Annotated in this window: 44 protein-coding genes, 1 tRNA gene and 1 pseudogene; 16 read left to right on the top strand and 30 right to left on the bottom strand. The window is 63.0% G+C overall.

Annotated elements, in window-relative coordinates:
* Positions 1-203 precede the first annotated feature (203 nt).
* The 5 genes from NKH57_RS25055 to NKH57_RS25035 all read left to right on the top strand — a co-directional run bounded on the left by NKH57_RS25055 (position 204) and on the right by NKH57_RS25035 (position 5,481).
* A complete protein-coding gene (locus tag NKH57_RS25055) occupies positions 204-1,475 on the top strand; it encodes an ABC transporter substrate-binding protein (RefSeq protein ID WP_023760269.1) in 1,272 nt (423 codons plus the stop codon).
* 161 nt (positions 1,476-1,636) lie between these two features.
* Positions 1,637-2,503 (top strand): carbohydrate ABC transporter permease, encoded by an 867-nt coding sequence (locus NKH57_RS25050; protein WP_352948200.1) that lies wholly within the window; start codon positions 1,637-1,639, stop codon positions 2,501-2,503.
* Positions 2,504-2,514: 11 nt separating this feature from the next.
* On the top strand, positions 2,515-3,327 hold the full coding sequence (locus tag NKH57_RS25045) for a carbohydrate ABC transporter permease (RefSeq protein WP_352948197.1): 813 nt from the start codon (positions 2,515-2,517) through the stop codon (positions 3,325-3,327).
* Positions 3,328-3,341: 14 nt separating this feature from the next.
* Complete coding sequence (locus tag NKH57_RS25040) at positions 3,342-4,388, top strand: NAD(P)-dependent alcohol dehydrogenase (RefSeq protein WP_352948195.1); 1,047 nt, start codon at positions 3,342-3,344, stop codon at positions 4,386-4,388.
* Positions 4,389-4,395: 7 nt separating this feature from the next.
* A complete protein-coding gene (locus NKH57_RS25035; RefSeq protein ID WP_352948193.1) occupies positions 4,396-5,481 on the top strand; it encodes an ABC transporter ATP-binding protein in 1,086 nt (361 codons plus the stop codon).
* 10 nt (positions 5,482-5,491) lie between these two features.
* Here NKH57_RS25035 and NKH57_RS25030 read toward each other — a convergent pair whose 3' ends face one another.
* The 9 genes from NKH57_RS25030 to gcvA form a co-directional block, all read right to left on the bottom strand.
* On the bottom strand, positions 5,492-7,078 hold the full coding sequence (locus tag NKH57_RS25030) for an FGGY-family carbohydrate kinase (RefSeq protein WP_352948190.1): 1,587 nt from the start codon (positions 7,076-7,078) through the stop codon (positions 5,492-5,494).
* Complete coding sequence (locus NKH57_RS25025; protein ID WP_352948188.1) at positions 7,075-7,758, bottom strand: HAD family hydrolase; 684 nt, start codon at positions 7,756-7,758, stop codon at positions 7,075-7,077. The genes NKH57_RS25030 and NKH57_RS25025 overlap by 4 nt, the downstream gene beginning before the upstream one ends.
* 14 nt (positions 7,759-7,772) lie before the next feature.
* The gene (locus tag NKH57_RS25020) at positions 7,773-9,251 is read right to left on the bottom strand and encodes a mannitol dehydrogenase family protein (protein ID WP_352948185.1); all 1,479 of its coding nucleotides are present in this window, start codon (positions 9,249-9,251) and stop codon (positions 7,773-7,775) included.
* A 158-nt stretch (positions 9,252-9,409) separates the two neighbouring features.
* On the bottom strand, positions 9,410-10,180 hold the full coding sequence (locus tag NKH57_RS25015) for an L-iditol 2-dehydrogenase (protein ID WP_023760261.1): 771 nt from the start codon (positions 10,178-10,180) through the stop codon (positions 9,410-9,412).
* A gap of 2 nt (positions 10,181-10,182) precedes the next feature.
* Positions 10,183-11,181, bottom strand: a complete 999-nt coding sequence (locus NKH57_RS25010; protein ID WP_023760260.1) for an ABC transporter ATP-binding protein — start codon at positions 11,179-11,181, stop codon at positions 10,183-10,185.
* 49 nt (positions 11,182-11,230) lie between these two features.
* Complete coding sequence (locus tag NKH57_RS25005; RefSeq protein WP_023760259.1) at positions 11,231-12,055, bottom strand: carbohydrate ABC transporter permease; 825 nt, start codon at positions 12,053-12,055, stop codon at positions 11,231-11,233.
* Positions 12,056-12,066: 11 nt separating this feature from the next.
* Positions 12,067-12,939 (bottom strand): carbohydrate ABC transporter permease, encoded by an 873-nt coding sequence (locus NKH57_RS25000; RefSeq protein WP_023760258.1) that lies wholly within the window; start codon positions 12,937-12,939, stop codon positions 12,067-12,069.
* A gap of 126 nt (positions 12,940-13,065) precedes the next feature.
* Positions 13,066-14,376 carry an ABC transporter substrate-binding protein gene (locus tag NKH57_RS24995; RefSeq protein ID WP_352948180.1) on the bottom strand — a complete coding sequence of 437 codons (1,311 nt, stop codon included), beginning with the start codon at positions 14,374-14,376 and terminating at the stop codon, positions 13,066-13,068.
* A 180-nt stretch (positions 14,377-14,556) separates the two neighbouring features.
* Positions 14,557-15,462, bottom strand: coding sequence for a transcriptional regulator GcvA (gcvA, locus tag NKH57_RS24990; RefSeq protein ID WP_023760256.1), 906 nt, complete (start codon positions 15,460-15,462; stop codon positions 14,557-14,559).
* A 110-nt stretch (positions 15,463-15,572) separates the two neighbouring features.
* Here gcvA and NKH57_RS24985 point away from each other — a divergent pair, with 110 nt between their 5' ends.
* Positions 15,573-15,758 carry a hypothetical protein gene (locus NKH57_RS24985; RefSeq protein ID WP_352601653.1) on the top strand — a complete coding sequence of 62 codons (186 nt, stop codon included), beginning with the start codon at positions 15,573-15,575 and terminating at the stop codon, positions 15,756-15,758.
* A 41-nt stretch (positions 15,759-15,799) separates the two neighbouring features.
* Here the strand turns inward: NKH57_RS24985 and NKH57_RS24980 are convergent, their stop codons facing one another.
* Positions 15,800-16,759: a sugar-binding transcriptional regulator gene (locus NKH57_RS24980; protein WP_023760254.1), complete on the bottom strand. Its 960-nt coding sequence runs from the start codon at positions 16,757-16,759 to the stop codon at positions 15,800-15,802.
* 256 nt (positions 16,760-17,015) lie between these two features.
* Here NKH57_RS24980 and NKH57_RS24975 point away from each other — a divergent pair, with 256 nt between their 5' ends.
* Positions 17,016-17,648 carry an HAD family hydrolase gene (locus tag NKH57_RS24975; protein ID WP_352728385.1) on the top strand — a complete coding sequence of 211 codons (633 nt, stop codon included), beginning with the start codon at positions 17,016-17,018 and terminating at the stop codon, positions 17,646-17,648.
* Between the two features lie 4 nt (positions 17,649-17,652).
* Here NKH57_RS24975 and NKH57_RS24970 read toward each other — a convergent pair whose 3' ends face one another.
* From NKH57_RS24970 to ureC, 9 genes are all read right to left on the bottom strand, one after another.
* Positions 17,653-18,420 (bottom strand): class II aldolase and adducin N-terminal domain-containing protein, encoded by a 768-nt coding sequence (locus NKH57_RS24970; protein WP_352948177.1) that lies wholly within the window; start codon positions 18,418-18,420, stop codon positions 17,653-17,655.
* A gap of 82 nt (positions 18,421-18,502) precedes the next feature.
* A complete protein-coding gene (gene ureG, locus NKH57_RS24965) occupies positions 18,503-19,144 on the bottom strand; it encodes an urease accessory protein UreG (protein ID WP_352948174.1) in 642 nt (213 codons plus the stop codon).
* Positions 19,141-19,581, bottom strand: a complete 441-nt coding sequence (locus NKH57_RS24960; RefSeq protein ID WP_352728391.1) for a DUF3995 domain-containing protein — start codon at positions 19,579-19,581, stop codon at positions 19,141-19,143. Before NKH57_RS24960 ends, ureG begins: the two co-directional genes overlap by 4 nt.
* Positions 19,578-20,249: an urease accessory protein UreF gene (locus NKH57_RS24955; protein ID WP_352728393.1), complete on the bottom strand. Its 672-nt coding sequence runs from the start codon at positions 20,247-20,249 to the stop codon at positions 19,578-19,580. Before NKH57_RS24955 ends, NKH57_RS24960 begins: the two co-directional genes overlap by 4 nt.
* Positions 20,242-20,829 carry an urease accessory protein UreE gene (ureE, locus tag NKH57_RS24950; protein WP_352728395.1) on the bottom strand — a complete coding sequence of 196 codons (588 nt, stop codon included), beginning with the start codon at positions 20,827-20,829 and terminating at the stop codon, positions 20,242-20,244. The genes NKH57_RS24955 and ureE overlap by 8 nt, the downstream gene beginning before the upstream one ends.
* Positions 20,826-21,431, bottom strand: a complete 606-nt coding sequence (locus tag NKH57_RS24945; RefSeq protein ID WP_352728397.1) for a glutathione S-transferase family protein — start codon at positions 21,429-21,431, stop codon at positions 20,826-20,828. Before NKH57_RS24945 ends, ureE begins: the two co-directional genes overlap by 4 nt.
* A 45-nt stretch (positions 21,432-21,476) precedes the next feature.
* A complete protein-coding gene (locus NKH57_RS24940) occupies positions 21,477-22,070 on the bottom strand; it encodes a hypothetical protein (RefSeq protein WP_352728399.1) in 594 nt (197 codons plus the stop codon).
* A gap of 34 nt (positions 22,071-22,104) precedes the next feature.
* The gene (locus NKH57_RS24935; protein ID WP_352728401.1) at positions 22,105-22,539 is read right to left on the bottom strand and encodes a YfbO family protein; all 435 of its coding nucleotides are present in this window, start codon (positions 22,537-22,539) and stop codon (positions 22,105-22,107) included.
* A 33-nt stretch (positions 22,540-22,572) separates the two neighbouring features.
* A complete protein-coding gene (gene ureC, locus NKH57_RS24930) occupies positions 22,573-24,285 on the bottom strand; it encodes an urease subunit alpha (RefSeq protein ID WP_502907335.1) in 1,713 nt (570 codons plus the stop codon).
* Between the two features lie 194 nt (positions 24,286-24,479).
* Here ureC and NKH57_RS24925 point away from each other — a divergent pair, with 194 nt between their 5' ends.
* On the top strand, positions 24,480-24,857 hold the full coding sequence (locus NKH57_RS24925; RefSeq protein WP_023760243.1) for a hypothetical protein: 378 nt from the start codon (positions 24,480-24,482) through the stop codon (positions 24,855-24,857).
* A 126-nt stretch (positions 24,858-24,983) separates the two neighbouring features.
* Entirely contained in the window at positions 24,984-25,478 is a 495-nt protein-coding gene (locus NKH57_RS24920) for a hypothetical protein (protein ID WP_352728403.1), read from the top strand.
* Positions 25,479-25,498: 20 nt separating this feature from the next.
* Here the strand turns inward: NKH57_RS24920 and NKH57_RS24915 are convergent, their stop codons facing one another.
* From NKH57_RS24915 to NKH57_RS24895, 5 genes are read right to left on the bottom strand one after another with little or no spacing between them, the layout of a single operon-like run.
* Positions 25,499-25,804 carry an urease subunit beta gene (locus NKH57_RS24915; protein ID WP_352728405.1) on the bottom strand — a complete coding sequence of 102 codons (306 nt, stop codon included), beginning with the start codon at positions 25,802-25,804 and terminating at the stop codon, positions 25,499-25,501.
* A gap of 2 nt (positions 25,805-25,806) precedes the next feature.
* Complete coding sequence (locus NKH57_RS24910) at positions 25,807-26,400, bottom strand: HupE/UreJ family protein (protein ID WP_352948170.1); 594 nt, start codon at positions 26,398-26,400, stop codon at positions 25,807-25,809.
* A gap of 31 nt (positions 26,401-26,431) precedes the next feature.
* Positions 26,432-26,686 (bottom strand): DUF1272 domain-containing protein, encoded by a 255-nt coding sequence (locus tag NKH57_RS24905; protein ID WP_352728408.1) that lies wholly within the window; start codon positions 26,684-26,686, stop codon positions 26,432-26,434.
* Between the two features lie 9 nt (positions 26,687-26,695).
* The gene (locus NKH57_RS24900) at positions 26,696-26,998 is read right to left on the bottom strand and encodes an urease subunit gamma (RefSeq protein WP_023760238.1); all 303 of its coding nucleotides are present in this window, start codon (positions 26,996-26,998) and stop codon (positions 26,696-26,698) included.
* A gap of 28 nt (positions 26,999-27,026) precedes the next feature.
* Positions 27,027-27,860: an urease accessory protein UreD gene (locus NKH57_RS24895; protein WP_352948167.1), complete on the bottom strand. Its 834-nt coding sequence runs from the start codon at positions 27,858-27,860 to the stop codon at positions 27,027-27,029.
* Between the two features lie 214 nt (positions 27,861-28,074).
* Between NKH57_RS24895 and NKH57_RS24890 the strand changes: the two genes are divergently transcribed.
* The 3 genes from NKH57_RS24890 to NKH57_RS24880 all read left to right on the top strand — a co-directional run bounded on the left by NKH57_RS24890 (position 28,075) and on the right by NKH57_RS24880 (position 30,422).
* Entirely contained in the window at positions 28,075-28,329 is a 255-nt protein-coding gene (locus NKH57_RS24890; protein WP_023760236.1) for an acyl carrier protein, read from the top strand.
* Positions 28,330-28,334: 5 nt separating this feature from the next.
* A complete protein-coding gene (locus NKH57_RS24885; RefSeq protein ID WP_352948164.1) occupies positions 28,335-29,543 on the top strand; it encodes a beta-ketoacyl-[acyl-carrier-protein] synthase family protein in 1,209 nt (402 codons plus the stop codon).
* A gap of 174 nt (positions 29,544-29,717) precedes the next feature.
* Positions 29,718-30,422 (top strand): glutathione S-transferase family protein, encoded by a 705-nt coding sequence (locus NKH57_RS24880; protein ID WP_352948161.1) that lies wholly within the window; start codon positions 29,718-29,720, stop codon positions 30,420-30,422.
* A gap of 30 nt (positions 30,423-30,452) precedes the next feature.
* On the opposite strand, the gene NKH57_RS24875 is transcribed toward NKH57_RS24880, so the two are convergent.
* From NKH57_RS24875 to NKH57_RS24860, 4 genes are all read right to left on the bottom strand, one after another.
* Positions 30,453-30,794 carry a hypothetical protein gene (locus tag NKH57_RS24875; protein ID WP_352728416.1) on the bottom strand — a complete coding sequence of 114 codons (342 nt, stop codon included), beginning with the start codon at positions 30,792-30,794 and terminating at the stop codon, positions 30,453-30,455.
* 85 nt (positions 30,795-30,879) lie between these two features.
* The gene (locus NKH57_RS24870) at positions 30,880-31,500 is read right to left on the bottom strand and encodes a nucleoside triphosphate hydrolase (RefSeq protein ID WP_352948159.1); all 621 of its coding nucleotides are present in this window, start codon (positions 31,498-31,500) and stop codon (positions 30,880-30,882) included.
* A gap of 130 nt (positions 31,501-31,630) precedes the next feature.
* The gene (locus NKH57_RS24865) at positions 31,631-32,731 is read right to left on the bottom strand and encodes a hypothetical protein (RefSeq protein WP_352948157.1); all 1,101 of its coding nucleotides are present in this window, start codon (positions 32,729-32,731) and stop codon (positions 31,631-31,633) included.
* 287 nt (positions 32,732-33,018) lie between these two features.
* Complete coding sequence (locus NKH57_RS24860; protein WP_352948155.1) at positions 33,019-34,824, bottom strand: methyl-accepting chemotaxis protein; 1,806 nt, start codon at positions 34,822-34,824, stop codon at positions 33,019-33,021.
* Between the two features lie 224 nt (positions 34,825-35,048).
* On the opposite strand from NKH57_RS24860, the gene NKH57_RS24855 reads away from it, so the two are divergent.
* Both NKH57_RS24855 and NKH57_RS24850 read left to right on the top strand, forming a co-directional pair.
* Entirely contained in the window at positions 35,049-35,939 is an 891-nt protein-coding gene (locus NKH57_RS24855; protein WP_352948152.1) for a D-alanyl-D-alanine carboxypeptidase family protein, read from the top strand.
* A gap of 948 nt (positions 35,940-36,887) precedes the next feature.
* A complete protein-coding gene (locus NKH57_RS24850) occupies positions 36,888-37,811 on the top strand; it encodes a DUF1003 domain-containing protein (protein WP_352948203.1) in 924 nt (307 codons plus the stop codon).
* Positions 37,812-37,898: 87 nt separating this feature from the next.
* Here NKH57_RS24850 and NKH57_RS24845 read toward each other — a convergent pair.
* Positions 37,899-39,392, bottom strand: a pseudogene (locus NKH57_RS24845) (type I restriction-modification enzyme R subunit C-terminal domain-containing protein); the annotation flags it as partial.
* 167 nt (positions 39,393-39,559) lie between these two features.
* The gene (locus tag NKH57_RS24840) at positions 39,560-40,012 is read right to left on the bottom strand and encodes a DEAD/DEAH box helicase family protein (RefSeq protein WP_023760225.1); all 453 of its coding nucleotides are present in this window, start codon (positions 40,010-40,012) and stop codon (positions 39,560-39,562) included.
* A gap of 139 nt (positions 40,013-40,151) precedes the next feature.
* Between NKH57_RS24840 and NKH57_RS24835 the strand changes: the two genes are divergently transcribed.
* Both NKH57_RS24835 and NKH57_RS24830 read left to right on the top strand, forming a co-directional pair.
* Positions 40,152-40,715, top strand: coding sequence for a hypothetical protein (locus NKH57_RS24835; RefSeq protein WP_352948149.1), 564 nt, complete (start codon positions 40,152-40,154; stop codon positions 40,713-40,715).
* 52 nt (positions 40,716-40,767) lie between these two features.
* Positions 40,768-40,844, top strand: a tRNA-Arg gene (locus NKH57_RS24830).
* Positions 40,845-41,062: the final 218 nt, after the last annotated feature.

Below are 41,062 nucleotides of genomic sequence, written 5' to 3'. Positions count from 1 at the left end.
ATCCTCGGCGAGGTCACGTCAACCGAATGCCGAAATTACTTCACCGAGGCTGGCTATGCCCAACCTAAATTCATCCCGCTCTAGCAAGCCTCGTCGCAACTCCGCATTTTAGCGATGGGTGGCATGTCACTCGGGCGATGGTGAGGATCGCGCAAGCCGAGGACTTCCGCTTCCTGCGAAATGTTCCTGGAGGAGAAAAGATCATGAAACCAGTTCGGCTTGCTGCCAGCCTTGGCGCAGCTTTTATGCTTTCCGCTACCGTTTCCACCATTGCCTTGGCGCAGGCGCCGGTCTGCTCGGCGCCGGTCAAGGTGCTGGCGCAGCCACGCGACGGCCTGACGCTTCTGGAGGACTCCAAGGACGAGTTCCAGAAGCTGGCCGGTGCCAGCTTCCAGATCGACTATCTGAACGAGAACGACCGCCGTGCGAAATCGCGCGCCGATGCGTCCACCGTCGGCAACTACAACGTCTACTATGTCGACGAAGCCAACGTGGCGCTATTTGCCTCGTCGAAATGGATCGTGCCGCTCACCGACTATTATCCGGCGGACTACGACTATGCCGATTTCGATCCGGGCCGCCAGAAGGTCGCCACCTATGACGGCAAGGTCTGGTTCGCGCCGCTGACCGGCGGCGGCGACCTGATGGTCTACCGCAAGGATATTCTGGAGGCCGCCGGCATCCAGCCGCCGAAGACGCTGGACGAACTGATCGCCGACGTGCCGAAGCTGACCAATCCGGACAAGGGCATATATGGCATCGCGCTGCGCGGCGCACGCGGTTCGGGCGCCAATGTCTGGCGCTGGATGCCGTTGTTCAAGGCCTATGGCGGCCAGTGGTTCGACGGCGACAAGCCAGCCTTCAACTCGGAGGCCGCCGTCAAGGCGACCGAAACCTATCTGAAGCTGTTCAAGGATTCGGCACCCGGCACGCAGACCGGCAGCTGGGATGAATCGACCGGCGCCTTCCTGGCCGGCCAGGTCGCCATCCTTGTCGAATCGACGCCGCTGTCGGGCATGGCGGTCGATCCGAAGACCTCGCAGGTGGTCGGCAAGATCGGCTTCCTGCCGCCGCCGGCGCCGCTTACCGGTGGTGGCTACGGTCATGGCCTTGCCATCGCGGCAAAGGCCAATGCCGACGATGCCTCGAAGAAATGCGCCGGCCTGTTCATCGCCTGGGCAACGTCGAAGGAAAACGAGAAGCGCCGGCTCGACGCCCACCAGTTCGGTGAGCTGAACCGCACCAGCATCCTGTCCAGCAAGGAATTCGCCGACATCTACGGCGCCGATCTCGGTCAGGCGCTGGCCGAGACCGGCAAGGTCACGGCGGTCAACTTCTGGCAGGATCCGCGCTGGCCGGATCTCGGCGATCGCTGGGGCATCATCCTCGAGGAACTGGTCACCGGCACCCGCACCGACGTCAAGGGCGGCCTCAACGAGCTTGAGGCCTATGCCAACGAGCTGGTGAAGAAATAAGCCATCCTCCCCCTGCGGCGCGCGATCCGCGGCATTCGACCGAATGTCGGGACCTGTGTGCGCCGCAGGTCCCCTTTTCTCTTCCGCCGCAGTTTGAGCCTGCCATCGCGCGAAAGGTCCAGCCATGTTCAATCGCCCGAGACGCAGCCAAGGATAGACAGATGCCGCGACGCTCATCCTTGCCGGTCACCTTCATAGTGCCGACGCTCGTCATTCTCCTGGTCCTGTCGATGGTGCCGACGCTCTACGCGATCGTCATTGCCCTGCAGAACCGCGAGCTCTCCTCGACGGCCTATTCCTATGTCTGGTTGTCGAACTTCTATGATCTGTTCTTCGACCGCCGCTTTCTCAATGCGGTTTGGGTTTCGGTGAAGTGGGAGGTCGTCACGGTTGTCGCCACCATGGCCGTAGCGATCGGACTGGGCGTGCTGATGTTCGAGGTCGCCTCGCCGCGCCTGCGCAACATCTACTGCCTGCTGTTCATTGTCCCGGTCCTGCTGCCGCGTGTCTCGGCCGCCTTCGTCTGGAAGTTCGCCTACCATCCGCTCTACGGCATCGCCACCTACCCGTACCGGCTGCTGACCGGCGGGCTGATCTTCGACCCGCTGTCCAAGCCGGCGACGGCACTGTTCGCCGTCGCCTCCGTCGATGTCTGGCAATGGGGCCTGTTCTTCGCCGTCATCGTGCTGAAGCTGCTGGAGACCTTGCCGCCGCAGCCGATCGAGGCGGCGCGCCTCGACCACGCCAGGCACTGGCAGATCCATGCTTATGTGACCTTGCCGATGCTGAAGGCGCCGCTGATCAGCCTGATGTTCGTCAAGATGATCGAGTCGCTGCGCTCCTTCGACCTGATCTATGTGATGACCCGCGGCGGACCGGGCGTGGCGACCGAAACGCTCGATATGTACGCATTCTCGCAGGGCTTCATCGAGTCCGGCAAGGTGTCCTATGCCTCGGCGATGGCGGTTCTGATGATGATCGCCACCGTCATCACCTTCACCATGCTGTGGAAGCGGGTGCAGGCATGAGACAATATCGCATGAGGCCGGGCCGCCTTGTCGGCAGGACCGTGCTGGCCTTCGCTGGCTTCATGGCCGTGTTTCCGCTGCTGTGGACGGCGCTCAATTCGATGAAGAACAATGTCGATATCATCACCCGCGTTCCGCGCCTGGTGTTCACGCCGACGCTGGCCAACATCAGCTACATCATCGGCCGCGACAGTGTCATGACCGGCCTCTACAACTCAGTCATCGCCTGCGGCGTCGCGGTGCTGATCGGCGTGGTGCTTGGCCTGCCTGCCGCCTATGCTGTGGCGCGCTACCCCAACCGCTGGGCCGGCGACATCCAGTTCTTCGTGCTGTCGCTGCGCTTCTTGCCGCCGGTGGCTGTGGCCATCCCGCTGATGGTGATCTGGCTACAGCTCGGCCTCTACGACACGCTCGCTGCGCTGATCGTCACCTATTCGCTGCTCACCATCTCGGTGATCATGTGGCTGGCCATTCCCGCCTTCCAGAGCGTGCCGAAGGAGGTCGAGGAAGCCGCCTTCGTCGATGGTTACGGCGCCTATTCCGTGTTCTGGCGGATCGCGCTGCCGGTCGCGGCGCGCTCGTTGATCGGTGCGGTGGCGTTCAGCTTCGTGCTGGTCTGGAACGAGTTCCTGATCGCGCTGATGCTGTCCAGCTCCAATGCCAAGACCTTGCCGATCGTCGCCTCGGAGCTGTCCCAGCAAGGCATGAACGTGCCGTGGGGCATCCTCAACGCCTCGGTCGTGCTTCTGTCGCTGCCGCCGCTTCTGTTTCTCGGCGTGCTCAGCGGTTTCCTGAATTCCGTTTTCCGGCAAAAAAAGACTTGAAGCGAGGACGAGACATGCGGGCTTTGGTGCTTGAGAAGAAGGGCGAGCTGGCCCTGCGCGAGATTGCGTTGCCGCTCGACGTCGGGCCGGACGACGTCAGGATCGCCATCCACACAGTCGGTGTCTGCGGCAGCGACGTGCACTATTACACCCATGGCGCCATCGGCAGTTACGTCGTGCGCGCGCCGCTGGTGCTTGGCCACGAAGCGTCCGGAACGATCGTCGAAGTCGGCGCCAATGTCAGGACGCTGAAGGTCGGGGATCGCGTCTGCATGGAGCCGGGCGTGCCGAACCTGTCATCGCGCGCAACAAAACTCGGCATCTACAATGTCGACCCCGACGTAAGCTTCTGGGCGACGCCGCCGGTGCATGGCATTCTTGCGCCGCAAGCCGTGCATCCGGCCGCGTTCACCTACCGGCTGCCGGACAACGTCTCCTTCGCAGAAGGTGCGATGGTCGAGCCCTTTGCGATCGGCATGCAGGCGGCTGCCCGTGCGCGCATCGTTCCGGGCGACGTGGCGGTCGTCGTCGGCTGTGGCCCGATTGGCATCATGATCGCGCTGGCAGCCCTTGCCGGCGGCTGTTCGAAAGTGCTGATTTCGGACTTCTCCGCCCCGAAGCTCGAGATCGCGGCGCGCTATCCGGGTATCGTCCCGGTCAATATCGGCGAGCAGTCGCTGGTCGACGCGGTGGCTGAGGCGACCGACCGTTGGGGCGCCGATATCGTCTTCGAGGCCAGCGGCAGCCCTAAGGCGTTCGCCAATCTGTTCGACGTCGTGCGCCCTGGCGGCGCGGTGGTCCTCGTCGGATTGCCGGTCGAGCCGGTGGCGCTCAATGTGCCGGCGGCCATATCGAAGGAAGTTCGCATCGAGACGGTGTTCCGCTACGCCAACATCTTCGACCGTGCCTTGCAGCTGATCGCCTCCGGCAAGGTCGACCTCAATCCGCTGATTACCGGCACCTATTCCTTCGACGACAGCATCAAGGCATTCGAGCGCGCGGCCGCGGCGCATCCGGAAGACGTCAAGCTGCAGATCCTGATTTCGAGCGAGAAGGGCTGACCGAACCATGTCCGCGATCACCTGCTCCAATATCGAGAAGTCCTATGGCGCGACGACCGTCATCCGCGACCTGAACCTCGCCATCGAGGAACACGAGTTCGTCGTCTTCCTCGGCCCTTCCGGCTGCGGCAAGTCGACCTTGCTGCGCATGCTGGCGGGGCTGGAGGACATCAGCGGCGGCGAGGTCTCGATCGGCGGCAAGGTGGTCAACGACCTCGACCCTGGCGACCGCGGCATTGCCATGGTGTTCCAGAACTACGCGCTTTATCCGCACATGACGATCTTCGACAACATCGCTTTCGGCCTGAAGCGGCAGAAGGTGCCGAAGGCGGAAATCCAGCAGCGCGTCGAGGCGGTCTCGAAGACGTTGGGGCTGGATCCCTATCTCGGCCGCAAACCGGCGGAGCTGTCCGGCGGCCAGCAGCAGCGCGTTGCGATTGCCCGCGCCATGATCAAGACGCCAAAGGTGTTCCTGTTCGACGAGCCGCTATCCAATCTGGATGCCAAATTGCGCAATCACATGCGCATCGAGATCGCCCGGCTGCACCAGTCGCTGAAGACGACCACCGTCTATGTTACCCACGACCAACTGGAGGCAATGACGCTCGCTAACCGCATCGTGCTTTTGCGCGACGGCCGGATCGAGCAGATCGGCTCGCCGGCCGAAATCTACGAGCGGCCGGGCAATCTGTTCGTCGCCGGGTTCATCGGGACGCCGAACATGAATTTCATCGACGTAGCCGTGGGGCGCAAAGACAACCGCTGGATTCTGACGAGCGCCGGTGCAGTCTTTTCGATCGAAGCCCCGCGCTTCAATCTGCAAGGCGTAGAGCGCGCGGTGCTTGGTATCAGGCCCCCTGATCTGAAGACCGCTGCCGCTGATGCTGGCAACCTTCTTGAAGGCACAGCCGATCTCATAGAGTTTCATGGCAACGACGCGTTGGTGATCTTCGGTTCCGGCGGCAAGGAAATCAGCGCGCTGGTGCCGACCCGCGAATGCCCTGCCGTCAACAGCCATGTCCGCTATGCGGTCGACGAAACGAGCCTTCACCTGTTCGATGCGAAGTCTGGCGTGTCCCTGCTGAGACAGTAGCCCGCTTTACCTACCGGATCGCGTCCAGCATCTGCCGCTGGCGGTGCATCTCGAGGAAAACCTTGTAATCGCGGTCGAAACGCCCGGCTGATTTAGGGTTCGAGGCACGCATCCTGCCGCCTTGCTGCATGGCCAGACAGGCCGCGTTGAGGTCGGGAAACAGCCCGGCCGCGGTTGCCGCGACCATGCCGGTGCCGAGCAGCACCGCCTCGTCGGCCAACGGCTCGATGACCGCGCAGCCGGTGGCGTCGGCATAGAGCTCCATCAATAGCGGGTTCTTGGTATGGCCGCCGGTGACATGCAGCGTATCGATCAGGTAGCCGTTCTCGTTCAGCGCCTCCAGTACGTGGCGCACGCCGAGCGCGATGCCGACGGCGGTGCGCCAGTAGAGCTTGCACAGGCTGTCGAAGGAGGAGTCCAGCGTCAGCCCGCTGACGACGCCGACGGCATGCGGATCGGCGAGCGGCGAACGGTTGCCGTGGAAATCGGGCAGCACATGCAGCCTTGCGGCAAGGTTTTCACCCTCGGTGGCGCGCAGCTCGGCGACGCGCCTGGCGATCTTTGCATGCATGGCGGCATCCGGCTCGCCGCCGGCTCCATGCCAGCGAATGATGTGGTCGAGCAGGGCGCCGGTTGCCGACTGGCCGCCTTCCGACAGCCACAGCTTCGGCAAGGCTGCGCCGTAATATGGGCCCCAGACGCCGGCGAAGGGTTGCGGATCGGGCGACATCGCCATGACGCAGCTCGACGTGCCGGCAATCAGAGCCAGGTGCCGGCCGATATTCTGTTCGTCGCCGGCAAAGCCGCCGAGCACGCCAAGCGCGCCGGCATAGGCATCGATGACGCCGGCGCCGACCCGGCATCTTTCGCTCAGGCCAAGCTCTGCCGCCGCTTGCGCCGTCAGCTGACCTATATCGGTACCGATCGGGCTGGCCCTTTCGGGCAGATTGCCGTGCTCGAAAAGATCGTTGAGGCCGACGAGCTCGAAGAAATCGCGGCGCCAACCCATCTCCTCATGCGCCAGATAGGTCCATTTGGCGGTCAGCGTGCATTGTGAACGGGCCGTCGAGCCTGTCGCTTGCCAGGTCAGGAAATCGGTGAGGTCGAATAGATAGCCGGCTTCATTCCAGGTCCTGGGCAGGTTTCGCTTCAGCCACATCAGCTTCGGCGTCTCCATTTCCGGTGACATGACGCCGCCGACATAGTCGAGCACGGCATGGCCGCTTGCCGTGCATTCGTCGGCCTCGGCAATGGCGCGATGGTCGAGCCAGACAATTGTGTCCCAGCGCCTGTCGCCGGTGGTCGAGACGCTGAGCTGGCCGCCTTGCCGATCCCGCACCACCAGCGAACAGGTGGCGTCGAAGGAGATGCCGACGACGTCCTCGGCGGCGACGCCGGCCTTTTCGCGGGCAGTGCGCACGGCGGTGCAGACCGCCGACCAGATATCGCGCGAATCATGCTCGGCGTGGTCGGGCTTCGGCTGGTTCATGATGATCGGCCGCTCGGCGCGACCGAGCAAGGTGCCACTGGCGTCGAGAATGCCCGCGCGGGCGCTCCCGGTGCCGACATCGACCGCGCAAACGAACTGTTTCGTCAAGATGCTCTAACTCTCGCTCCCAGGCCTGCAATCAGATCGGGCAATTGCAGCATGTCAGCGAATATAAAGTCCGGTTCACTCGACGCAAGCCGCGCTTTCAATGTCGGGTTGCCGGCATGCGATCCGCCGCTGAAGGCAAACACGCGCATACCCGCCGCCCGCGCCGCTGTGATGCCTGCCGGGCTGTCCTCGACGACAAGGCATTTGCGGGGTTGGGCCCGCATGCTGGCGGCGGCATGGAGGAACAGGTCGGGCGCCGGTTTTCCCTTGGCCACCATGGAGGCGCTGAACAGATGCGGTTCCATCAGCCCCAGCAATCCGGTGACTTCGAGCGCGTAGCGGATCCGGTCGAGCGTGCCCGAGGACGCGACGCAGAACGGCAGCCCTAGCCTCGGCAGCATCTCCTTCACGCCGGCAATCGGCTTCAGCTCCTCGCGAAACCTGCGCATCAGGTCGACGCGCATCTCGGTCAGGTGGCTGTCGGTGATATCCAGCCCGAAGTCGCGACCGAGGATCTCGCGCACGCTCTTCATGCTCTTGCCGAGGAAATGTTCGTAGGCGGCATCCTCGCTGAAATTGCCGCCGGCCAGCTTGATCACGCCGAGCAGCGCCGAGACGGAGAGTGCCTCGCTGTCGACCAGCACGCCATCGCAGTCGAAGATGACCAGTTCAGGCGTCATGACGTCGAATGGTCTCAGAGCTCGCCGGCGAGGTAGCGCGTCAGCGTCGCGCGCGCGCCATTCGCCCACAGCATGTTGAGCGCATGGGCGAAGGCCTCGACAAACGCTGTTGCGCGGCCGACATCGCCATAGATGTCCTCCATGGCAAGCCAAGCGGCGGGCGCGTCCTTTGCCGCCTTTGCCGTCGCCTGCAACCGGTCCCAGCTCGGGTCGTTGGGCTCGATGGCGGCACCGCTGTCCGTCGTGCCGAAGCAGTAGCGGCACCACAGCGCCGATTCCAGCGCCAGGCCGTCGACGCTTTTGCCGGCCTTCAGGCGATCAGCGATGGTCGGGATGATGAACTTTGGCTGACGGTTGGAACCGTCGAGGCAGAGCCGGCGCACCGTGTCGCCGATCTTGGGATTGGAGAAGCGGCTCTCGATGAGCTGGTAATATTCTTCCAGAACCGTGTCCGGCACCGGCGGCACGGTCGGGATGATTTCGTCCCGTTCGAGCTTGGCCAGGAAACCGCCCACCAGCGGCTCCTGCATCGCCTCATGGACGAAATGGATGTCCATCAGGCCGGCCGGATAGGCAATGGTCGCGTGGCCGCCATTGAGGATGCGGATTTTCATCAATTCGTAGGGCGCGACGTCCTTGACGAACTGCACCCCGACCTTTTCCAGCGGCGGACGGCCATCGGTGAAATGATCCTCCAGCACCCATTGCCGGAACGGCTCGCAGAACACTGGCCAGTTGTCCTCGAGGCCAAAATCCTTGGCCAGTATGCCACGCTCGCGGTCTGATGTGGCCGGCGTGATGCGATCGACCATACCGTTCGGAAAGGCAACCTTTTCGCCGACCCAGTTCGCCAGATCCTCGTCGATCAGACGGGCCAGGCCAATGACCCCGTCGGAGGTGACATGGCCATTGTGGGGAATGTTGTCGCAAGACATCACCGTGAACGGCACCGTGCCCTCGTCGCGGCGGCGGACCAGCCCGGCGAGGATGATACCGAACACCGTCTTCGGCGTCGCGCCTGCCTGCGCGTCCGCCACGATGTCGGGATGGGTCGGGTTGAACACACCGGAGGCCGGGTCGATGAAATAACCTCCTTCGGTGATGGTCAGCGAAACGATCTTGATCGCCGGGTCGGCAAGCCGTTCGACGATGCCGGCCGCGTCGCCCGGCATCAGGAAGTCGACCATGGCGCCGGTCACGCGGGCGCTCATATGCCCAGAGTCCTGCTCGACCACCGTGGTCAGCCAATCCTGCTCTTCCAGCTTGGCGCGGCCGATCTTCTCGCCCTCGAACACCCCGGCGCCGACCAGCGCCCAGTCATGGCCGATGCCCGAGTTGAACAAATCGTCGAGATAGACGGCCTGGTGCGAGCGATGGAAATTGCCGACGCCGAAATGCACGATGCCGGCCTTGAGCCCCGAGCGGTCGTATTTCGGACCGGCGACCTTGACGGGTAGATTGGAGAGGTTTGCGGACGAGAGTTTTACGGTCATCTGTTTTACCCTTTGGCCGGGCTGCGGCCTTCGTTACTCCCTCTCCCCGTTTCTCACGTGGAGAGGATAAGGGGCGGCACGTATTCCAAGGTCGATGCGCCCTGCGATGTCGGCCTCTGCCCCCCGCGGAGGTACGAGGAGCAGAGGCCGTCCCCGCCTCAACTCATCCACTGGCCGCCATCGACATTGTAGGTCTGGGCGACGATGTATTCGGCGTCGGCGCTGGCGAGAAAGACCGCCATGCCGGTGAGGTCCTGCGCCGTGCCCATGCGGCCATACGGTACTGCCTCGCCGACCAGTTTCTTCTTCTCGCCCTTCGGCCGGTTTTCATACTTGGCGAACAGCGCATCGACGTGATCCCAGTGCTCGCCGTCGACGACGCCAGGGGCAATCGCGTTGACGTTGATGCGATGCTTGATCAGGTCGAGCCCCGCCGACTGGGTCAGCGAGATGACGGCGGCCTTGGTGGCGCAATAGACACCGACCAGCGCCTCGCCGCGCCGACCGGCCTGGCTCGCCATGTTGATGATCCTGCCGCCCTTGCCGCGTGCGATCATCGAGCGGGCGGCTGCCTGCAGCATGAACAGCGTGCCGGCGACGTTGACCGAAAACAATTTGTCGTAGCTGGCCTTGGTGATCTCGACGATCGGCGCCAGGTCGAACAGGGCGGCGTTGTTGATCAATATATCGAGGCCGCCGGTCTTCGCCTCGACGGCTTTCACCGCCGCTTCGATGGAGGCGAGGTCGGTGACGTCGAGCTTGACCGCATAAGCCTTGCTGCCGATCTCGGCGGCCGTCTTGCGCGCAGCCTCGAGATTGATGTCGGCAATGGCGACGGTGGCGCCTTCGCCGACATAGGCTTCGGCGAAGGCCCTGCCGATGCCGCGCGCCGAGCCCGTGATCAACGCGGATTTGCCGGCCAGTCGCATGCTCAGATTGCCTTCCCGTCGGCGCCGAAGCGATGCAGCTTGGTCTTGTCGGGCGTCAGATAGATGGTGTCGCCGTGATGGACGGCCAGTTCGCCGTCGGCACGCACCGTCAGCGGCCCGACGCCATCAGCTTGAACGTGCAAGAACGTGTCGGAGCCGAGATGTTCGGCGACGCCCACGGTGGCCTTCCATTCGCCCGCCGTGGTCGAGATTTCCAGATGCTCGGGGCGGATGCCGATGGTCTTGGCGCTGTATTTGGCAGCCGGCGCGCCTTCGATCAGGTTCATCTTCGGCGAGCCGATGAAGCCGGCGACGAACAGGTTCTTCGGCGTCTTGTAAAGTTCCATCGGCGAGCCGACCTGCTCGATGTTGCCGGCGTTCAGCACGACGATCTTGTCGGCCATGGTCATGGCTTCGACCTGGTCGTGGGTGACATAGATCATGGTCGTCTTGAGCTGATGGTGCAGCTCGCTGATCTCCAGCCGCATCGTGCCGCGGAGTGCTGCGTCGAGATTGGACAGCGGTTCATCGAACAGGAAGGCGGTCGGCTGGCGCACGATGGCGCGGCCGATGGCGACGCGCTGGCGCTGGCCGCCGGAAAGCTGGCCCGGCCGGCGTTCGAGGTAGTTGGTCAGGTTGAGCACGCGCGCCGCGTCCCCCACCTTCTTTTCGATGGTCGCCTTGTCTTCGCCGGCCATCTTCAGCGGGAAGCCGATGTTCTTGGCCACCGTCATGTGCGGATAGAGCGCGTAGGACTGGAACACCATGGCCAGCTTGCGCTTGGCCGGTGCCTCACCGGTGACGTCGCGGCCGTCGATGTTGATGGAGCCGCCGCTGGTGTCTTCCAGGCCGGCGATCAGCCGCAGCAGCGTTGACTTGCCGCAACCGGACGGGCCGACGAAGACGACGAACTCGCCATTTTCGATCACCAGGTCGAGGCCGGGGATGATGGAGGTCGCTCCGAAGGATTTGGAGACGTTCTTGAGCGTGATGTTTCCCATGGTTTCCTCCCCGAGGGGTTATGTCCGGCGTCTGTTGCTTGCGGCGGTCTTACTTCACGGCGCCAAAGGTCAGGCCGCGCACCAGCTGCTTCTGGCTGAACCAGCCCATGATCAGGATGGGCGCGATGGCGAGTGTCGAAGCCGCCGAAAGCTTGGCCCAGAACAGGCCTTGCGGGCTTGAGAACGAGCTGATGAAGGCGGTCAAGGGTGCTGCTTCCGTTGTTGTCAGCCGGATTGTCCAGAACGCCTCGTTCCAGGCCAGGATGATGTTGAGCAGCATGGTCGAGGCGATGCCGGGCACAGCCATCGGTGTGAGGACATAAATGATCTCGTTCCAGAGCGATGCGCCGTCCATCCGCGCCGCTTCCAGGATCTCGCCCGGGATTTCGCGGAAGTAGGTGTAGAGCATCCACACCACGATCGGCAGGTTGATCAGCATCAGCATGACCATCAGGCCGATACGGCTGTCGAGCAGTCCCGTGTCGCGGAAGATCAGGTAGATCGGAAACAGCACGGCAACCGCGGGCATCATCTTCGTGGACAGCATCCACATCAGGATGTCCTTGGTTCGCTTGGTCGGCGAGAAGGCCATCGACCAGGCGGCCGGTATGGCGACCAGCAGGGCCAGGATGGTCGAGCCGACCGAGAGCAGCACCGAGTTGAAGAAGAACTTGAAATATCCGTTCTGCGCCTGGACCTCGGAATAACTCTCGAACGTCCCCGACGGGATGATGCTGAAACCCTGGATGGCTTCCTGCTCCGACTTGAACGAGGTGATGATCGTGTAGAGGATCGGGAAGAAGATCAGCAGCGCGACGATCCAGGCGGCAATTGTCGCGATCGTCTTGTGCCGGGTGGTGACTGAGCGTGCCATCGTATCCTCCCTTACTTGTCCAGGTTCTTGCCGACCGCGCGCATGGCGAAGAAGGCGACGATGTTGGCGAGAATGACGGCGATCACGCCTCCGGCGGACGCCTGGCCGATTTTGAACTCCAGCAACGCCTTCTGGTAGACGAGGAAGGGCAGGTTGGTGGAGGCGTATCCCGGGCCGCCATTGGTGGTGACGAGGATCTCGGCATAGACGGAGAGGAGGAAGATCGTCTGGATCAGGATGACGACGGTGATGGCGCGCGACATATGCGGCAGCGTCAGATAGATGAAGCGGCTGATGAAGCCGGCGCCGTCCATTTCGGCGGCTTCCTTCTGCTCACCGTCGAGCGACTGCAGCGCGGTCAAGAGAATGAGCGTCGCGAAGGGCAGCCATTGCCAGGCGACGATGATGATGATGGCCAGCATCGGATGCTGCCCGAACCAGTCGATCGGCTGGGCTCCGAAGAAGCGCGCCATGTCGGCGAACACTCCGTATTGCGGGTGCATGATCATGTTCTTCCAAACCAATGCGGCCACCGGCGGCATGACGAAGAAGGGTGAGATGACGAGGATGCGCACGATCCCCTGGCCCCACATCGGCTGGTCGATCAGAAGCGCCAGCAGGATGCCGCCGATCACCGTGATCAAAAGCACGCTGATCACCAGGGTGAGCGTGTTGAGGATCGACTGCAGGAAAGCCGGGTTGGAGTAGAACAGCGCGTAGTTGGAAAAGCCGACGAATCCGTCGCGGATCGGATTGAGCGGATTGTACTGCTGGAAGGAGAACCAGATGGTGATGACCAGCGGCACGATCATCCAGACGAACAGCAGCACCACGGATGGCGCCATCATGAAACGGGCAAGCGAACGGGTCTGCTGAGTAGCCATGACGGTCACCCTTCACTGGTCAGGCTGAATTTTCAAAAGGCGTTAAAAAGGCGGCCGCCCGAACTGGGAACTCGGGCGGCCGTTGCCGGTCAAGAAGGCGACCGGCATTCGGCACCGGGAGGAGCCTTACTTCATGTATCCGCCTTCGGTCATTGTCGCGGTGGCAGCGTCCTGGGCCTGCTTCAGGGCATCGTCGACGCTCGACTGGCCGGCAAGAGCCGCCGAGAAGAGCTGGCCGACGGTGGTGCCAAGGCCCTGGAACTCCGGGATGGCGACGAACTGGACGCCGACATAAGGCACCGGCTTCACGGTCGGATGCGTAGGGTCGGCGGCATTGATCGAGTCCAGCGTCATCTTGGCGAACGGAGCCGCCTTCTGGTACTCGGCATTGGCGTAGAGCGAGGTGCGCGTGCCCGGAGGAGCGCTGGCCCAGCCGAGCTTGGAAGCGACGAGCTCGGAGTAATGCTTGCTGGTTGCCCAGGCGACGAACTTCTCGGCCGCATCGGTCTTCTGCGTACCGGCCGGAATGGCCAGCGACCATGCCCACAGCCAGTTGCCGCGCTTGCCGAGACCGTTGTCAGGCGCCAGCGCATAGCCGACCTTGTCGGCAACCTTCGAACTCTTCGGATCGGAGACCATGGATGCGGCGACCGTGGCATCGATCCACATGCCGCACTTGCCCTGCTGGAACAGCGCCAGGTTTTCGTTGAAGCCGTTGGAAGAGGCGCCCTCGGGGCCATCGGCCTTCATCAGGTCGACATAGAACTGCAGCGTGTTCTTCCATTCGGGCTGGTCGAACTGGGGCTTCCAGTTCTCATCGAACCAGCGTGCGCCGAAGGAGTTCGACATGGCGGTCAGGAAGGCCATGTTCTCGCCCCAGCCGGCCTTGCCGCGCAGGCACACACCGTTCACGCCATTGGCGCGGTCGGTGATCTTGTCGGCGGCTTGCTTGATGAAGTCCCAGGTCGGCGCATCGGGCATCTTCAACCCGGCCTTGTCCATCAGGTCCTTGCGGTACATGACGAAGGAGCTTTCGCCGTAGAAGGGCGCGGCATAGAGCTTGCCGTCGACCGAAAGGCCGCCGGCAATGGCCGGCAGGATGTCCTTGACATCGTAATCGTCGCCGAGCTTGTCGAGCGGCAACAGCCAGTTCTGCTTGGCCCAGATCGGAACTTCATAGGTGCCGATGGTCATCACGTCATACTGGCCGCCCTTGGTGGCGATGTCGGTGGTGACGCGCTCGCGCAGCACGTTCTCTTCGAGCGTGACCCAGTTGAGCGTGATGTCAGGGTTCGCCTTGGTGAAGTCTTCCGTCAGCGTCTGCATGCGGACCATATCGGCATTGTTGACGGTGGCGATGGTGATGGATTCGGCGTGTGCGGCGAACGCAAGCGCGCTGGCCGACAACAAGCCCAGGGTGAGCGTGCGAAGTTTCATGAAATTCCTCCCTTGAACCAAGATGAGCATTTGCCTTGGCTTTGGGCAATTACTCACTTGGCGTCAATTATGTCAAGTCGGATTCGATGCTGCAGCGCAGCACTCGACGAGGCCGCCGGACGTCAGACGACCGGACAGAACGGATTGCCGAATTGAATGCAGTTGCTGGAGGCTTGCCTGTCAGCAGGCGATCTCGGCCAGCAGCCAGTCGCGGAAGGCACGGATCTTTGGCACGTTGCGGCGTGCCTCCGGATAGACCAGCCAATAGGCATGACCGTCGTCGCCGACCAAGTCGAAGGGCTGGATCAGGCGGCCGTCCGCCAATTCCGCCTTGAACAGCGCCCTGGTCAGGATCGCCACGCCATGGCCGGCGATTGCCGCATTGGCCTCATAGGCCTGCGCGCCCATGCTGCTGCCGGGTCGTCTGGCAAGATCGTGCGAGTGCACGCCGGCAGCCGAAAACCACTCGTTCCACCAGATGTCGCCAGGATCGAGGATCGGCAGCCGCAAGAGATCGGCCGGTTCCTTGACGCCGCCGATGCTTGCCGCGAGCTTGGGGCTCAGCATTGGCGTGAAATCGGCATCGAACAGCTTGTGCGCTTCCAGGCCCGGCCATTTGCCGGCGCCCGAGCGGATGGCGATATCGGCTTCCTCGCGGGCAAAGTCCGTCAGGCGGCTCGACGTCTCAAGCCGAACGGCAAGCGCCGGATGGGCGATCTGGAACGACCCCAGCCGGTGCGCCAGCCAGTTCGAGGCAAAGGTCAGCACGGTGGTGACGCACAGCAACCCGTCGGCCCCGCCACGCACCGCGGCATAGGCCTGGCCAAGAATGGCGAAGGCCTCGCCGACGGCGGGCGCCAGACGCTGCCCGGCCTCGGTCAATACGATCTGGCGCGGCCGGCGCAGGAACAGCGGCGCGCCGATGCGTTCCTCCAGCACCTTGATCTGATAGCTGACCGCCGCCTGCGTCATGGCGAGTTCGCCGGCGGCCCTGGTGAAGGAAAGATGGCGCGCCACCGCGTCGAACACCCTGATCGCCTGCAGCGGCGGGAGTTGCGAAACCTGTCGCGAGCTGAGGTCCGGCATAAGGCCTCCTTATGGGTCATAACAGACGTTCGATTGGCAAAGGCGGCCGGTAAGACCGACATTCCTGATCAACCCGTCATTCGGGTTCAGGATAGCGAAGGTTGACGATCATGACCATGGCGCAGCAAAGATGCACTCCCGCTCCGGATCACCGCTGGATTTCGTGGCTCACGGACGGATTTGGCTGGTTCGCGATAAAAAAGAAGGCATATCTCGACATCAGGGACCTGTCGCCGCATCTGCAGCGCGACCTCGGTTTCCTCGATGGCAACGACCCTTTCGGGCGGCACGGATAGCGTGGCCTGCTTTATTGCAAATCAGGCGTCGCTACCTTCTGTCAGATGCTGGCCAGCAGCGCGGCAGCCGTCCGTTCATCGGTGATGAGGCCGTTGATCAGCCGCCGGTTGGCGGCCGCCAGGATGCCCGGCAACTTTCGTTCGCCCATGGCCAATGCGATGACCAGCGATTTTTCGCGCGACGGCAGCGAAGCCGATGACACCCGGTCGTTGGTGATGCCCTCGATCATGCGGCCTTCGCGATCGAACACCCAGCCGACGATCTCGGCGATACCGCCGGCCTTCTGCAGCGCCTTCAACTCGCTTTCCGAGATGAAGCCGTCCTCGTAGAGCGGCGCCTTGGGACCGAGGTCGCCAATGCCGATGAAGGTGACGTCGGCTTCGGCCGCCAGCGCCAGGGTCGGCTGGATCATCGGCTGGTTGAGCAGCATCTCGCGCTCCTCCGGCGAAGAGGCGATGACCGGCAGCGGCATCGGGAAGGATCGCGCCTTCACCCTGTCGGCCATGGTGAAGATGACGTTGTAGAAGGCGGCCGAGCCGTCCGGCGAGATGTTGCCGGTCAACGACACCACCTTGTGCTGCGGGCATTCCATCGGCGGCAATTGCTCGATCGCCGCTTTCAGCGTGCGGCCGGTGCCGATCGCCATGACGATCGGGGTCGGTGACCGCAGCCGCCGCTCGATCTCGGCCGCAGCCGCCTCGGCGATGCCGATCGTGGTGGAGGATGAATTGGGATCGCTCGGCACCACTTCGACAAGATCGAGCGCGAAGCGGGACCTCAACCGTGCTGCCAGATCGAGGCAGTTGGCGATCGGATGGTCGACGCGAACCTTGATCAATCCCCCCGACACGGCCAGCGATACCAGCCGCTGCGCCGTCTGCCGCGAAATGCCGAGCGTGGCGGCGATCTGGTCCTGCGTGTTGCCGGCAACATAATAAAGCCAGCCGGCACGCGCCGCGTCGTCCAGCCTGTTGCTGCTGCCATCCTGCCGGGTATTCACGTTCTGCCTCCCAGGACCGCCGGTTTCAGAGCGGCCCGCGCCTAGTTTCGCAGGGAACGGCCTGCTGCGCAATTGTCAATCTCCAGGGCAATTGCTTGCCAACTTCCGGCGCACACAGCCAGAATTTTCCGCTCCCGGCAATGCCCGCATCAGGCAAAGAAGGGCGGTTGCCGTCCCGACGGGCGGCACGTTCTTCGGTCCCGAAGGTTTATCTCCCGGCGCAAAGGCTTTAATGGATCGCAAAAAGGAGCGCTGCATGACACCGAAAGCGGTTTTCTGGGATATGGACGGCACGCTGGTCGACAGCGAGCCGCTGCACGAAGCAGCCCTTGTGGCAGCAATGCGCAGTGCCGGCCTTGTGCCGCCTGAAAATCTGCATGAGCGTGTGCTCGGCGTCGCCGCCTGGCCGGTCTACGAGATGATGCGCGACGAGTTCGGCCTGGCTCTGCCTTTCGACGATTGGATCATGCGCAAATACGAGCACTATCTGCCGCTGGTGGAGAGCTTGAAGCCACGCCCCGGCGCGATCGAGATTTTCACCGAATTGCGCGAAAAAGGCGTGGCGCAGGCCGTAGTGTCCAATTCGGACCGGATGATCGTCGACGCCAATCTGAGCATCGTCGGCCTCATTTATCCCGGCATGAAGACGATCAGCCGCAACGATGTGCGCGAAGGCAAGCCGCATGCGGAGCCGTTCCTGCGCGCCGCCTATCTGGCCGATGTCGATCCCGCGCAGGCAATGGCGATCGACGACAGCTGGCCGGGCGCCATGGCGGGGCTGGCGGCGGGCATGAAGACGATTTTCTGGCCGGAAAAGCCGATGCACGGACCGCCCGGCGCCGTCGTCATCAACAGCGCCGATGAGCTTCGGGCTGAACTGGACCTGTAGGCGATCAATTCCGGTAGGCCGGTTCCTGCTCGTCGAGGATCGCCTTCAGCTCGCTGAGATGGCGTTCGGCCTGGCCGGGATAGTCGTCCATCTCGCTGGCCGGCTTCTCGGCGACCGCGTCGGACAGCGTGCGCAGCGGGCGGCCGGTCCACAGCGCCTTGATGTAGGTTTCGGCGGCGCGCTCGAAGTAGAACATGCGGTTGAAGGCATCGGCGACCGTATCGCCGATGACCAGCACGCCGTGATTGCCCATCACCATCACCATGACCTTGGGATCGACGAGAAGCTGCGAGCAGCGCTCGCCCTCTTCCTCGAAGGCCAGCCCGCCATAATGCGCGTCGACGACATGGCGGTTGAAGAACATCGCCGAATTCTGGTCTATCGGCGGCAGGCGGGAGTCGGCCAGCGACGCCAGCACCGTGGCGTGGATCGAGTGCACATGCATGACGCAGCGCGCGTGGCGCACATTGCGATGGATGGCGCCGTGCAGGCCCCACGCCGTCGGGTCGGGCGCGTTGGGGCCGGAGAGCGTTTCGGGATCGTTGGCGTCGATCATCAAAAGGTCGCTCGCCTTGATGCGCGAGAAATGCACCTGGTTGGGGTTCATCAGGAACTGCGTGCCGGCATCATTGACGGCCAGCGAGAAATGATTGGCCACCGCCTCGTGCATGTTGAGCCGCGCCGTCCAGCGAAAGGCACAGGCGAGGTCGACGCGCTCCTGATAGAAGGGCAGGTTGGTCAGCGTTTCCTTCTGCAGGCGGGCGATGCTCATCGAAAAATCCTCCGGTTTTGCCAAGAATGCCGTGGCCAGCCCATGCCCGCAACCGGTTTTGGTTGGTGCAGCGATGGCTATCTCACGCTGCGGTGCTGGCAGCAGCGCCGGCCCTGAGCCCGCCATGCTCGACGATGAAATCGATCACCGCCTGCAGCCCCTTGCCACGCGACAGGTCGGTGAAGCCGAAGGGCCGCTTGCCGCGCATGCGGCCGGCGTCGGTCTCCATCACATCGAGATTGACGTTCACGTAGGGTGCCAGATCGCTCTTGTTGATCACCAGGAAATCGGAGCGGGTGATCGCCGGCCCGCCCTTGCGCGGGATCTCCTCGCCTTGGCAGACCGAGATGACATAGAGCGTCAGGTCGGCGAGATCCGGCGAGAAGGTGGCGGCGAGATTGTCACCGCCGGATTCGATGAACACGATATCGAGATCCGGAAATTTCCGGCTCATCTCGGCGATCGCCTGCAGATTGATCGAGGCATCCTCGCGGATCGCGGTATGCGGGCAACCGCCGGTCTCGACGCCCATGATGCGATCCTCGGGCAGCGCCTGCAGCCGCGCCAGCATCATGGCATCTTCCTTGGTGTAGATGTCGTTGGTGACGACGGCGATCGAGAATTCGTCGCGCAGCGCCTTGCACAGCTTCTCCGTCAGCGTCGTCTTGCCCGAACCGACCGGACCACCAATGCCGACGCGCAGCGGGCCATTTGTCTGTGTCATGCGGGAAACTCCGTGATGGCGAGGATGGCAAAGCCGAGCCCGATCAGCAGGCACAGCGGCGAATAATAACGGACATCGAGCCGCGCGAAAGGCTGTTCCGGTGTCAGGCGCCGCCACCACGGCGTGAAACCGGCAATGCCGCGTCCAAGGAAGACCAGCCCGATGAGCAGCGACGTGGCGGCGAGGCCTTCCCTGGGAAACGGCGAGGCAAAGACGCCTTCAAGCGCCAGCGGCCACAGCGTCGCCAGGCACAGGCAAGCGGCAACGGCGAAACTGGCGAACGGCGTCGGCATCTCGTCGACGCCGCGAAAGCCGACCACGGCGTGGGCGCAGGAGGCCGCATCCTTGCCTGGCCATATCCCGCCAATGCCCCAATAAACATGCAGGGCGGTGATCAGCAGCAGAACGGTCGAAAGCGCGAAGGCGAGGATGATCATGAGCGGAACAATCGCGAATACTGGGTTTCGTGCTTCATCGCCATGACGTCGGAGGCGAAGGCGCAGCCGCCGAGATCGTCCAATGTCGAGCGCCCGGCGCGGGCGGCGGTCGCAACGGCCAGCGGCTCGAAACCGGCAAGCAGGGCGGTTGCCCTGTTTTGGCCAACGACGCCGAGCCGTATCGCGGCCTGGACGAGGTTGGAGAAGAAGGTCTGCAGGAACGCGGACAGCGCATCCCGAAGTGCAATTGAATTGCCGCCGGCAATGGCGCCGACAGTGACGCAATAGGCGCATTCGGCCGGCAAACGCTGGAGAACGGGATTTGGCCAGGCCGCTGCCGCCTTGAGGAAGGCCGCACCCTGCAGCATCGTCTCGATGTAGCGTTCGCGCGAGCTGGCGAGCGCCTCGGCGAGTGCCGCTATTTCATCGAGATCACCAGCGCCGCGTGCTCGGCGCCAGCTTTCTGCGAACAGCACCGCGTCGTTCCAGCCCGAGCCCATCTCGACCAGCGTTTCCAGCCAGGCGGCAAGGCTTTCGCTGTCGACGATCAGCCCGTCATGCACCGCACGCTCGAGGCCATGGCTGTAGGAAAAGCCGCCGACCGGAAAGGCCGGCGACAACCACGCCATCAGCCGCAGCAGGGCGATGTTCGAAGGCTGGTCAGTCATGGTCGTGGTGGTGGTCGTCGTGACCGTGCGAATGAGAATGCGATTCGCTGTGCGCGTGAGAATGCGTCTCGGCGTGGCTATGCGCATGGCCGTGATCGTGGCTTTGCCCACCATGGCCGGAATAGGCGCCGCGCACCGGCTTGAACGGCTCGGAAACGTCGGTCACCGTGGCGCCGAGCCCTTCCAGCATCGCCTTGATGACATGGTCGCGCAGGATGAGGATTCGCCCGGCCTCGATGCTGGCCGCGAGATGACGGTTGCCGATATGCCAGGCCAGTTCGGCCAGATGCACGGTGTCACGAGCCCGGATGTCGTAGACGTCTTCCGGCGCCGCGATGATCTCGATGTGGCCGCCATCCTCCAGCACCAGCCGGTCGCCATCGTTCAGGGCGACGGGCTCAGGCAGGTCGACCAGCACCTTGCTGCCGTCGGCAAGTTCGATGGCTCGACGGCGCAGATGCCGCTCGTCATGGGCGAGCACGGCACGACCGGATGGTGCTGTGGTTCCGGCATTGCCGGCGGTCAGCACCGAGACGGCACGCGGGAATTTGGTGAAGTCGGTGTTGAGGTTGAGCTTCATTTCATGGATCCCCCATTTGCTTGCGCCCTTGCGCGGGCAGGCCGCGCCAGCACGCGGTCGAAATAGGCGTTGATGCGGTCGGATTCGATCGGCAACCGGCCGGCGCGGGCCCAGCCGCCAATATCGCCGAGCAGCACGTCGACAGCCGAGAACCGGTCGCCCAGCGCGAAGGGCCTGTCACCCAGCCGCCGCTCAAGCGCCTTGAGCTCCGAGGCAAAATCGTAGGCCGCCGCTGGGCCGACATCGACGCGTATGTCCTTCGGCAGCAGGAAGCGGTGGCGCAGCTTGTTCCACAGCGGCGCCTCCAGCTCGCTTTGGGCAAAATGCATCCAGGAATCCATCTCGGCGCGACCGGCCAGGCCCGGGTTGGTCCCCATGCCCATGTCCGCATGTTTGTCTGAGAGATAGACGCAGATCGCCGCCGAATCGGTCACTGTCAGCTCGCCATCGATCAGGATCGGCACCTTGCCCGACGGGTTGAGCGCATAGGCTTCCGGCGAGCGCAGCTTGACCTCGACGAATTCATAGGCCTGCCCGAGTTCCTCCAGCATCCAGAGAACGCGGCTGACCCGGGATCCACGCGATCCGACGACCTTGTACATGGTTGAAACCTGCCTTTCCCGAGCAACCTAGACCATCGCGTCCGCTCAGACGATGGTGTCGAAGAGCCGCAGGATGAACGATATCTGATAGATAAGCGCCGCCGCGACAAAGGCGATGTGGAAGCGGCTGTCGCGCACCAGGATCGCGACAATGCAGAGCGCGACGAAGACCGGGGTGCGGAACAGGTACTCGTTGCCGAAGCGGGCGAAATGCTCCGGCCCTTTCAGCAGCGTGTCGATCACATCGAGCAGGTACGTCGCCCCCAGCAGGCCGAAGAACCAGGCGCGGCGCGAATAGAAGAAATCCTCGTAGCTGGTGTAGTCCAGCATCGAATCCGGAAACAGCAGGGCGCAGAGCAGGAACAGCGTGATCGCATAGAAGATGATGAACAGGTACTTGCCGAAGGTCCATGTCTCAATGGCGTAGAGACCGAACTCCCACCACCAGAAATGCACCAGCATCAAAAGCACCGAGGCGACCCAGGCCAGATGCACGGGATAGAGCCGGTACTGGCCGGGATGCTGGACGATGCGCGCCACGCCCGACAGCAGGCGGGCGACACCAAGCCCGATCACCATGCCCATGACGATGCGGATGTGCGGGAAGATGTCGTGGGCTGACGCGATTTCGGTGGTCATTTGTCTGTTCTACGAACTGCTTGGAAAGTCGCGGCTAGTCATACCAGAGCCATAGCTTTCGGTAACCGACCGGAATTTCAACCTGCTCGGCGGGTAGGTGATCGACATCTCCCTCCCAGGTCTCGTCCGGCTCAAAGCCTGATGGCAGCCAGCCAGTCACATGTTCTTCGCTGACGCGCGTTGTGATGACGACCTTGTCAGAGAACGGCCATTCTCCATCATCACACTGCACGATGGCTATCCGGACGTCATGAACTTCAGGCCTTTTCCGTATCGACTGAAATGTGGCCAGAACCGTATCATTGTTCAGCGCTTCCGGACTGTTGCACAGCAATCCGGCTTCACCTTCAGCTCCATCGAAATATTCTTCCAATGTAACAAGTGGCATAGTGAGGGGAGCAACGCCGCCATTGTATTTTTGCAGCGCGCCCATTCTCGAAATCAAGGCAAGTTTCTTTTGCTCATCCATGATGGGGTCCGATACTTCGCAGGCGCACCAATCCTAAAACAGAAAATACCTCTGCGCCATCGGCAGCACCGTTGCCGGCTCGCAAGTCAGCAATTCGCCGTCGGCGCGGACCTCGTAGGTTTCCGGGTCGACCTCGATATGCGGCGTGGCGTCGTTGAGCACCATCGAGTGCTTGCCGATGCCGCCGCGGGTGTTTTCGACGGCGACGAACTGCTTTTCGACGTCAAGCCTGCCGTGCAGGCCGGATTCGAGTGCTGCCTTCGAAACGAAGGTCACCGACGAGTTGGTCCTGGCCTTGCCATAGGCGCCGAACATTGGCCGGTAGTGCATCGGCTGCGGCGTCGGGATCGAGGCATTGGGGTCGCCCATCGGGGCGGCGGCTATCATGCCGCCGATCAGCACCATGTCGGGCTTGACGCCGAAGAAGGCCGGGTTCCACAGCACCAGGTCGGCGCGTTTTCCGATAGTGATAGAGCCGATATCCTTCGACAGCCCATGCGCGATGGCCGGATTGATCGTGTATTTGGCTATGTAGCGACGGACGCGGAAATTGTCGTTGTTGCCGGTTTCCTGCGGCAGCGATCCGCGTTGCCGCTTCATCTTGTCGGCGGTCTGCCAACAACGGATCGCCACTTCGCCGACACGGCCCATGGCCTGGCTGTCGGAAGAGATGATCGAGAAGGCGCCGATGTCGTGCAAGATGTCCTCCGCCGCGATGGTCTCCTTGCGGATGCGGCTTTCGGCAAAGGCGATGTCTTCGGGGATCGACGGCGACAGATGATGGCAAACCATCAGCATGTCGAGATGCTCGGCCAGCGTGTTGACCGTGTACGGCCGCGTCGGATTGGTCGAGGACGGGATGACGTTCGGCAAGCCGCAGACCTTGATGATGTCGGGCGCATGGCCGCCGCCGGCACCCTCGGTGTGGAAGGCGTGGATGGTGCGGCCCTTGATGGCGGCGACGGTGTTTTCGACAAAGCCGGATTCGTTCAGCGTGTCGGTGTGGATCATCACCTGCACATCGTAATCGTCGGCAACCGACAGGCAGCAGTCGATGGCCGCCGGCGTCGTGCCCCAGTCCTCGTGCAGCTTCAGCGAGCAGGCGCCGCCCAGCACCATCTCCTCGAGCGCGGCAGGCAAGGACGCGTTGCCCTTGCCTGACAGGCCGATGTTCATCGGGAAAGCGTCGAAGGACTGGATCATGCGGGCCATGTGCCATGGGCCCGGCGTGCAGGTGGTGGCGAGCGTGCCATGCGCGGGGCCCGTGCCGCCGCCGAGCATGGTGGTGATGCCGCTCATCAGCGCTTCCTCGATCTGCTGCGGGCAGATGAAGTGGATATGTGCGTCGAAGCCGCCGGCGGTCAGGATCTTGCCTTCGCCGGCAATGATCTCGGTGCCGGGCCCGATGACGATGGTGACGCCGTCCTGCGTGTCCGGATTGCCGGCCTTACCGATCGAGGCGATGCGGCCGTCGCGGAGACCGATATCGGCCTTGAAGATGCCGGCGCCGGCATCGACCACCAGTGCGTTGGTGATGACGGTGTCGACGGCGCCTTGCGCCCGCGAAACCTGGCTCTGGCCCATGCCGTCGCGGATCACCTTGCCGCCGCCGAATTTCACTTCTTCGCCGTGGATGGTGAGATCCTTCTCAACCTCGATGAACAGTTCCGTGTCGGCAAGCCGCACTTTGTCGCCCACCGTCGGGCCGTACATCTGCGCATAGGCGGCGCGGGTAATTCTGGCCATCAGCGATTGCTCCCAAAATGCGGTTTGCCGAAATGCGGTTTGCCGAAATGCAATTTGATTGAAGTCCGGCACATTGCTGCCATCCAATGGTCACGCAATGACCCACTGGGCGACACCTTCTGATCCCATTTGGCGTTTGAGGTTAGGGGGTCACCCCAAAACGACCGTTTGCCAATCGATGGAAAGGAAAATCCATGCGCAAAACCATAGTTCTTGCCGCTGCCGCTACCCTGATGCTGGCGGGCGCCGCCAGTGCCCAGCAGCAACCCGCGCAGCAGCCAGCTCCGGCGCCGACCACGCCTGCTCCGGCCACCCCCCAGCCGGCCGTACCGACGATCCAGAGCGTCAACATCGTCGACATCACGGAACTGCCAAAGGACACCCAGACGCAGGTCAATCAGGTCATCGCCCAGCGTGGTGACGCCGGCTTGAAGAAACTGCGCAGCTCGATCGACGCCACGCCCAAGGTGAAGTCCGCGCTGGAGGCCAAAGGGCTCAGCTCGGCGCAGGTCGTCGCCGCCAGCATGGAACCCAATGGCGCGCTGACCCTGATTACCAAGAAGGCCAGCTGACAGACGGGCTGGGTGGGCCGGCATTCGGTCCGCCGGCCGCATCGGGACGGGAACCTTCGCCGGGCGGGATTCGTTTTGTTCTCGCGCTAGACCGCGTCCCGAAACGAATTCCCTCAGGAGCGAGCGATGGCGATCACTCCTTTTCCCGCCCAAAGACGGTTGCAGGCCGTCGCCGCAATGGCGTTGCTGGCGGCGGCCGATCCTGTTGCCGGCCTGAAGGCGCAGGGTCTTGAAAGCACGGAGACCGTCAACCGCATTGTCGGCTCGGAGATCAAGCAGGAAGAGGCCAAGACCACGGCCGAAGCCGGAAACGTCAACACGGCCATCGACCGGACGCGTGAAAACATCGGCCTGGTGCGCAAGACCTCCAAGCTCGACAAGGTCGATATCGTATTCCTGACCGACGCCGCGCGCACCGAAGGCGGCCCGCCGGCGGTAATCGAAAGCAAGATCAAGCAGCATCAGGACGATATTACGGAATTGCGCAAGGAGATCGAGGCCAACGCGCTCTTGTTCAATGCAATCGAGTCGCGGCGCGTGCTTGTGCAGGATGTCCTCGCCGTCGAATTCGACGATCCCGGAAAGGTCGTCATCTACGCCGCGGCCAAGCCGTCGAACTGAGCTGGCCGCGCTGGCAGATCTCACAGCTTGCCCATCACCTTCTGCTGAAATCCGTAGACCTCGCGCTTGCCGCCAAGCGGCACCAGCGTCACGTCGCGCTCCTGTCCCGGCTCGAAGCGCATGGCCGTGCCGGCGGCGATGTCGAGGCGCATGCCTCTGGCACGCTCGCGGTCGAACTTCAGACCCTCATTGGTCTCGAAGAAATGATAGTGGCTGCCGATTTGAATCGGCCGGTCGCCGCTATTGGCCACTTTCAAGGTGATCGTCGGCAGGCCCTTGTTCAGCTCGATCTCGCCGCCCGCCGTGATGATTTCGCCCGGGATCATCTTCACAGCACACCGAAAACGAGGCCGATACCGATCGCCGTGCAAGCGGCACCGGCAGCGCGGGACAGGCCCCGGGACCGGCTGCCGAGACCGAGCCCGGCGGCGATGCCGGTGGCATGCAGGAGCGCGGTGGCGATGGCAAAGCCAGCCATGTATTCGAGCCCGCCGGCATTCTCCGGTATTTCGGTGCCATGGGCGTGGCCATGCAACAGCGCGAACAGGCCGATGATGGCAATGCCGGCCGAGACCGGGAGATCGACCGCCAGGGTCACCAGCAGCCCCAGCACCACGACCGATGCCAGAATGCCCGGTTCGACGAAGGGCAGGGGCATATGCAGCATGCCGAGCGCACCGCCGGCCAGCATGACGCCGACAAAGGCCGCCGGCCAGGCAAGAACCGCCTTGCCGCCCTTGAGCGCTGCCCACAGTCCGACCGCGATCATCACGGTCATGTGATCGAGACCGGTGAGCGGGTGCATGAAGCCGGCCGTGAAGGAGGAGGTCGTGCCGATGCCGACATGGGCATAGGCCGGCATGGACGCCGCCAGAAGTGGAATTGTGGAAAGCGAAGCACGTTTCATCGGAGCGGGGATCATCGAAATGCCTTCTGGTTAAGGGGCGCGGTGTTCAAGCAGCCTTGCGAGGGCCGCAGCCTTCGGCCTTGAGAACGCGTTTGGTCGAGGCAGGGTATTTCTTCAGCATCGCCGCCGGGCGGATCGGCCGGGCCGAAAAATTGCCCCCGCAATTGGGGCAGATGCCGCCCAGCACATGCTCCACGCAGTCGGCGCAAAAGGTGCACTCGAAGGTGCAGATCAACACATCGGTTGCCTCTGGCGGCAAGTCCTTGTTGCAGCATTCGCAATTGGGGCGCAGCTCAAGCATCTTTCCTCCTCACCGTATCGGTTCGTGCACGGTCACCAGCTTGGTGCCGTCGGGAAATGTCGCTTCGACCTGCACGTCGTGGATCATCTCGGCGATGCCTTCCATGACTTGCGCGCGGGTGACGACATGGGCGCCGGCCTCCATCAGGTCGGCGACCGGGCGGCCGTCGCGGGCACCCTCGACGACGAAGTCGGTGATCAGCGCGATCGCTTCCGGATGATTGAGCTTGACGCCGCGTTCGAGCCGCTTGCGCGCCACGATCGCCGCCATGGCGATCAGCAGCTTGTCCTTTTCCCTCGGCGTCAGGTTCATGCGTTTTCCCAGGCTGGTAGCGACAGGCCTACAGTGACCATAATTTGGGCAACCCCGCCCTTCCGTTGAGCAATTCGACGAGTGGAACCAGCCGCTGGCGCAGCCGGTAGCTATCCCCGGCGTAGAGCCTCGCAAGAAGCTTGCCAGATTTCTTGACGCTCCAGACGCTGGCGCTGCCGTGGTCGCCGACGATCTCCAGAACCGGTTCGAGCAGCGCTTCGGCCCGCGGCGACACCAGCAGCAGCGTCGCCATCGCGATCGCGCCGCCGGCAACCGCCGGGCGGTCGAGCGTGGCGGCGATATCGGGTCCGATGCGGAAATCCTCGGCATGAATCAGGGATCCCTCCTGGCGCACACGCCAGCGGTCGTGGAAATTGCCGTGCGCGGCACGTTCGCCCATCGCCAGGCGGCCGAAGACGGTGGCTTCCAGCACCAGCGCCTCGGCGCCGGCGGCAAGCTCGACGTCGAGCTTACGGGCAAAGGCCGCCCGGTCGAAGACGATGGTTTCCTGCGGCAGCCAGGCAATGCGGCCGTTTTCACCGACCGACAAATTGACCCGCACCTCGGCACGATCGGATGCCGCCCGATAGATCTTCTCGCAGGCCTGGGTCGTGATCGATGCCGATGCGGCCGCGCCGACATCCACGTCCCAGGCGATCCGGTCGCCGCCGGTCATCCCGCCGGCGGTGTTGATCAGCACCGCTTCGAGCGGATCGGCCGAGACGGCCGGCATCCTTATTTTGGCGGCACCATCCTGATAGAGGCGCCGCAGGCGCGTGCGACCGTCACTGAGTGCGCAGGAAAGCCGCGCCACGCCCGCAACGCGCTGCGTCGAAATCCCGCCATGTTCAGCCGTATCCATGCCTGCACGTTAAGCACTCCGGCGGCTTTGTCGATATGGAGTTCGATATAGCTTGTTGCTTGACAACGTTTCGGTTTCTATAGAGGGAACCACCTTGGTACGGTCACAGAGCGCTTGGCGGGGGTATAAAACGACGACGGCGGCTTGATACCAGGAGAATAGGGGCGCTGCTCAGTTGGCGTCGGGAAACGCGACACAGTGGGGAAGAAACCGAATGGCCGACCAGCTGGCAACGGATATCATCGCGAAGATCAAGGCTCATGCCGAGCCGGGTGGCGAGGAAATCACCACCAACACCGAATTGACCTCGCTTGGTATCCATTCGCTCGAGCTGACCGAGATCATCTTCGATCTTGAGGAAGAGTATGGCATCGAGATCGAGATGAACACGGTCGACGCCTGGAGCAATCTGAAGAATGTCGGCGATATGGTCGAAGCTGTCCGCGCTCTGATCGCGAAAAAAGCCTGAACTGAATGCGGCAGCGCGTCGTCATTACCGGCATGGGCGGCATTTGCGGGCTCGGCACCAGCGCGCCTGCGATCTGGAACGAGATGCGCGCCGGCCGCTCGGCCATAGGCCAGATCACAAGTCCGCAGCTGCATGATTTGAAGGTCAAGGTCGGCTGCGAAATCAAGACGCTTCCCGATCACGGCATCGACCGCAAGCAGACCGTATCGATGGACCGCTTCAGCCTGCTGGCGACGATCGCGGCCAGGGAAGCCATGCGGCAGTCCGGCCTGGTTTCGAATGAGGCCACCACCTATCGGATGGGCACCGTCGTCGGTGTCGGCGTCTGCGGCTGGGAAGCCATCGAGGAGAACTATCGCGCCATCCTGATCGAGGGCAGGAATCGCGCCGGCATCTTCACCGTGCCAAAGGTGATGCCAAGTGCCGCCTCTGGTCATGTCAGCATGAATCTCGGCCTGCGCGGGCCGGTCTTCGGCGTCACGTCGGCCTGCTCGTCGTCCAATCACGCCATTACCTCGGCCGTCGACCAGATCAGGCTCGGCCGCGCCGACGTGATGGTTGCCGGCGGCACCGATGCGCCGCTGGTCTGGGGCGTCCTGAAGGGCTGGGAAGCGCTGCGGGTGCTGGCACCGGACACCTGCCGGCCATTTTCGGCCGATCGCCAGGGCCTGTCGCTTGGCGAAGGTGCCGGCATGGCGGTGCTGGAGAGCTACGAACACGCCATGGCGCGCGGCGCCACCATTCTTGCCGAGATTGCCGGCGCCGGTCTTTCCGCCGACGCGTCCGACATTGTCGCGCCGACCATCGAAGGGCCGACGGCCGCCATGCGCGCCTGCCTGGCCGACGCCGGGTTCAATCCCGAGGATGTCGATTATCTCAATGCCCACGGCACCGGCACCAAGGCCAACGACCAGATCGAGACGGCGGCGATCAAGCGCGTCTTCGGCGACCATGCCTACAAGCTTTCGATGTCGTCGACCAAGTCGATGCATGCCCATTGCCTCGGCGCATCGGGCGCGCTCGAGATGATCGCCTGCGTGATGGCAATCCGCGAAGGCATCGTGCCGCCGACGGCCAATTTTCGCGAGGCCGATCCCGATTGCGATCTCGACATTACGCCGAATGTGGCGCGCGAGCGCAAGGTGCGCACCGCGATCAGCAACGGCTTCGCGTTCGGCGGCACCAATGCGGTGCTGGCCTTCAAGGCCGTCTGATCCTGCATCGGCCGTTACAACTACCCGGGGCGATCCCGATCGTCCCAGAGTTGACTGTCGGTGCACGACGAAACGTTCACCGCCATATTGATCGTGCCGTTTGGCGCGTCTAATTCTTGGCCGCCCCCCGCCAAACCGTGCCGCTCGGCGCGAATCCCCATTCAGGAGTTTCCCATGGCCGACCCGTCCGCCTTTCCGATTGCAACGCGCTGGCCAGCCAAACATCCGGATCGGATCCAGCTCTACTCGGCGACAACGCCGAACGGCGTGAAGATATCGATCGCCCTGGAAGAACTCGGCCTGCCCTACGAGCCGCATCTGGTCAACATCAGCAAGAACGAAAGCTGGACGCCGGAATTCCTGTCGCTCAATCCCAATGGCAAGATCCCGGCGATCATCGACCCGAACGGTCCGGACGGCAAGCCGATCGGCCTGTTCGAATCCGGCGCCATCCTGCTCTACCTCGCCGAAAAGACCGGCCTGCTCATGCCCGTGGATGCGGCGCGTCGCTACGAGACCATCCAGTGGGTGTTCTTCCAGATGGCCTCGGTCGGGCCGATGTTCGGCCAGGTCGGTTTCTTCCACAAATTCGCCGGCCGCGAGATTGCCGACAAGCGCCCGCTGGAGCGCTATCGCGATGAATCGCGGCGGCTGCTCGGCGTCCTCGATGGTAGGCTGAAGGGCCGCAAATGGATCATGAGCAATGACTACACTATTGCCGATATCTCGCTGCTCGGCTGGGTACGAAACCTGATCGGCTTCTACGAAGCGCGCGACCTCGTCGGTTTCGACGATTTCACCAATGTGGCGGCGTGGCTGGAACGCGGCCTGGCGCGGCCTGCCGTGCAGAAGGGCCTGACCATCCCGGCCAGAGCCTGACCCCCCAAACCTGCGAGCTTTGAGAAGGCTCTACTTCGCCTTGGCTTTCGAATCGCCCTTGCCTACCACGGATGCTGCAAGCGATGCAGTACCCCTGGCGGCGGCGACGACGGCGCCTGCAGCCACATTGGCCGCAGCCTTGACCGTGCGCAATGCGCTGCTCGAAATAGAACCGTCAGCGCCTGCCGGTTTCTTGGGCTTTGCGGTTTTCGGCGCGGCTTTCGCGGCGGCCGGCACCACTTTCTTCGGCGCTGCCTTGCCGAAGGCCGGCTTGGTATCCTTGGAACGCGCCGTGGTTGCCGGGCCGGCGCCTGCCTTGGATTGGGTTGCCTTGCCCTTGGAGGGCGCGGGCTTTCTTGCCTTCTGTGCCATCGGACGGACTCCCTTCTTGGCAGAATTGCCTTGTCCGCGATAACGGCCTGAAAGTCTTAAGGTTCCCCTTGCGCAATCCGTAGAATCAAGCGGAAAGGCCGATCACCAGATCGGCAGCGCGGCGGCGAGCGACAACCCGGTCGATGTTGGGCATGTCGTTTGAGGCGATCCAGGCGCGCGCATCCTCATCGGAGCGGCCGTGCCCGTGCCAGCGCTCCAGCAGGCGGCGCTCGAGCTCGTCACGCGGCACGTCGACGAAGATCGAGAAATCGAACAGCGGCGCCAGCCGCGACCACGGTTCCTCGTCGAGCAGCAGGTAATTGCCCTCGACCAGGATGAACTTGGTCTCGGTGGCGACGATCGAGGCGGCGGCGCGCGACAGTTCAAGGCTTCGGTCGAAGACCGGTATGGCGATATCGGGTTCGCCGGCCCGGATGCGCTTCAGCAGGGCCTCGAAGCCGGCAAAGTCAAAGGTTTCCGGCGCACCCTTTCGCGCGCGCAGGCCGCGCCGCTCGAGCACGGCGTCGTCATAGTGGAAGCCGTCCATCGGCACGACCTCCGAAGTGCCTTCGGGCAACAGCTCACGCAGCCTCGCCGACAGCGTCGACTTGCCGGCGCCAGGCGGCCCGGCAATGGCGACGATGAAGCGGCTTGCCTTGCCGGCACGCTTGAAGATGGTGGCGGCGAGATGGGCGATTTCGGACATTGGAGCCTCTCTCTGGCCTGCATGATCGGCAGGATAACCACAATCGCGGCATCTTGTCGGCAGCAAGCGGAAATTTCAAACCGGAATTTGCGCCCCAACGTTCCTTGCGAACAAACAGGAAGCCATCCACTCAAGCTGCCGCCGTCCGCCCTATGCGCAGGAAGTCGCTGTCGAAGGGAACCTCCCAGGACGAGCTGCCGGCTGCCGGCCGCATACGGCCATCCGCAGTCGTGATCGCCTGCGGCGGCTCGCCGCCGGACAGCGGCATGGCGCCGATGATGTGGCGAAAGGAAACGCTGCGGCCTTCGCCAAGCGCAAAGGCGGTCGCCACGCCTTCGCGCGTCAGCCAGTTGTCGCCGATCGAAGCGGCATGACCTATCGCCGTGCGGCCGTCCTCGATGCCGAGCACGCCGCGGTGGCGGCCGCTCCAGGGCGCGTAGTCGCGTCCGCCATTGCTGAACCACAGCATGGTGATCGGCAGCTCGGCGGGGTTCTTCAGCACCAGCACCAGGTCCTGTTCGGCCTCACGCGCCAGGGCGGTCCAGCCCGGCCCGCCATGATCGGCCTCGACCAGCGTCAGGAAATCCTCGCGGCGGTCGCCCATACGATATTCCGTCAGGTCGACCGTCCCGCCGCCGGCGGCGGGAAAATGACCGAGATCAGCGGACCGACCCGGATAGGCCAGCATGAAGCGGCCGCGCGCCGGATCCGGCTCCAGCGGATCGTCCGGCGTCGCGGCGAACCGCTTTGGCGAAAAGGCCAGCCTGCCGCCGCCCGTCATCGCCGTCATCGGGTGATGGGCGACCGAGATCGCGCCATGGCCTCCGGAAAACACATGCTCCTGGTAGAGGAAGGGATGGCCGTCGCGCAGCGTGAGGATCTTGTCGACTGAAGCGCCCATCACCCTGTGCCGCAAGCGATAGACCGCACGCCAGCCATCTTCCGTGGCGGCACTCTCGACGACATCCCAGGCGCTGTTGGCCGGCCAGCCATGCAACGGCGCCTCCTCGACATCGCTGCGTGAAAACGGCGCGCAGAGAAAATCGCCGGACAGCCGGACTGTGCCTTCCGGCAGATAATCCGGCAGCGTCTCGCCCGCGTCGACCCACGGTGCGCGGTGCAGCGGCTTCAGTTGCCGCCCGCCGCCCTCGACGACCATGTCGGCGATGTGGCCGACCGTGAGATCGAGCGAAACCGAAATATCCCTGGCCTTGATGGTGCTGACAGTCATTGCGCTCTCACCGATTCTGAAGGCGCAAACAGAACCCCTTCGGCGCCGGTTGCGCAAGCTTGATGTCGGGCATTTCGTATCAAAAGGAGGGTGGCGACTGATCGCCGAACGTCGGCGCTGCCCCCGCTCCGCCTCGCTGCGCGAGGCACCTCTCCCCCGCTTTGCGGGGGCGAGGAACCCAAGTTCTGCAAGACTGGCCTTTCGAAGTTGGCGGTTCCTCGCCCCACGAAAGTGGGGAGAGGTGGCTCGGCGAAGCCGAGACGGAGAGGGGAATGGCACCGCCCCCTCTACTGCCGCTTGTACTCCCGCACCGGCGACTTGGTGTCGTCGGTGTAGGTGACCTGCACCGACATCGACTTCACGCTGTCGGCGACCTTGAAATAGCCCTTGGCGTCGTAGGGGATGGCGTAAGGGTCTTTCTTGTCGCAAGGCGGTATCTCGAGCGACTTGTCGAGCGCGGCACCGTTCAGGCTGTAGTGCACCTCCTTGATGGCGCAGCGGTAGGACAGCATCTGCGTGAAATAGACCAGGCCGTGATTGCCGCCGGAGTCGAAGGCGATCCACGACGTCCAGAACTGGTCGAGGATCTGCTTGTTGCCTTGCTGAAGCGCTGCCTCCGGGTCGAAACGGATGTCGAACGGGCCAGTTTCGCGGCCCCGTATGTCGAGATATTTGATCGCGATAATTCCGGCCACGGTGCTGTCGGGCATCTCGAAGCTCGGATTGGCCATCGGCTTGCCGGTCGTCTGGTCGTTCATCGCCAGGAAACCGGTGTCGGTGAACGGGCCGGTCTCGCCCATGCGCCAGGAGATGGCGGTCGCCGGCTCCGGCAGCGAGATGGTCATCGACCAGCCCTGGTTGGAGCGCATCGGCGTCAGCGAAGGCACGAAGCGGGCAGGGTCGAACACGTCGCCGAGCGCTGCCAGCCGGCTGCGGCTGCGGTCCAGCCAGTCGGCCAACTGCGTCTGGTCGACGAAATATTTGAGCAGCCCGCCATCCTTTTCGTAGGAAACGAATTTGGTCAGCGCCTTGGCCTCGTTGCGCTTGTCGGCCAGCGTCTGGGCGCCGAGACGGTCTTCCGAGAACTCCTGCGCCAACAGGAAATAGGCCGGCGCGAAATCCGCATTGGCCGCGATGAAAGCGTTGAGCTTCTCGAGGCGCTGGGCGTCGTCGAATTGCAATATATGCACCAGCTTGATCGACAGCGCCTTGCCCTTGTCGGCAAGCGCGCCGAACACCTCGCGGGCGCCGGCCTTGCCGTCCTGGACCCGAAGCAGCGTGGCAAAGCGCGTATAGGGGTCGATGGCGTCGACATCGAAGCCGGCAAAGGCGAGATAGGAGCGCCGCGCGTTCAGCATGTCGCCGGAAAGCTCGTAGACCCGGGCATTGTGGTAGAACTCGTCCGGCCGCTTCGGCTCGGCGATCGCCCCACCTTGCGCGGCAAGGGCGGCAAAGCCCTTGGCGATGGTGTCGATCGAGGCGGCGATCTGCTGCGTCGTCGCCTGCAGCTTCTCGGTCTGGGCCTGCTGCTGCGCCTGGCCGGCGGCCAGCGTCTCGGTCTGCTTCTTCACCTCTTCGGCGGTTTTCTGCACCAGTGCGGTCTGCTGCTGCTGGGCGTTGGCGATCTCGTCGGTCTTCTTCACCACCGTGTCGGTCGACTGCTTGACCGCTTCGACCGTCTTCTGCGTCTGCGTGACCGTCTGCTCGATCTTGGCCACCTTGGCCGAGACGATGCCCAGCGACTGCTGCAGCCCGGCGATGGCCGGCACCAGGCTGGCGATCACCCCGTTCTGGGCGTTGGTCTGCTGTTGCAGGCCGTAGACGCCGCCGGCGACGGCGGCAGCGCTTGTGGCGAAGATCAAGGCCGGCAGCGCCTTGGCCGCCAGCACCAGCCTGAGCACGATGGCAATGGCGATGGTGACGGCAGCCACCGAGGCGGCCAGCGCGATATAGGCGGCGAACGGCGCCAGCGGATTGAGGATATCGGAAGCCGCACCTCCGATAAAGGCGACGCTGCCGGCCCATTTGCCGGTGCGACTGAGCGATGCCCTGATAAGCGAGGGCGCCGCGCCCCCGGCCCCGATGTCAATCATGCCAAGCCCCCAAGCCGCCAGATACCACGACTTCCCACAGGAAACACGGTTTTGGCAAGGAAAGACACGGGAAACAGGCCGTTTCGGGGCGCTTTTCGGAGGAACCAGGTCCTGCGCGGCCTCGACAATCCTGGGGCTAACCTCCATTAACCAAATGGACGCAGCTGACGCGTTACGTTAGCTTCGCCTTATCTCAGCAACAGCTTGACCGAACAGACTTGCCCTTGCCCCACCTGCGTCTCCTTCCGCTCATCCAGCGCGTTTTTGCGGTCCTTGGCCTGTTGCTGCTGCTTGCCGGCTGCACGACCGTGACGCCGCCGGACGCCGTATTGGCGGTACCGGCGCCGCCGCAGAAATATGCCGCCATCGTCGTCGACGCCGGGACCGGCAAGCAGCTGTTCGAGGTCAACTCGACGGCGCAGCGCTATCCGGCCTCGCTGACAAAGATGATGACGCTGTATCTGCTGTTCGAGGCGCTGGACGCCGGCCGCCTCACCAAGGAAACGCAGATCCCGGTTTCGGACCATGCCGCCTCGCAGCCGCCGACCAAGATGCGCTTCCGGCGCGGCGAGACCATCGATGTCGATTCCGCGATTCGCGCCATCGTCGTCAAATCGGCCAATGACGTGGCGGTGGCGGTCGGCGAATATCTCGGTGGCTCGGAGGATCAATTCGCCGCCATGATGACATCCAAGGCGCGCCAGCTCGGCATGACCAGCACCTCGTTCCGCAACGCGTCCGGCCTGCCCGACGACAACCAGCACACCACCGCGCGCGACATGGCGGTGCTCGGCATGGCGCTGCATCGGCGGTTTCCCCAGCAGTTCCACTATTTCTCCGAAAGCGACTTCATGTTCCGCGGCAGGTTGGTGCGCGGCCACAACGACATGCTCGGCCGCGTGCACGGCGTCGACGGCATCAAGACCGGCTACATCAGGGCCTCGGGCTTCAACATCGTCACCTCCTACAATGCCGACGGCCGCAATCTGATCGTGGTGGTGATGGGCGCCGACAGCGCCCGCCAGCGCAACGATCATGTCGAAGCGCTAATCCAGCGCAGTCTGTCGCCCGCGATGGCCGACACCAAGACCAGGCTGATGTTCGCCGAGCAGTGAGGAGTGGTCCGCGCAGCGGACAAAAAGCCAATTGCTTGGCTTTTTGAACGACGAACGGTGAAGCCACGGTCCGCCTTCGGGCGGATCGAAAGATCCAGTGGACCTTTTGAAGGGGCTGAACGCCCGAAGGGCAGGGAGCCTGCGAAGGGCGAGCTGCCGGTAGCAAGCATCGCGCTCGGCTGCGCGTGGCGCATTGCCCGGTGAGGGCAACTGTGCTACATATCCAGGCATGGTGCTGAGTCGCGCCAGTGACCCGCCGCAAGGCGGTTTTTTGTTGCCGTCGCCCTCCCGCAGCCCTGTACGCCCTGGTTCGCAATGCCGTTCGAGCAAGGTAGGCGATCAGCGCAAACCCTCATCGCTTCGTCATCCACGGGCGGAGCAAGGAGCGCAGCGACGCGGCGCAGACCCGAGGATCCATGCCGCGACTTCAAAGCGCCGCAGCGGTGCTGAAGTTGGTGTGATGTCGGCGGGACAACACCCCCTCTGTCCTGCCGGACATCTCCCCCGCAAGGAGGGAGATTGGCAGATTGCTCTGATGGCGCTTTTTCTTCGACGTCGGGGATTGGCGAAAGCAGTCATGACATCCAATCTCCCCCCTTGCGGGGGAGATGTCCGGCAGGACAGAGGGGGGTGGGAAGGATCGCACAGAACGAGTTTCTATCCCGCGCCACTGCATTTCCTCGTCGTCCCGGCATGGCAACAACACACAGGATCCTCGGGTCTACGCGTCCGCTTCGCCCGTGGATGACGATGTTGGTGAGGCTTCGGCCAATCTCGAATGTCCCCACCCGCCCTGAGGCCGCGAAGAGCGGGCCGCAGCCAGCCACACCGACCCCCTCCGATCGATCAAAACCACTTGTCCGGCCCGCGAAATCCGTGCCCCGCGCTGGCTATGCGCCGTCACCTCTGTTTATCGTCCCGCCCAGCACCACCACAGGAGCCCGCACCATGAGCACCGTTCCGAAAACGCCCGAGCAGCCGGCAGACAATCAGAACGACAGCGGCGGCGAATATTTCGAGGCGCCGACCACCGGCGAGCTCGAGGCCGACCAGACTTCGGACGAGCACCTCGAAACGCCCGACGTGCCGGATTCGGAGCCGTCCGCTCCGGGCGCCCATCGTGGCAAGCCGAAGAAAAAACCATCGGCGATATCGGGCCGCAAATTCCGCAAGCGCGATCTGGTGCGCATCGACACGCTGCGCCCGAGCCTCGCCGACCGCATTCGATCGGATCATCCGGACCTGCCGGCCGGCGCCCGCATCACCCGCGCCGAGCTCGGCCGCTACCGCATGCGCTACATGGAGGAGCTGCTCCAGCAGGAACACGGCGAATTCTCCGAACTCGACCGCCAGGTGGTCGAATCGATCGCCAGGCAGGACACGATTTCCGAAAACTCGGAGGAAGAGTTCGAGGAGCACCGGACGTTCGCCGACCGCGTCTCCGACAACATGGCTTCCTTCGGCGGCAGCTGGTGGTTCCTGATCTCGTTTGCCAGCGTGCTTCTGGTGTGGATCGGCATCAACCTGTTCGCCGGCATGGCGGGCGCCTTTGATCCCTACCCCTTTATCCTCTTGAACCTGCTGCTCTCCTGCATTGCCGCCGTCCAGGCGCCGATCATCATGATGAGCCAGCGGCGGCAGGAATCCAAGGACCGCCTGCGCTCCTTCAACGACTACCGCGTCAACCTCAAGGCCGAGCTGGAAGTGCGCCACCTGCACGAAAAACTCGACTACCTCATCTCGCGCCAATGGACGCGCCTGGCCGAAATGCAGCAGATGCAGCTGGACGCGATGCACGAACTGACGGGTGCCAGGAAGCCGAAGCGGGCGGTACGGAGAAAGAGGGCGGTGAAGAGCGAGGCGGCGCAGTGAGCGGCTAGGTCCCGCGCTGTCGCTGATCTCACGGATACGGCTGACGAGTCTGGTAACTCTGTCCTCGTCGAATACTTGCTCCGGCCCCGTAGGAGCTAGATCGGTAAAGGGTGGCTCATAGAGCAAGCTCGGGTCCATCGTGCCCTGGTCGGTCAGGTGCTCGATGATCATGCCGACGAACTCGATCTGGGCGGCGGAAGCTGTTCCCGCAGACAGGAATTCGCCAAAGGCTTCCGAAACGGCGGCACGGTCGAGCCCTACCAATGAACGCACGAACCGACCGAAGCCACGGCTGGTCTCGCGGGCTCGTTCAATATCGCCGGCGTCACCAATGCCTGCATCGAGCAGCATCTTTTCCAGCGCGGCCAGATCGATGGCCGTCAGCGGCTTTCCCTGCCTCAGCTTGTGCAAGACGAGATGGTCCTCGTGCCTCTTGAGGAAGTGGCGTGCTTTCTGCTTGAAGCGAGCGAAGTCGGCTTCGCCAACTTGGGGCAGATCGATTTCAACACCATCGCCGATCTCGTCGGCAAAGTCGGAATAGACAATCGCTTTCCGACCCTTCTCGATGTGCTGGACGAGATCGCGCAGCCGTAGCCGAACCAGTTCGAGCAAAGGAACGTTGACACCCTCCCACCAGATGTCCGTCTGGATCTCTTCGATCAGGACGGCCCGATGAGCGATCGCCGGAATGCCAGTCTGGTCCTCCAGCGCTGACGCGATTTCCAGCAGTTGCTTCTTCAGCGTGTCGAACCGCTTGGAGCCCTTCAGCAGCGCAAGCTGCAGCGAAAACATCAACAGGTCGAACCGCTTCGCCTCCTCGGTTCCAAACTGCTTCGCCGAAGGTAAAGGCGCAATCTCGTCGACAAGCTCCTTGCGCTTCTCGTCGTCGATCGCGATCCAGGCTTCCGGTCTTTGGTATTTTTCCACCGCGCGACGACGCTGACGCACGATGAAATTCTCGAGGTTCAGCCCGGCTAGGGTGTCGCGCAGAACTTCGACCGCATCGGTTCTGATATCTTCCTCGGTCAGCGGCGAGGCGACATAGGTCGAGGCTTTGAAAGGTGTCGGATCTTCGGCTAGGCCATCGGACTTGCGCTTCTTTTCGTCAAGCGCGCGCACCAGGTCGAGCCGCGCTGCAAACAGCCGTTCCGACAATGACTTCGCGGTGCTTGCATCCTTGAGTTCCGGATTGGCGCCGAAGAATTCAAGGTTCTGGCAGTAGTCGAAGACGCGGAAGAACTCCTTGTCTTGGCCCGGCGCGAACAGGTCGGGACACAGCCGGGTGCCGCGCCCCATCATCTGCCAGAATTTCGTCTTCGAGCGCACCTGCTTGAAGAAGACGAGGTTCACCACCTCCGGCACGTCGATACCGGTGTCGAGCATGTCGACCGAGATGGCGATATGAGGGGCCTTCGTTTTCTTCGAAAAATCGTCGATCAGCGTTTGCGCATAAGCGCCGCTCTCATGCGGATAGGCCGCGTTGAACCGCGCCTCGATGAACACCGCATGCGCCTGGTTCTTGGCGAAGATGATGGTCTTGCCGAGCCGATCACCACCTTCGACCTTGAGTCCGTTGGTCATCAAATGCGCGATGACGAGATCGACGGTGTCGGTGTTGAAGAGCCGCTTGTTGACCTCCGCGGCATCGACGCTGTCGGGGATCTCCTCTTCGCCCCATTCCAGCATGTCCCAGCGGTCTTTCCCTTCATCGCTGAGATCGTCGTAGCGCAGGCCGGAGCGCACGATCTTCAGCGGCACGGAAATCGCCTTGGGCGGCACCAGATGGCCATCGGCCACCGCCTCGTCGAGCGAATAGGCGTCGGTCGGGATGCCATCCTCAAGGTCGACAGCGAATAGGTGTTATGGTCGATTTCGTCCTTGGGGGTCGCCGTCAATCCGACGAGGAAAGAGTCGAAATATTCGAAGATCGCCCGATAGCGTTGGTAGACAGAGCGATGCGCCTCATCGATGACGATCAGGTCGAAATGGCCCGGTCCGAACTTGCGCTTCTCGTCGGCCTTGCCATCGATCAGATTCATCATTGTCGGATAGGTCGACAGGAAAACGCGGCCATCGCTGGTGCGCTCGGTGACGAGGTTGACCGGCGCTGAATCCGGCAGATGTGCCTTGAACGCGCCGGCGGCCTGGTTGACCAGCGCGACACGGTCGGCGAGGAACAGCACGCGCTTTGGCGATGCCACCCGCCCAGAAGGCATTCCACACGGCGTCGATTTTTGAGCGAAGTTCACCTGTGATCATTCATTCCTCGAATACTGACTGTGATTTCGTCGCGACCGTAAGGCAGGTCGGCTCACGATCAAAGTGCCGATAGAGCACCAAATGATTTTGCAGCTCGGCCTTGCATCTTTGAGTCCGCCCTTCACTTTGCATAGGTCGCGGCGGAGGACAGCGTTGATTCCCATTTTGGATTTTGTGTCCGAAAAAATTATCGCCGGCGTTCTGCAAAGGGGCGAAAGAGGGCGCCGCTATCAAGCTGTCTTGACTGGTCTCACGTCGCCGGAATTGGAAGGCGTGAGGGCGGCTCTCGATGCGAAGATCGACGGAGATAATATCTTTACGGCTGGCTGGATGCCTGGCACGAACTGGATCAACACTCCTTTTTGGCCGATATGCGTAGGTCCCGCGCAACGCGATATCACTTGGGCCAGGCTGATGTTCGGGTTGATGGTCTGGGAAGCATTCGAACGCCATTCCGATGACTGGTTGGTTGGAAACTTTGAACTAACGGCATTGACATCGGCAGCCGCACCTATTGGAAGCGGAGATACTAAATTCAACCTCCACTCCATCTGGAACGAGCAGCATTCGATTCGAGCCTGTGGTTTTGCCTTTGCCGCAGCCGCTATCCATTTGCCCGTTGAAGCCCGCCGCGGCTTCCGCTAAGAAGCCGTGACTTGCCGGTTCACCGGCTGGTACGTTTTCCGGATTCCGGGAAGCACCCGTAGCTCAGCTGGATAGAGCGCTGCCCTCCGAAGGCAGAGGTCACAGGTTCGAATCCTGTCGGGTGCGCCAGTTTCAACATAAATATCAGGTGGTTAGGTGAGAATGGTTTTGGCGAGTGTCTCAACGCCTACTCGGTATCAGTAGACCATTTCGCTTTAGCGCGTTCGGCTTCCGCCGCGCAGCAATCACAGCGTCACCGGCGAATGGCAAAGCACCCCTCCGAAAATGGTCGAGCGTTCTTTGCCACAGGGCCGGTAACCAGAAAGTTTGCAATTGATCCGCCATGT

Source organism: Mesorhizobium sp. M1050 (genome assembly GCF_040318715.1).
Taxonomy (GTDB): domain Bacteria; phylum Pseudomonadota; class Alphaproteobacteria; order Rhizobiales; family Rhizobiaceae; genus Mesorhizobium.
Note: the sequence above shows the minus strand (reverse complement) of the source record. Positions and strands in the feature narration are given on the sequence as shown.

What these genes read in the sequence shown, in the direction of transcription:
- NKH57_RS24890 (WP_023760236.1), top strand. Translation starts at nt 28,075, where the DNA reads ATGGCCGACCAGCTGGCAACGGATATCATCGCGAAGATCAAGGCTCAT.
- NKH57_RS25025 (WP_352948188.1), bottom strand. Translation starts at nt 7,758, where the DNA reads ATGACGCCTGAACTGGTCATCTTCGACTGCGATGGCGTGCTGGTCGAC.
- NKH57_RS24920 (WP_352728403.1), top strand. Translation starts at nt 24,984, where the DNA reads ATGGCGATCACTCCTTTTCCCGCCCAAAGACGGTTGCAGGCCGTCGCC.
- NKH57_RS24975 (WP_352728385.1), top strand. Translation starts at nt 17,016, where the DNA reads ATGACACCGAAAGCGGTTTTCTGGGATATGGACGGCACGCTGGTCGAC.
- ureE (WP_352728395.1), bottom strand. Translation starts at nt 20,829, where the DNA reads ATGAAGCTCAACCTCAACACCGACTTCACCAAATTCCCGCGTGCCGTC.
- NKH57_RS24900 (WP_023760238.1), bottom strand. Translation starts at nt 26,998, where the DNA reads ATGAACCTGACGCCGAGGGAAAAGGACAAGCTGCTGATCGCCATGGCG.
- NKH57_RS24885 (WP_352948164.1), top strand. Translation starts at nt 28,335, where the DNA reads ATGCGGCAGCGCGTCGTCATTACCGGCATGGGCGGCATTTGCGGGCTC.
- NKH57_RS24955 (WP_352728393.1), bottom strand. Translation starts at nt 20,249, where the DNA reads ATGACTGACCAGCCTTCGAACATCGCCCTGCTGCGGCTGATGGCGTGG.
- NKH57_RS25005 (WP_023760259.1), bottom strand. Translation starts at nt 12,055, where the DNA reads ATGGCACGCTCAGTCACCACCCGGCACAAGACGATCGCGACAATTGCC.
- NKH57_RS24970 (WP_352948177.1), bottom strand. Translation starts at nt 18,420, where the DNA reads ATGAGCATCGCCCGCCTGCAGAAGGAAACGCTGACCAACCTGCCCTTC.
- NKH57_RS24995 (WP_352948180.1), bottom strand. Translation starts at nt 14,376, where the DNA reads ATGAAACTTCGCACGCTCACCCTGGGCTTGTTGTCGGCCAGCGCGCTT.
- NKH57_RS24945 (WP_352728397.1), bottom strand. Translation starts at nt 21,431, where the DNA reads ATGTACAAGGTCGTCGGATCGCGTGGATCCCGGGTCAGCCGCGTTCTC.
- NKH57_RS25015 (WP_023760261.1), bottom strand. Translation starts at nt 10,180, where the DNA reads ATGCGACTGGCCGGCAAATCCGCGTTGATCACGGGCTCGGCGCGCGGC.
- NKH57_RS25050 (WP_352948200.1), top strand. Translation starts at nt 1,637, where the DNA reads ATGCCGCGACGCTCATCCTTGCCGGTCACCTTCATAGTGCCGACGCTC.
- NKH57_RS24850 (WP_352948203.1), top strand. Translation starts at nt 36,888, where the DNA reads ATGAGCACCGTTCCGAAAACGCCCGAGCAGCCGGCAGACAATCAGAAC.
- NKH57_RS24895 (WP_352948167.1), bottom strand. Translation starts at nt 27,860, where the DNA reads ATGGATACGGCTGAACATGGCGGGATTTCGACGCAGCGCGTTGCGGGC.
- NKH57_RS24910 (WP_352948170.1), bottom strand. Translation starts at nt 26,400, where the DNA reads ATGATCCCCGCTCCGATGAAACGTGCTTCGCTTTCCACAATTCCACTT.
- NKH57_RS25000 (WP_023760258.1), bottom strand. Translation starts at nt 12,939, where the DNA reads ATGGCTACTCAGCAGACCCGTTCGCTTGCCCGTTTCATGATGGCGCCA.
- NKH57_RS24875 (WP_352728416.1), bottom strand. Translation starts at nt 30,794, where the DNA reads ATGGCACAGAAGGCAAGAAAGCCCGCGCCCTCCAAGGGCAAGGCAACC.
- NKH57_RS24940 (WP_352728399.1), bottom strand. Translation starts at nt 22,070, where the DNA reads ATGACCACCGAAATCGCGTCAGCCCACGACATCTTCCCGCACATCCGC.
- NKH57_RS24880 (WP_352948161.1), top strand. Translation starts at nt 29,718, where the DNA reads ATGGCCGACCCGTCCGCCTTTCCGATTGCAACGCGCTGGCCAGCCAAA.
- NKH57_RS24960 (WP_352728391.1), bottom strand. Translation starts at nt 19,581, where the DNA reads ATGATCATCCTCGCCTTCGCGCTTTCGACCGTTCTGCTGCTGATCACC.
- NKH57_RS24865 (WP_352948157.1), bottom strand. Translation starts at nt 32,731, where the DNA reads ATGACTGTCAGCACCATCAAGGCCAGGGATATTTCGGTTTCGCTCGAT.
- NKH57_RS24860 (WP_352948155.1), bottom strand. Translation starts at nt 34,824, where the DNA reads ATGATTGACATCGGGGCCGGGGGCGCGGCGCCCTCGCTTATCAGGGCA.
- ureC (WP_502907335.1), bottom strand. Translation starts at nt 24,285, where the DNA reads ATGGCCAGAATTACCCGCGCCGCCTATGCGCAGATGTACGGCCCGACG.
- NKH57_RS25020 (WP_352948185.1), bottom strand. Translation starts at nt 9,251, where the DNA reads ATGACCGTAAAACTCTCGTCCGCAAACCTCTCCAATCTACCCGTCAAG.
- NKH57_RS24935 (WP_352728401.1), bottom strand. Translation starts at nt 22,539, where the DNA reads ATGGATGAGCAAAAGAAACTTGCCTTGATTTCGAGAATGGGCGCGCTG.
- NKH57_RS25055 (WP_023760269.1), top strand. Translation starts at nt 204, where the DNA reads ATGAAACCAGTTCGGCTTGCTGCCAGCCTTGGCGCAGCTTTTATGCTT.
- gcvA (WP_023760256.1), bottom strand. Translation starts at nt 15,462, where the DNA reads ATGCCGGACCTCAGCTCGCGACAGGTTTCGCAACTCCCGCCGCTGCAG.
- ureG (WP_352948174.1), bottom strand. Translation starts at nt 19,144, where the DNA reads ATGACACAGACAAATGGCCCGCTGCGCGTCGGCATTGGTGGTCCGGTC.
- NKH57_RS25010 (WP_023760260.1), bottom strand. Translation starts at nt 11,181, where the DNA reads ATGGGAAACATCACGCTCAAGAACGTCTCCAAATCCTTCGGAGCGACC.
- NKH57_RS24915 (WP_352728405.1), bottom strand. Translation starts at nt 25,804, where the DNA reads ATGATCCCGGGCGAAATCATCACGGCGGGCGGCGAGATCGAGCTGAAC.
- NKH57_RS25045 (WP_352948197.1), top strand. Translation starts at nt 2,515, where the DNA reads ATGAGGCCGGGCCGCCTTGTCGGCAGGACCGTGCTGGCCTTCGCTGGC.
- NKH57_RS25035 (WP_352948193.1), top strand. Translation starts at nt 4,396, where the DNA reads ATGTCCGCGATCACCTGCTCCAATATCGAGAAGTCCTATGGCGCGACG.
- NKH57_RS24905 (WP_352728408.1), bottom strand. Translation starts at nt 26,686, where the DNA reads ATGCTTGAGCTGCGCCCCAATTGCGAATGCTGCAACAAGGACTTGCCG.
- NKH57_RS24835 (WP_352948149.1), top strand. Translation starts at nt 40,152, where the DNA reads ATGATTTTGCAGCTCGGCCTTGCATCTTTGAGTCCGCCCTTCACTTTG.
- NKH57_RS25040 (WP_352948195.1), top strand. Translation starts at nt 3,342, where the DNA reads ATGCGGGCTTTGGTGCTTGAGAAGAAGGGCGAGCTGGCCCTGCGCGAG.
- NKH57_RS24985 (WP_352601653.1), top strand. Translation starts at nt 15,573, where the DNA reads ATGACCATGGCGCAGCAAAGATGCACTCCCGCTCCGGATCACCGCTGG.
- NKH57_RS24870 (WP_352948159.1), bottom strand. Translation starts at nt 31,500, where the DNA reads ATGTCCGAAATCGCCCATCTCGCCGCCACCATCTTCAAGCGTGCCGGC.
- NKH57_RS24925 (WP_023760243.1), top strand. Translation starts at nt 24,480, where the DNA reads ATGCGCAAAACCATAGTTCTTGCCGCTGCCGCTACCCTGATGCTGGCG.